Source organism: Bradyrhizobium sp. (assembly GCF_027307225.1).
Classification (GTDB): domain Bacteria; phylum Pseudomonadota; class Alphaproteobacteria; order Rhizobiales; family Xanthobacteraceae; genus Bradyrhizobium.
Genome location: NZ_DAHUXJ010000094.1, coordinates 1 through 55044, shown reverse-complemented (window position 1 = coordinate 55044; position 55044 = coordinate 1). Strand labels below are relative to the sequence as shown.

Sequence of the window (55044 nt, the reverse complement as noted above, 5' to 3'; positions counted from 1 at the left end):
GATTTTCCGCAGTTTTGCCGGCGACAAGAAGGACGAAGGCTATTTCCCGACGGTCGCGCGCTTCGGCCAGCAGATGACCCCGGACGACATTTTCCGGAGCACGCGGCTTTCGGCGGCCGAAGCCATCAACTCCGGCATGACCTTCGTGCACTCCTGGTGTCACAATGTGCGGAGCACGGCGCATGCGGAGGCAGATATCCGCGCGCTGGCAGGCGCCGGCATCCGCGCCCGGCATTCGTGTGGCTGGCCTCAGGGCCTGCCCGACACGCAGATGGCCGATCAGACGCCGATCGAAACGCTCGCCAGGAACTGGAAGGACTATTCGAACGAAGGCCTGTTGACGCTCGGCATGGGATGGCGCGGACAATTCCGTGCCGGTCCGATCAAGCCCGAGGTCTATCAGCCGGAGTTCGACAACGCGCGCAAGCTTGGGCTGCCCATCAGCGTGCATGTGGCGTCGGCTGCGCATCGCGCGGTCGGCCAGGTCGAGTTGCTCAATAAATCAAACCTGATGGGCAAGGACGTTCAGCTCATCCACGCGCTGGCCGTTACACCCGCCGAACTCGGGATGATCGAAAAATCAGGTGCTTCGATCTCAACGTCGCCCGGATCTGAACTGCGCATCGGCTTTGGCTTTCCGATGATCTCGGAAGTATTGGCGACGCGCATTCCAATCGGAATCTCGGTTGATACCGCGGCCTTGACCGGAAGCTGCAATTTGTTCGCCGTGCTGAAACTCGCGCGCGATTGCGAGAACGCCCGCGCTGAGGACGAATTCAAGATGACGGCGCGACGAGCGCTCGAGCTCGGCACCATCGAAGGCGCCCGCGCCATGGGGATCGAAGACCTGGTCGGCTCGCTCAGGCCGGGAAAACGCGCGGACCTGATCATGATCAGCCCCAATGCGCTTAACATGGCTGTCGTGATCGACCCGTCGCATCTCGTGCTGGAGGCGACGACACCGGAGAACGTCGACACGGTCGTGGTCGACGGCCGCATCCTCAAGCGTGGCGGCAAGCTCACCGCTATCGACACGACGGAAGTGATCAATGGCGCGCGAACAGCACTCGCCGGCATCCGCGAGCGCACCAAATGGCGGTGAGCCAGGCGGGCCTGGATTTAGACCGCGCCTGCCTTCTGTGCGTAATCCCAGGAGGCCTTTGAGAGCGGCACGGTGCGCGCGGCTGATTCCATCGCCTTGGCGCTTGCCGCGGTGCCATCGCGGATGCGCCCGGCAATGCCCTGCGTGATGCAGGCAAGCCGGAACAGGTTGTAGGAAAAATACCAGTTCAGGTCCGGCACTGCGCTGCCGGTGACGCGGCAATAGATTTGCGCGGCATCGTCCAGCGTCGGAATGTTCAGCGCTGCAAGGTCGGCATTGGCGAGACCCGGCATGGTCCATTGCATCAACAGATACGTGAAATCAGCCATCGGATCGCCGAGCGTCGACAGCTCCCAATCCAGCACCGCGATCACCCGCGGCTCGGTCGGGTGGAAGATCATGTTGTCGAGACGATAATCGCCGTGAACGATCGAGACGCGCTCCTGGTTCGGGACGGTGCGCGGCAGCCATTCGATCAGCTTTTCGACCTCTTCAATGTGCTTGGTTTCGGAAGCGCGGTATTGCTTGGTCCAGCGATCGACCTGGCGCGCGAAATAATTGCCGGGTTTGCCGAATTCGCCGAGGCCGATCGCCTGCGGGTCATAGGTGTGGAGTTTGGCCAGCGTCTCGATCTTGTCCTTGAAGATGGCGTGCCGCGCCTCGCGCGTCTGGCTCGGCAGCGCCGGATCCCAGAATACCCGCCCCTCTTCCATCGACATGATGTAGAACGCCGCGCCGATCACGGCGTCGTCAGTGCAAAGCGCGTAAGCCCTCGCGACCGGAAAACCCTGCTTACCGAGCGCGGAAATCACGCGGAATTCGCGGTCGACCGCATGCGCCGAGGGCAACAGCTTTCCAAACGGCTTGCGGCGCATCACGTAGGAACGCGCCGGCGTATCGAGCCGGTAGGTCGGGTTCGACTGGCCACCCTTGAATTGCAGGACGGTCAGCGGCCCCTGATAGCCCTCGACGTGCTGACGCATCCAGCCATCAAGGCTGACCTCGTCGATCCGGTGCCGCTCCTCGACCGGTTTGGTTCCGGAAAATTCATCGTCGTTTCTGACGCCTTCGGCCACGGTGAGGTCCCTTGAATCGTTTCGCTCCGTCATTCCGGGGCGATGCGCAAGCATCGAACCCGGAATCTCGAGATTCCGGGTCTGGTGCTCAGCGCAAAATTGAATACCAATTTTGTCGCTCCGCACCATCCCGGAATGACGATACAGGAAGCGCTGCCTGTTAGCGCTTCGTTATTTCGCCGGAGCGTTGGCATACTTCCGAAGCTCGAGCCTGGCAATGGCGCGGTTGTGGACCTCGTCCGGACCATCGGCGAGCCGCATGGTCCGCATCGAGGCATAGTCCCGCGCCAGCCCCGCATCGTCCGAAACGCCGGCGGCGCCGTAGGCCTGGATGGCCTGGTCGATGATCTTGAGCGCCATGTTGGGCGCCGCGACCTTGATCATGGCGATTTCAAGCTGCGCGGTCTTGTTGCCCACCTTGTCCATCATGTCGGCCGCCTTCAGGCACAACAGGCGGTTCATCTCGATATCGGTACGGGCTTCCGCGATCCGCTGCTCCCAGATCGAATACTCGACGATCTTCTTGCCGAAGGCGGTGCGCGACGACAACCGCTTCACCATCTTCTCCAGCGCTTCCTCGGCCTTGCCGATCGTGCGCATGCAGTGATGGATGCGGCCGGGACCGAGACGGCCTTGCGCGATCTCAAATCCCCGGCCCTCACCAAGCAGGATGTTGCTGGCGGGAACGCGCACGTTCTCGAGCAGCACCTGGGCGTGACCGTGCGGCGCATCATCGAAGCCGAACACCGGCAACAGCTTTTCGACGGTGATGCCGGGCGTGTCGAGCGGCACCAGGATCTGCGACTGCTGCTGATGCTTTGGCGCCTTCGGATCGGTCTTGCCCATCAGGATCGCGATCTTGCAGCGGGGATCGCCGACACCCGACGACCACCACTTGCGGCCGTTGATCACGTAATGATCGCCGTCGCGCTCAATGCGCGTTTCGATATTGGTTGCGTCGGAGGAAGCCACCGCCGGTTCCGTCATCAGGAACGCGGAGCGGATTTCGCCGTCCATCAAGGGGCGCAGCCACTTGCGCTTCTGCTCCTTGCTGCCATAGCGGATGAATACCTCCATGTTGCCGGTATCGGGCGCCGAGCAATTGAAGACTTCGGAGGCCCAACCGATATGGCCCATTTCCTCGGCTAGCGGCGCATATTCAAGATTGCTCAATCCCGCGCCGCGGAATTCGTCGTCCTCATGAGACGACGGCGGCATGAACATATTCCAGAGGCCTTCGGCCCGCGCCTTCTTCTTCAGTTCCTCAACGATAGGGATCACCTTCCAGCGCGCGCCCTCCTCATCCTGCTTGCGGTAGATCGGCACCGCGGGACGAACGTGATTTTTCATGAATGACTGCACCCGGTTAAGCCATTCGCGCTGGCGTTCCGACATCGTGAAGTCCATGGGCGTACCTCATCTTGGCTAGAATTGATTGGCGGCGACTTTCTCGCCGCCGGCGGGTGTCTGCAAGTCCATTTCGAGAAGCCCCGCGATGCACCGGATCAATTTCGCTGGCGAGGCGCCAGGAAGATTGGTCCCGCATTGACATCGGGGCGTTCAAACCATAGTTTCATACAATTGTTTGAATTGCAACACGGCCCTCGCCTCATGCCGTCAGATCGGACCCGCGCTTTGATCCTGGACGCCGCCGAACGGCTTTATGCCGAGCGCGGCTTCGGCGACGTCACGCTGCGCGACATCGTGGCGGCGGCGGGTGTCAATCTCGCGGCGGTGAACTATCATTTCGGTTCCAAGGACGAGTTGATCGCCGAACTCTTCGTCACCCGCGGCATCGCCAACAACCGCGAGCGGCTCACTGAGCTGAAAGCGGCGGAAGTGGCCGGCGGCGGGCGTGCAGATGTGAAAGCAATCCTGCACGCGCTGATTGGCCCGACCCTGCGCGGCTGCCTGGGACCGGAAAACGAACGATCGACGGCGTCGCGCTTCATGATCCGCGCCTCGATCGAATCCGTGCCGCCGATCCGACGGATCAAGAACCGTGAAGTCGATCATTTGCGGAAATTTGCAGTGGCGATGCGCCGCGCGCTACCCGATTGCGACGAAGCCGATATCTATTGGGGCCTGCATTTTGCGCTCGCGATGGCGCACCAGACCACGCGCGACGCCGAGCGGCTGACCAAGCTCTCGGATGGCCAGTGCGACGTCGACGACGTCGAGGCCGTGATCGATCGCATCGTCGACGCTGCGGCGATGACGCTGACGGTGCGGACAACTGCCAGCAAAAGCCCGGAAGGCGCCGCGCCTGCGCGCCGCGCCGAAAGGTTACGCGGCTAGGCCGCATCTCTTCAGAAGCAACTCAGGACAGCTTGAGCATCGCCCGCGCTTCGGTGGGGGTCGCGACCGTCGCGCCAAGATCCTTGAGGATTTGTGCCGCGTGGGCCACGAGTTCGGCGTTGCTTTTGGCAAGCACGCCCTTGGACATATAGAGATTGTCTTCCATGCCGACGCGGACATGGCCGCCGAGCAACCAGGACTGCGCGACCATCGGAAACTCCGAGCGGCCGATGCCAAAACCGGCCCAGATCGCTGCCTCCGGCAACAGGTTGCGCGCATAAAGCATTGTCTCCGGCGACGGGTCAAAACCGTATTTGACGCCGAGCACCAGCGTGCAGAGCGGCGGGCCATGCAAGGTCCCGTCTGCAATCAGGTCGCGCGCCAGGTGAATGTCGCCGGAATCGAACAGCTCCAGCTCCGGCAGCACGCCCACTGCGCGCATCCGCGCCGCCATCTTGCGGACGTTCGGCGGCGTGTTGATCACGACCTGCCCGCCTGAATTCATGGTGTTGAGATCGAGCGTGCAGATTTCAGGCTTTAAGATCTCGACGTGCTCGACGCGCTTTTCCGGCGCCATCAGCGTGGTGCCGGGACCGGCGACCTTCGGATCTTCGTCTGACGGCACGAAGCGGCCACCCGGCCCGGTCGTCAGGTTGATGATCATTTTCGGATTGCGCGCGCGGATTCGCTCGATCACGTCGCGGTAGAGATCGATCGACATCGACGGACGGCCGGTTTCGGGGTCACGCACATGGATATGGGCGATCGAAGCCCCCGCTTCCGCGGCCTCCAGCGCGCTGTCGGCGATCTGCCGTGGCGTGATCGGCAGATACGGCGACTGGTCCGGCCGGGTGATATTGCCCGTGATGGCGCAGGTGATGATGACCTTGGGGTGCGGTTGATGGGCCATGTCGCGGCGCCTTTGTCGGCTTGATGGAGGTTGGCAAGTCGAATAGCGCAACGGTGAGCCGGAAGCGAGCGGCGGAGTTTGCCGGTCAGGCTTTCTTTTTGGCCGCCTTCTTTTCTGCCTTGCTTCTAGCCGCGGCTAGCATCCTGGTCTCAGTCACCTTTATCTCTTCGAGCGCATTCTTCATCGCCCGCGCGTAGCTGTCGGCGGCATTCTCCGCCGTAAGGTGCAACCGCCGCGCCGCTGCATTCGCAAGCAGCATCATGTCCTTGGCGGTTTGCTTGAAGCGCGCCTTGCCTTCCCTGGTTTTGGCCTTGGCAGCCAGCCCCATCAAGCGGGCGTGGCGCTTCCTCGCCTCCCCCATCAGCGCCTTGTGTTGAGTTTTTCCGATGGAGCGGATCACGCCATCGAGGTCAGTCTCGGCCATGATTGTTTCCTGATTGATACTTTGTGGCGTGCGCCATCGCACACCGCTTCGATTCGACCATACCAAGGGGCGCCGCGTCTTGGCTAGAAGCCTCCGCAGACGCGCCACGAATCGAGAGAGCTTTGTAGATCAAGACAAAAATTACCCCGCTCCATCTACGCGATGAAGCGGGGCGTTATCGCCTGCAATGCTGCTTCTATCTAATTTAGAATGCCGCCGACGCATAAGCGTTACGGAAGGCAATGGCGCCGGCCAGCGACCGCGGCCGGGTTCGCACCGCGTGACCATCATTGCCGCTTTGAACGATCCATTGTCCGTTCTCGCGACCGACAATCTTCCCAACGTGATGGCTCCAGACCACGATTGTGCCGACCGACGGGCCGCCGGCGTTGGAGCCGTAATGCGCCCACGATCGAGCGAGGTTGTATTGAGGTCCAGGGTCGCTGCCGACCTGTTGGCGCATGTACCATCCACACCAGGCGGCCGGCCGGCCTCCCAAGCGCGCATGCCGGTAGCTTGAGTGCTCGTAACCCGAGCGCTCATGGCTCGACCGCTCACTGCTCGAATATCCAAACCCGGAACCAAAGCTCGAGTAGGCGTACCCCTCGGCCTGTTGCCGATCGTGGCGATGGGCATAGTGCCGATAATGATGATGGGCATAGTGCCGGTAATGGTGTTGATGAGTCCGCGCCTCCGCACTCGTTGCAAATGCAAATAACAATGCACTCGCGGCAACGAATCTACGCATACTGTCTTCCTTCGTGCTGTTGAGGGGAATGAGGATCGCCTTGCGATCCAAGGGCCGCGTGATCCAGGAATGGACACTTCGCTGCGGCCTGAACAATGAGAGCCGAAATGCATTCGGCTCACCGCCTTAAAGGAACGGGGTGTGGCCTGAATGTGGCGAAGGAATGCAGGAAAAACAAAGGGCTATGCGCTCACGCATGGAACATTTGAGCGCGCGAGGGCGACGAGAATTGACCGCGTTAACCTCTGCGCAATCAAGTGTCGTCACGACGCGGATATGCGCAATTTCCGGTATTGCAGCGGTAAAACGCCACCAATCAGCTGACGCCTAAAGCACGTCAACCATCTCGCGCGCGAACGCATGAAATCGCTTCTGCCGATTCAAGTGTTGGTGAAGATCGAGCGGGTGAAGGGAATCGAACCCTCGTATTCAGCTTGGAAGTCAGAAAATTCCGAAATGGGTTCAAGGGCCATTCTGACATTTTGCAGCTTTTTGGTTCCTTGAGATCATTACAGAATTTCCCATTGTCAGACTAACCGCCCCCTGAGTTGAAAGCCCGGCGCATCCTGCGAGGTGAAAGCGCTGCAGCATCTCGAACAGGCACCGAACTGCCTCAAGGTCCGCATCTTTTTGGCTTTCCGTTTGCTCAATAGAGCCAGCGGCGGCGGCACAGGAAGTCTCGGAAGTGTCGGGGGCTTGAGAGCCTTGCCTCGGTGTATCGATTCTGATACATTTGATGTATGAAGCCCATTTCGTTCCTCGGGGACAGCCGGGATGCCATTCGCGACTTCCCCGACGACGTTCGATACCGGGCTGGCGTCGAGCTTCGTGCAGTGCAGAACGGCTTGGACCCGGACGATTGGAAGCCGATGAAGGCGGTCGGCTCAGGCGTACGCGAAATCAGGATCAGGGACGCATCGGGAGCGTTCCGCATCATCTATCTGGCGGCGCTAGCGGATCGGATCCTCGTGCTCCATGCGTTTCAGAAGAAAACGCAGCAGACGGCGCAGCGGGATATCGAACTGGCCGCAAAACGGCTCAAGGATTGGAAGGCACAACAATGAATGTGGAGACCTTCGATAGCGTCTTCGACGCTCTGGCGGATACTCAGGCGGAGGCGGCCAACATGACCGCTCGCGCCGATCTGCTGTTGGCTATCCGCGAGCGGATAAAGGAATGGAATCTCACGCAGGAGGATGCGGCCGCGCGCCTCGGGCTGACGCGGCCCCGCCTCAACGATCTGATGCGTGGCAAGCTCGACAAGTTCTCGCTCGACGCACTCGTCAATATCGCTGCGGCCGCCGGATTCAGGCTACACATCGAGCTTGAGGACGTGAAGGCAGCCTGAAGGCTTCACGTCCAAGCCAAACTTCGCGCGTGCCTATCCTATTTTTACGCCATCGCCGCCGATCGCCGCACGCGCGTTCAACACCTCTTCCCCAAACCAAAATCTTCGGTTTTGATGAGCTTGCACCTGTCTGAAAACAGCAGTGTGGGAATATGCGAGACACGAAAAACAGTCGGTCGCAAAGCGAGCAACAGAAAATGTAAAGCAGCCTTTGTCAGAATGAGATCATCAAAAAAAGAGCCGCCTCACGCGCCAAGTCACTGAAAACATTGGAGCGGGTGAAGGGAATCGAACCCTCGTATTCAGCTTGGAAGGCTGCTGCTCTACCATTGAGCTACACCCGCGCGCGAACGATCCCCTATCACGCCGGATCGGCCGTCTCAACCTCCCTCGCATTGTTTCCGGTCTTAACAGGCCGAAGGTAGCCTCCTATATTGAACGCTCCACCAACAACGAAAGGAGGTGATCCAGTGTCTTATTCCAAGCGCTGTCACCTCGCTGGGATCGCCCGCTAAGCCATCGGCTTGGTGACCTCAAGGGCGTTTCTCAGCGCCTGAACCAGCGAGTTTTGCGAATGGGGCGCGACGGGTTTTCCCGCCGCGCCCTTTGCCGTGAATGGGCCCTGCCTTGCTGTCGGCGAGCCTCTAAAACGGCGATCGGTCCCGTTGGACTTGCCGCGGGTGCTGTGCTTTACCCGTGGCGGACCTTCGCAAGCGCAGCCCTTGCGACAGCGGTTCGGGAACAGACGTCGATCTCAACATGCTTTTTTACGAGCCGCTGTTCCTCCTCGCCTTTCCCGCCTTCTACGCGCTCTATCTGCTGACGCGAGGAACTGAAGCGAAGAAGTGGGCGCTGCTGATCGCGAGCACGCTGTTTTATCTCTGGGGCGAGCCGGTCTTCGTTCTCGTCCTGCTGGCGTCGACCGCGTTCGACTATATGCTGTCATTTCGACTCGGCGCCCCGGCCCCGCCCGTTACGCGCAGGCTCGCATTGGCGGCAGGCATCGCCGGCAATCTCCTGATCCTTTTCGTCTACAAATACGCCGATTTCCTCGCCGACAATCTCAATCTGGTGCTCAGCCCCTTCGGCGAGCATCGACTGCCGCTTCTGCATCTGGCGCTTCCGATCGGCGTCTCCTTCGTGACGTTCGAAAAGATCACCTATCTCGTCGACACCTATCGCGGCATCTCGAAGCCCGCCGCGAAGTTCCATGACTATTGCCTGTTCGTCTTGTTCTTCCCGAAACTGTTGGCGGGCCCGATCCTCAAATATCACGAGATGCAGGATCAGATCACCTCACCGCGGCCGGTGGAGTGGAGCGATTTCGGCGTCGGCTTTTTGCGCTTTTCGCGCGGCATCGGGCGCAAGCTCCTGATCGCCGATCCGCTGGGCGCCTTCGTCAACTCGATCTTTGCGGCGGATCCCACAGGCCTCGACGCCGGGCGCGCCTGGCTCGCGCTCGCCAGCTTTACCCTGCAAATCTATTTCGATTTCTCCGGCTATTCCGACATGGCGATCGGCTTGGCGCGCATGCTCGGCTTCTCCCTGAAGGAGAATTTCGACAAGCCCTATATCGCGCGGTCGCTCACGGAGTTCTGGCGGCGCTGGCACATCTCGCTCACCACCTGGATCCGCGACTATTTGTACAAGCCGCTCGGGGGAAATCGCGAGGGCGAAGCGCGCACCTACCTCAATCTCTGGATCTGCTTCCTGCTGTCCGGCCTCTGGCACGGCGCCAGCTGGAATTTTGTGCTGTGGGGCGCGTACAATGGATTGTTCCTGACCCTCGACCGCCTGTTCCTGCGCAAGACGCTCGAACGATGCGGCGCCGTGATTGCAACACTCGCCACACTCTTCATCGTGATGATCGGCTGGGCGATCTTCCGCTCCAATTCCCCATCGTACCTGTTTGCCTTTCTGTCGGCGCTGGCGGGCATGACGAACGCTACCAACGCCACCGAAATTCCTGTCGAGGTGCCGTTTACTTTGGTTGTGGGCGCCATCATTTCGCTGTTGCCGGCTACTCGCTTCTATCCCGCGCTGATCGGCGGTTATGAGAGGCATGCCTGGCTGCGAACGCTGACAGTCTCAGCACTTGTCGTCATCTATGTGCTGTCGATTTCGCGGGCGGTGACGGTGCCTTTCCAGCCCTTCATCTATTTCAGGTTTTAGACCATGGGCAGCATCGCACTTTCCCGTCCGATTGCCCGCCTGGCCTTTTACGCCTTTCTCGTTGCCTTGCCGCTCACCACCGCCTCGAATCTGACGGTCGGCCAGAAATACCCCAGGACGTTCCTCAGGGTCGGCCCCCACCTCGGCGGCGTCACCTACGATAAGCCGGTGGTCTTCTCATGGCCGGAGATTCGCAACGGCACGTTCCAGAAGGCGGTTGCGAACCGTATCGCCGAGGCTATCCCGATCCGGCCGCTGCTGATCCATATCAATAACGAGATGATCGTTCAGATGTTCGGTGAGGTCACCGCCCCGGAAATATTCAAGGGGGCAGACGGCCAGCTGATCGAGAGAAGCTATCTCGAAGACTATTGCTCCCGCACGGAGGGTATGGGCGCCAAACTCGCAGCCATCGCGCTGCCGAAACTCATTGACATCCAGAATTACTACGAGAGCCATGGCGGCGTTTTCATTTACGTGATCACGCCGTCCAAAGCCGCGGACATGCCGGAATATTTCGCCAGCTACCTTCCCTGCGCGAGCACGCCGGCCGCGCGAACCCAGCTCGTCCCCGACTATGTCAGCGCGCTCAGGCAAGCGGGCATCCATCTCGTCGATACTGCGAGCCTGATCCATTCACTGAAAGGCAGCTATCCGTTCGATCTGTTTCCTCAAGGCGGCGAGCATTGGAACGAGGTCGCCGGGGCGCGCGCGGTCTCGGCCATCGTGGAGGCAATCAATCAGCAGGCCGGGCACGAGATCATTCCGCCCTTCAAGTTCACCTATCAAATGTCGGGCGTGCTGAGCGGCGCCGACCGTGAACTGGTCAACCTCCTGAACGTGTTCTTTCCGCCGTTAAGCTATCAGGCGCCGAAAGTCAGCTTCCAGCCGTCAATGCCGTGCGCCGAGAGCCCCGCGCGGCAGCTCGATGTCGAGATCGTCAGCTCCAGCTTCGGCCATTTGCCTGCGCGCTTGATGATCGAGGGCAATTGTCTCGCACGGCTTCAGCTCTTCTACTACGCCACGCTCGGCCGTTTCGGGGGCGAGCCCTATCGCGAATTGCAGCGCAACCTTTCCGACAGCGACCTCAATGCCTGGCGGAGCGCCAAGGTGATGATCCTGGAGGAAAACGAGTCCTTCATGGCATCGAACAAGGTGGCCTATGTCGATCAACTGAGGGCTGTGTTGAAGAAGCCGTAGCGGTGACAGCCCGCCTTCGCCGGTCGGCTTCGGCGCGGCAGCCTTCGCTACGTGAGGGCTTGCCTGGCCGGAGCTTGCGAAGCGAGCGAAGGCTGGTGGGGAAGGAAGGACTCGAACCTTCGAAGCCATGAGGCGGCTGATTTACAGTCAGCTCCCTTTGCCACTCGGGACACTTCCCCGTCTCAGACCATCGCAAACTTGCCCGCTCGAAGCGGCGGAATCAGCCTGCCGATGACGCTGAAAGCCGGACGGCTTCGTCGAAGCCCCGGCCGGGCGCGTTTATGAGCGAAGCCGGCAGCCAAAGTCAACCGAAGCCGGGGACGAAGATACCAACATTTTCAGAACCTCAGTAAAATGTCGTGTAATTGCCTTGCGCCGGAACCCGTGAGACAAGCCTTCCATGCGCGACCGAAAGCCAAAATTTCATCGTGACGAGGGAGGCAGGAGACCGCCCGGACCGCGACGCAGCGCCGGGAGCAAGCCGCCGTGGCGCGGGCGCGAAGGCGCCGCCGACGATACGGTCATCCTGTATGGCTGGCACACGGTGACGGCGGCGCTCGCCAATCCGAAGCGGCGCCTTCGCAAGCTGTTTTTGACCGAAAACGCCGCCCGGCGGCTTGCCGACGACAAGATCGACACCCGGATCGAGCCTGAGATCGTGCGGCCGAACCTGATCGATCAGCGGCTCGGGCCGGACGCCGTGCACCAGGGACTGCTGGCGGAGGCCGACCCCCTCGCTTCGCCCGGCATCGATACGCTGCCGCAAGAAGGCATCGTGCTGGTGCTCGACCAGATCACCGACCCGCATAATGTCGGCGCGATCATGCGCTCGGCGGCCGCCTTTGCGGTGAAGGCGATCGTCACTACCGCTCGCCATAGCCCGGAAGCGACCGGGGTGCTGGCCAAATCCGCCTCCGGCGCGCTGGAACTGGTGCCGCTGGTCACGGTGCAAAACCTTGCCCGTGCGGTCAATGAGATGAACGAGTTCGGCTTCCTGACCGTCGGGCTCGACAGCCAGGGACAGGAAAAGCTCGGCGCCGTTGCGCTACGCCAGCCGCTCGCGCTGGTGCTCGGCGCCGAAGGCAAGGGCTTGCGCCAACTGACGCGTGAAACCTGCGGCGTGGTGGCGCGGCTCGACATGCCCGGCGAGATCAAGAGCCTCAACGTATCGAATGCCGCTGTGCTCGCGCTCTATATCGGCGCGAGCCGGCTCGGCCTGATGGGCTAGTGGAGTAAGCTCGATCCGGCCTTGAAGAAGCCGCGGCTGCGGCGATCAGTAATAGCTGTGCAGCACGTGACGGTCGCCGTAGCGGTGCCAGTGGTGGTGATGCCAGGGATGGTGCCGGTACGCGTGGTGACGGTGGTGATAGCCCCAGCCATAAATGCCTTCTTCCCGATAGACGCGGTGCGGCGCGAAGTCGCCGGGTCCGGTATAGGTCGGGCCCTGCTCGACATAATAATACTGCGGCGGCGCGACAGGGTTGTGGTACTGCACTTCCGGATTGGGCAGGCGTTCATAGCCTGCATAATACGGCTGAACGTAAGCTCCGCCGCACGGGCTGACATATCCGCACTGCGAGCAGGTATCGCATGCCTTGGCAGGCGCGACGCCCGCGGCAATCACGGCCAAAGCCGCTACCGCTCCTGAAATCATCTGACGCATTACTCTCTCCTGTTAGGACGCTTCGTTATTGAATTTGGATTTTTACGGACGACGTTCCGGGCCTCGCTGAGTCTCCGGCTGAGGGGGCGGAGCGATCTGCTGCGGAAGTGCGGATTTCTGCTGAGGGATCGCTGAGTTTTGCCGGAAACCGTGTTCGCGTTCGCGACCGTGATCGCGCTCATCGAATTGCGGCGCGGTGATTATCGGCGGCGGATATTGCGGCACCTGATCGAGCGGCATCGGTGGATCTGCCTGCCCGGATCCGGCGGACCAGGATTGATGGAAACTCTGCGCGGGCTTCGGCTTGTCGGCGCCTTGGATCTCCAGCCGTCCGTAGCCCGGCAGGTGCCCCGCGCTCGGATAGTAATGACCGACCGGCGGACCGGGATCGATGGGGTGACCGCCATACACCGTGATGGGGATATGGACGCCCTTGGCCAGGCCCCAGTCGCCTTCGACCACCGCGTAGGATGCATCGACGCCGTTGATGATGACAGGCACGCCCGCGCGGCCGGGAATCGCGATCACCGGGCCGCTTTCGGCGCACGCCGCGCCCGCTGTTCCGATCAAGACCACCAGTGTGATCACAGCACGCATCGTATCCATCCCGCTACGCTCATAACCCTAATCGAAGGCGAGGCCGCAGGCGTTAAGGCGGGCCGCCAAAGTCGCGGTAAGCCTAACGCGCAGGCCTTCATGCTTTGTCAATTTCAGGGGTTTCGGGAGACGAAAACATTAACTCGACGTGGGCCGTGGCGTCGAAGCAAGTCACCCAAAGCCAATAAGCGGCCGATTAGCCGCCCCTTTCGTGCCGGAATCGAAAGTGACTGGCAAAGCCGGCTCGACGAGCGTCAGCTGTGGAGCGTGGCGTGATCGGTCTCCATCGACTGTTTGCCGGTCGTGGCATCGGTGATGACAGTGCTGATCGTCATCTTGCCGGTGCCGGTCAGCTGCATCTGAGAATTGCCGATGCGAAAGACGTTATTGGTGTTGATCAGGACGCGCCCCGTCTGAAGGCCGCCATCAGCAGTTTGAAAGCGGACGGTCGCGCGATAGCCGCTGACATTCGAAATGGTGAGCGTGACCGGCTTGCCCTTGGAGTCGGTCGCGGTCCAGGTGCCCTTCCAATGCGTCGGATCGACCTTGGCAAACTTTGAACCGGGCGGAATCGAGACCTGTGTCGAAGTCGTATAGGCCGATTGTAGAGCGCTGAAGATGTTGCTGGTCACTGACATTGCTGACATCGGTATTCTCCGCAGCCCTGATCGGGGGCGACGAGAGAACCAGTCGCAGAATAAAATTAATCGGCGGTTAACCAAACTGCGGCGGTTTTATCGATGCGCTTCAGAACTGGTGCCGGTTGAGAGGATTGAACTCCCGACCTTCGGTTTACAAAACCGCTGCTCTACCGCTGAGCTAAACCGGCGAACTGAGATTCGACTTTATCGTCGTTCCGCAAGCGCCGCACCCGGTGGAGGTGGTCGCGGAACTGGCGGGCGTCAAATAGCAGAGTTGCCGGACAAGGGCTATCGCCGTCGGGCAAGGTTTCGGATCAGGCTTGCCCGTCCTCCAGACCGTACTCCCGGTAGATCGCCTCCCGGTTCGCCGCCGGAAACAGACGGCATTTGGCTTGCGCCAGATGGAGGTTGACGGTGCCGGACTGGCAGCCGGCGGCGAGCAGCTTTTTGATGTCGTCCATTTGCGCGGCCGGCTGGTGCTTCTCCGGCAACTGCTCCAGCGCGATCAGCGCGGTCGCCAAGGCTTCCGTGATCACCCATTCATCGTGGCCGGTGATTCCCTTTCGCGGCATGCGCCCGTCCTTTCGTCTTTGACCTCACCTATCAGAGACGCTCGACCTCATCCCTTTTTGGGCAGGATCGCGACCACGTGAGAATATCGAGGGAAACAACTCGGCCTTCAAGGCCGCGATCCGGCGCCGTCAGCGGAATCCGATCAGAAGAATGCACATAATAGTGCCAGATTGGCGACACAGGCCGCCAGCAACGCGATCGACAGCGTTGCGTGAATCCTCCCGCAGGAGATCTGGCTGATAATGCTCATGGCGAGGGCCAGCATCAGGCGATTCTAGTCAAGGAGTCTCGCCCGATATTTTTTGGGGGGTTTAGGACTCATTTACGACTCGCCCCCGGCCGTGCTAACCGGCCCTCCCCGGGAGCCTGCAACCGGAACCGGCCCTTCGGCGTTATGCAGGTTTGCGAGGCCAATTCGTACGGAGTTTTGAATGCCTTACGCGCTATTTTGCAACGACGCGCGGCTGAGTAATGCCTATCCGACGGAGGCCGACGTCTGGAAGCTGGCCCGCAAGAGCGGACTGGTGGTCGAGGTGGTATCCGGGGACGACAAGCCCGGGCCCCAGCGGGTGCTGGAAAATGACTACGAGATCCGGCCGTGCCGGGCGGACCCGCAGGAAGATCCAGTCCGGAACCGGACCAATGCGGAGCGCGAGGCCGCCCGCGCGGTCGAATGGGAGACCCCGACGCCGGACGCGGCGTGACCGAAGGCGGCCGGTTTCCTGGCTGAACGACGGCTTGGGGCGTCCCGACCGGATGCGAACGTTAGAATTGGACTACCAGCGAGGCCTCTTCGGCGGCGAGGGTCACGCAGCTCTTGCGGCGATGAAGGCCCCGGATCGCGCCGGTCACCTTAAGCACCTGCCCCGACGGGCAGGAGGCGCTCTCGACAAAGACAATCTCGTAAGGCGAAAGCAGGAGCGGCTCGGACTTCAGCACGGTCTGCGCCAGGCACGGCAAAGCTGACGCGCAGAAGACCAACGCTAGGGCGAAGATACGCATGTGCGATGTCCAGCCACCTGGGCAGCACCACAATAGCGATGTCCCGAGAAAGTTTCACGACAGCGAAAATATTTCTATCGGCCAGCAGGCGAAAAAGGCCGGCGTAGCGCCGGCCTTCTTGTTGATCGTTGCCAGCGCTTCAATGGTGAAGCGCTCAGCACATGGTTCGGTATCTGGCTCAATACTTGGCGACGACCGGGCCGCCCCATCCGAAGCGGTAGTTGATGCCGAGCTTGACGGTGTGGTCGTCGTCGCGGAAGTGCGCTCCGACGATGGGCGCCGGACCGCCGGTGAAGGTCGTGCCGCCGAAGTTGTAATACTGGTACTCGCCTTTGATCGACCAGTTCGACGTGAGCATGTATTCGAGGCCGGCGCCGACGGTGTAGCCATCCCGATGATTGCCGTCGACCGCGAAAGGCACCGCGAGGCCGTTCGTGGTCACGCCGAGAAGATTGTTGTTGCCGCGCCAGGCATAACCGCCCTTGGCATAGAGCAGCGTGGGACCGAAGGCGTAGCCGAGCCGCCCTGTCACGGAACCAATCTGGTCCGTGCTGCCAGTGATGACTGTCCCGCCCGGAAAGGTAACGCCACCGCCACCCGTCAGCCAGCTATACTGAGCTTCAGCACCGATCACCCAGTTGTTGGAAAACTGGTAGTCGAAGCCGCCCTGCGCGCCGCCCATGAAGCGAGCATCGCTGCCCTCGAGGCTGTTGCTGCCCGGGAATGCCCCGCCGACATGGCCGCCGATATAGAAACCGGTCCAGTTATAGATGGCCTCGGGCGCCCTATAGACCGGAGCCTTAGTGTAGGTCCGCGCCGGCAGGTCAGCTGCGAAGGCTGGAGCCGCGAACGCCATGCAGGCGACCGCGCCTAGCAGGATTTTTTTCATGGTGGTTCCCCGTTATCGTCGTGATCGACAACAACCAAACAACGTGGCGTGAATTTGGTTGCTTCGTGGCACAGCCAAATACGTTTACTTTCAGAATGTCGCACCGACACCACAGCGGCGCTTCGTTCCAGGACGTCCCATTTTTCCGCAGGAATCTTTCAATTTGGTCGGGTCAGCACGGCCAGGGTTCAGCGCGTGGAACCGGCCTCGCCGAAATGTGATGAGACGCAGTTCCGCGTCGGGGCCGCGGAGGTGCAGGTTTCCCGCCTGGGATGCCAGACGCGCACGTTCAGCGCGTCATCTTTCCCATTTCCGGGAACGGTGCCGACGCGACGCCCGTGCAGAGCTCGCCGACCTTCTCGATCAGACGGTCGAGCCGGCCGTTGACGAACAGCACCGCTCTATCGCGCGGCTCATAGTATGTGCCGTCGGCCTCGCGCGGCGAATAACGCAGGCAGCTGATGTAACGCATCTTGCCGTTGACCTCGCGCATCACCGGCTCGGCCACCGCAGCGTCGCGCACGCCGACCGGATTGTTGAGGTAGGTCTTCATGAAGGCCAGCAACTCCGCACGGTAGTTGCTCGGGAAGGCCTGCAGGGTATCAGGCTTGGCGCCAAACAAGCTGAATCGCTGGCCCTCGTCACCGCTGCTCGAGCAAGCTGCGAGCGCGATCGGCAGCATCAGAATTGCCACCCGCTTTGCCGAAATCCCCAATCGAAACCTGTCTTCTGGTTGGCCCGTCTAGTGTCCCGGTTCTGATATTCGTATCGCCTCGCAGCGGGCACATTTACGAATGTCAGAACCAAAGGGACACTAGCAAATATATGATTCTAGTGTGGCTTTGACTCTGACGTTCCTTTGAAGAGGTCGCTGCGAAACTGAAAGGAACGTCAGTGTCGCCACACTAGTCGGTTTCTAGCCCTTCCGAAAATGAAAGGGAATTGCCTAAAAGCAGGCGCCGGCCCGACGCCGTTGGGGCGGCGTGGGCCGGACCTGAAGTCCGCGAAGGTCCTTTGAAAAGCGAACTACCTCCGCGGTTCGTCCTCAGCCGCGCTTGGCGGGGTGCTTAACAGGCTTGGCTGAGACCTTCAGGGACTTGTGCACCTTCGCCGCCACCTTCTTGTGGGTGCGGTGATGCGTGTAATGCTTGGCATGGCGCTTGTGATGGCTGCTCATCTTCGCTTTGGCGTTCAGCGGGTTCTTCATCTGGGCCGACTTGCCGACGGTAGCCGACTTGGTGACGGGCGCCTTCGTCGTTTGCTGGGTGCTCGCAGCCATCGCCGGGGCGGCAAGGAAGGAAGCGGCAAGCAGTGCGGCTGAAATCGTCTTCAACATGGAAAGCTCCTTTCGAAAGGGATCCCGGAGGATGCCGGCCGGAATGGCCGGGCTCGTCGATCATGTTGCGACCATAGAAGGCGGTCTCTGAACCCGTCCTGAAGCCGAGCAACGGCCTTCGTTCATCTCGATGAATTTCTGGTCATGTTCGGCAACGGGAACGCAGAACGACTCGCGTCCTGACGCGTCTCGCACGAAAAAATTCCCGAAAAGCACAAAAAAATGCCGTTGGAATGATCGACGACAGCGGGTGTTCAGACTGAGGGGCTCCGATGTAGGCTTGCCCTTGACTGAAATCAGGAGAAACGCATGCCCAAAATTGCGATCCGACTTTTGACCCTTGCGATGTTCGCCGCCGCGACGGTGGCGGGTCCCATGGTCAGTGTTGCCAAGGCCGCCGGCGGTGATACGCCCTCCCCGCCGTCCGACTCGGGCAAGGCCAAGAAAAAGAAGCATGGCAAGAGTTCGAGCATCGAGGATCAGAAATTCCTCGAAGGCTACCGAGCCGCCTACGCGACGATCTACGACCGCCACGACTACACTTCGGCGATCGCCGAATTGAAGGCGCTCGGCCGGGACGACGTCGCCGACGTCGCCAATCTGATCGGTTACTCCTACCGCAAGCTCGGCGACTACAGGGTCTCGCAGGTCTGGTACGAGCGCGCGCTTCAGGCGGACCCGAACCACGTCCGCACCTGGCAGTATTACGGCCTGTGGCAGCTCGAACAGGGCAATCGCGAATCCGCGCAATATCATTTGAGCCGCATCAAGCAGATTTGCGGCACCGACTGCGCCGAATACAAGTCGCTCGCCATGGCGCTCGAGCAGCCCGCGGGCACCGGCCTGGTTTACTGATATCGGGACAGCTTACGTTTCAGGGACGTTCTGGCCGGCGCAACCTGTACGGGTTGCGCCGGTTTTGTTTTTCACCTATTGCGAAGCGCGCCCGCACCATTGGTTTTCCAGGGAGATCGCGCCGTGAATCCGTGGCTACGATCGGCGGTCGACTATATCTGCGACTGGCTTGAATTTCAGGTGATGGCGTCGCAGCAGCCAGGATGCATCATCGCTGTAACCCATCGGGGCGCAGTCGTTACCGAGCGGGCGTTCGGCGTAGCCAACCTCGATACCGGCGAGAAGCTCACGCCGCGCCACCGTTTCCGGATCGCGTCACATTCGAAGAGCTTCACGTCCGCTGGAATTATGAAGTTGCGCGAGCAACGCAAATTGCGGCTCGACGATCCCGTTGGACAATATGTCACGGCACTGCATCAACAGGTCGCCGAGACGACGATTGCGCAAGTCCTCTCGCACAGCGCCGGCCTTACGCGTGACGGTGTCGATTCCGGGCAATTCATCGATCGACGCGACTATCTGAACGCAAAGGAGCTGATGGCCGAACTTCAACAGCCCACAACCATCGAGTCCAACACGCGCTTCAAATATTCCAATCATGGCTTCGGCCTGCTCGGCCTCGTGATGGAGGCCGTCACCGGCGAGCCCTACACTTCCTGGATCAAGCGCGAGATCATCGACGCCGGCGGGCTCAAGGAAACCCTGCCAGATACGCCGCTCCCCAAGGGCGTTCCCTTTGCACGAGGTCACCTGCGACAACAACCTGCCGGACGGCGTTTTGTCCTTCCCGGCGATAATCCAACGCACGCGATTCGCTCAGCTGCAGGCTTCGTCAGCACAGCCGCCGATACAGCACGCTTTTTTGCCCAGCTGGCGCCGAGCGCGAAACAGAGCGTGATTGCGGCAGCATCTCGTCGGGAAATGACGCGAAAACATTGGCGCATTCCGATGAGCTTCGAGGCGTATTACGGCCTGGGGGTCAACATCGGTCAAACCGATGGATGGGACTGGTTCGGCCATGGCGGCGGCTTCCAGGGTTATCTCTCTCGCACTATCGTGATACCCGCTTGCGAGGTCAGCATCACCCTTTTGAGCAATTCCATCGACGGCGGGGCGCCGTTCTGGCTGGATGGCTGCATGCAAATACTCCGGGCATTCAAGACCCGCGGCGCGCCCGACCGAAACCTGCGCGATTGGGCCGGCCGCTGGTGGACGATGTGGGGCGCCGTCGATCTAGTACCCATGGGAAACAGGGTGATCGCGGCCATTCCGCATTTCAACAATCCCTTTATGGATGCCTCTGAAATCGAAATTACCGGGCGCGACGCCGGCCGGATCGTCTCGGCGAATGGCTATGGCAGCCATGGCGAGACTGTTCGCCGATCGCGCGGCAAATCCGGCGCTGTCACCGACATCTGGCTGGCGGGTGTCAATGTGAGGCCGAGCAAAGCAGTAACTACCGAAATCGAGCGCAGATACGCGCCGCAAAAGCGTCGCTCCCGCTGAGCACGGCTTCTGACCCTATTTCATCAGGGCCTCGGCTTCGGCGCGGAAAGCCTGGCGCGAGCCGTCGCGCGAATAAAACATGTGGCCTCCGGGATAGACCACAAGCTTCACCCGATCTGGTGACGCATAGGCAGGCAACTGATCGAGCCAGATCTTCGAGCCGAAGTATGGCGTGGCAAGATCGAACAATCCGTGCCCGACCAGAAGCTTCAGCTTCGGATCGAACGCAAGGATCTGCCGGAGTTGGGAAATCGATTGGGGCGGATTTAATCCGCGTCCGAAATCCCAGGAGTGCTCAACCGAACCGTTGAGCAGGTGATAAGGACCATCGGGACGCCAGTTGAGCGTACGCCGGGTAAGATCGACCGCAGCGCTGGTCAGCGGCGCGATCAGCGGATCGCCGGACGGATCGGGAAAACGGGCCTGGCTTGAATCGGGATCGGGATCGAAGCCGAGCACGGAGCCGTCATAGCGGCCGGTCACCTTGCCATCGCGGCGATCGAATTCGCGGCGAAACTCGGAAACATCGAGACGCCCGGCCAGCTGGCGGGTGACGGCCTGATCAATGCCCGTCAGCGCCGAAACGCGGTCGGCGAGCCGCGTCGTCGCCTCCTTGTCGGCTTCCCCCTTGATCAGATCGGCGATGAAATCGCTCCGCGCGTAGGTCTCGACGTCCGCCATGTCGGCGCGCGTGACGGAATGTTTGGCCTCCCGCGCGACCGCCGCCATTGACGGCAAACTTATGACATATTGCAGGATGCTCGTGCCGCCGAACTCGCGGAAATCGAACACCGGCGATATCAGGATCAATCCGCGGACGCCGACGCCCTGCTCCTTTTCCAGCTCGCGAACCAGCTTCGGCCCGCGAATGCCGCTGTAGCTTTCACCGACGATGAATTTGGGCGACAGCAGGCGATCGTACTTTTCGAGATAACGGCGGATGGCGACGGCCATCGCGTTGACGTCGCCATCGACCGAGAAGAAATGCTTGCGGACGTCCTCCTCGGTCGAGACGAAGCGGCTATAGCCGGTATCGACGGGGTCGATGAAGACGAGATCGGTAAAGTCCAGCCAGGTTTCGGCGTTCGGTTTCAATTCAGGCGACGCCGAAGCAATCGCGGCCTCGCCTTCGATTGGCAGGCGCCAGGGGCCCGCACAGCCAAACTGCAAATAAGCCGAAGACGCGCCGGGACCGCCATTGAAAAAGAACGTTACGGGACGGCTGTGCGGATCGGCGCCGTCAAGCTGATAGGCCGTATAAGCGATATCCGCTTGCGGCTCTCCCTTTCCGTTGAAGAGGCGAAGCGAGCCCGCGGTCGCGGTGAAGGCGAGCGTCCGCCCGCTCACGTTGATGCTGTGCTTGGTGGTGGAGTCCTCCGGCAGCCGGCGTGTCTCGGCCATCGTTGCGGCGCCACTGCGCGAAGCCGATTGTCCCGCTTTCTGGCCGGAAGGTGGCGAAGCGGAGGTTGCCTGGGACAGCGGCTCGTGCCTGGCGTCCTGAGCCCCCGCGCCGCCCATGAGCGCAAGCATGACAACAGCAAGAACCGCGGGCACAAGGCCGAAAGTCGCAGGGGTCGCAGGCCGGATAGACATTAATCTTTTCTCCAACTTCTCGCACCAACGCAGTCCCAGCCATTTTATACGCGTGGAAGCATGTTATTTTACGGGAGCGGCGATTTTGGTCCAAAACCGTGACAACCCTCCCGGCAATCGTCTCGACAAGTCCAAACAAGGTCGTATAGACGACCATCCACCCACAGGACGCCTTCACAACTTCATGAGCACAGCCCAGCCATACGACCGGATTGCCTTTGTCGCCAGCCCGGGCGCCGAAGCCCAGGAGGCTCTGGGGCGGCTCGCGGCCCTGTACGGCAATCGCGATCCGGCAGATGCGGATGTCGTGGTCGCGCTTGGCGGCGATGGCTTGATGCTGCAGACGCTGCATCAGCACATGCGCACCGGCAAGCCGATCTACGGCATGCATCGCGGCACGGTCGGCTTTCTGATGAACGAATTCGCGCTGCATCGCCTGCACGAACGTCTGGCGGCGGCGCGCGAGACTCTGATCAATCCGCTCCTGATGCGCGCCACCGATGCGAATGGCGACATTCACCTGCATCACGCCATCAACGAAGTGTCCCTGTTTCGTCAGGCCTATCAGGCAGCGCGCTTGCGGATCCTGATCGACGAACACGAACGTATGCCGGAGTTGATCGCCGACGGCGTCCTGGTGGCAACGCCGGCCGGCTCGACCGCCTACAATCTTTCGGCACAGGGACCGATCCTGCCGATCAATGCCCCTCTCCTCGCCTTGACGCCGATCAGCCCGTTTCGGCCGAGGCGCTGGCGCGGTGCGCTGTTGCCCAACACCGCCTTCGTCGTCATCGAGGTGCTCGAAGGCGACAAGCGACCGGTGGCCGCGGTGGCCGACCACGACGAGGCCCGCGACGTTCGCCGTGTCGAGATCCTGTCCGACAAAACCATTTCGATGCGAATGCTGTTCGATCCCGGTCACAGCCTCGAAGAACGCATCCTGCGCGAACAATTCGGCGGCTAGAGCTCCGATTCCGAAGTTCGCAAGCTGTTGCGGCCCCTCCGATGCGAACTTCGGAATCGGACCACTAATAAGCGGCCTTAAATCGATACCGCCGGCTCCGCCAATCGCAACCATTCCTTAACGCAGCAGGCATATGGTTAACGGTGCGTATACCAGCGTATGCGTGTCCCCGAAGGCACCGCCATGTTCCGTATCGATTTCAACAAGCTCCGGTTCCTGATTTCCGACGACAATCCGCACATGCGCCGCATCCTGCGGACGCTGTTGCATTCGTTCGGCGCGCGCGAGGCCTATGAAGCCGAAGACGGCGCGACCGCGCTTGAAATGTACACCCACTATGTGCCGGACATCGTCATCACCGACTGGGCGATGCCGATCTTCGACGGGCTCGAGCTCGCGCAGATGATCCGGCAGCCGGAATCCAAGGGCAACCCTTACGCCCCCATCATCATGCTGACCGGTCATTCCGAGAAGCGCCGCGTCACGGTGGCGCGCGATGCCGGTGTCACCGAATTCCTCGCCAAGCCGATTTCCGCCAAGGGGCTGTATCAGCGCATCCTGAACGTCGTCGCCAATCCGCGGCCGTTCATCAAGACCAAGACCTATTTCGGCCCGGACCGCAGGCGCAACACCAACGGCGCCTATATCGGGCCCGAACGGCGCGTCGGCGGCGAGTTTGAAATCCTTCAGCAGCCCTCGCTGCTCGACAAGGCCCGATCGGGCGTCTAGTGAAGAAAGCACATGGCGAACAGCAAATCCGACATCGAGGTCAAGAAATTCACCGATCACCATGTGATCACGCAGCCCAACCCCCTGCGCAAGGTGCTGCGGCGCGTCGCCGACGACGATATCGATGATCCCGTTGCGCGCGCGGAAAAGGCGTTATCCGACCTGTCCGGCGAATTCCGGCAATGGATGGAGATCGAAGTCGGACGGCTGGCCGATGCCCACGCCGCCATTCTCAAGAACGGCTTTACCGATAAGTCGCGCGACGAACTGTTTCGCGCTGCCCATGACCTCAAGGGCGATGCGGTGACCTTTGGCTATCCGCCGGCTGGCGCCGTCGCCGAGAGCCTCTGCCGGATCATCGAACATGCGCCCGATCTTGCGCGCGTGCCAGCTGACCTGATCGCGCACCACATCAACGCCATTCAGGCGATCGTGCACGAGCACACCAAGCTCGACACCATCAGCATCTCGCACGAGCTGAGCAAGCGCCTGCGCGGTGTCGCGGACGACTATCTCGCGCGCGTCAACCACGACCGGCCCGAGCATCTCGAAGCTGTTATGGCGCCGAGCATCGCGCCGGCGGATTAGCGCCCGGCGGCTAGCTGCAGCGTTGGCAACTTCAAGGAAGATTATTGAAATGACGGGCAGGCCCCGGTCGCCCCGCTGATATATTTCTACGCCGCGATCAGCCCTTGTGGCTCAAACGCGACGGCTTCCTCCGCCGCCAGTTCCTCGCAGAACAGGCGCGCCTCTTCCCGCGCCGATTCAGTTGCGAAGCGCCTGAGCAGGATGAGAAGCGGATCGGTCACGTTGTGATCGGTCTCGCATTGCGTCAGCACGCGTTCGACCATGCGGCGGCGCAGCCTCGCGGCCCCACCGAGCGTATCGGTAAAGCCGGTCTCGTGAATAACCTCAAGCGCCGCGCGGAATGCAGCGAAGGTCGATTCCGGCAGGCCCGCCCGTTTCAGCAGCGCCACCAGGCTCGCCTCGCCGCGGTCGAGCAACAGCGACGAGACGCGGCTACCCGGCAGGCCGGACAATTCGCAGAGCGCGGCTTCGAACAGTTCGAGATTGCCTGACAGTAGCGCACGCAGGATCAGGCCCGCCGTGAGCTGGGCGGTCGCGCGCAAATGCGCGATCAGGCCGCGCATGTCATCGCCGCGCGAGGAAGCCGCGATGCTGACCGTCGAGCGGTCGCGCGCCTCGCCTGCCACCCGTTCGGCGCGGTCGGCGCTCAGCCAGTTCTTGGCGACAACGAATTGCGCGAGCGTGTCCGACAGCTTGGCGACCAGCGCGACCCGCGTTGCTGCGGGGAGGTCTTCCAGTTCCAGCATCGATTCCCGGATCGCCGCGAGATGACCGTGACGCTCGACAATGCGGTCCCAGGAAAATGGCGCCAGTTCCGCATAGGCGTTTTCGATCAGTTCCAGCGCCGCCGCGGCCGAGCCGACCTCGGCGATCGCGGCGCCGACGGAAGCCGGCAAATTGATGCGGCGCGCGATCGCGCATTGCATCTCGCCGCCGGCGGTCGCGACAATGTCAACAAGGTCGGCATCGATCAGAAGCGGCGAATGTTCGAGGATCTGCAGAGCGACGGACGGCTGATCGAGCGCCAGCGCCTGCACAATGGCCGCGGGAGCTTCGTAACTGCGTGCGAAAACGTCCGCCATCGCCCGGCGCACCAGCGGCGACGGATCGTCAAGCAGCATCAGCAGCGCGCCCTCGGCGGCTGCGCGGTCGTCTTCGGAAAGATCGGAGATGAGCCAGGCCCGCGCCAAAGCACGCGTCGCCTCGGCGCGTTCGCCTGCCGGTGCCGTCTTAATCCAACTGATGAACTGCCGAACGATCATTGCCCTGCCGGCTTACGCAAAACCCTGGTGCCCACTTTTCGAAGTTCGTACCCCATCGCTGCACCCCCAACTACGAACTTCGAAAAGCTAAGGGCACCAGCAAACTAGTAATTCTGGTGCCGCTTCCTATTTGGAGTTCCTGAACCGATTTCGTGACTTGCAACGCAGGAACTCCGAATAGGCGGCACCAGGCGCCTTCATTCCGCGCCAGTGCAAGACAAAATAAACCACGACGCTTAACAAAGCGTTCACTATAACCGGCTGGTTTCATTGACGTTTTGTTAAGGCCTGCGGCGCCGGCGCCGCTCGAAGACCTTCAAATCCGGATCAACCGCTGAAGGTGCCGTTGCGATCGCTGAAGAGATCGAGGCCGCCGCTCGTGGCCGCGGTTGGCGCGACCGCCACCGTGGTCGAAGGTGCAGGCGGAGAAGAGGATGCCGGCGGATCCGACGTCAGCGACGCCGAGTTGCCCCACAATTCGCGCACCGCCTGCGAGACCGGCTGGCTGCGGCTGCCATCCTGAAACAGTGAACGGAAGACCGGGCTCGAGGGAGCGGCACTTGCCATCGTCGTGGCCGAGGCTGTCGTTGCCGGCGCGGCGGATCGGGTCTCCGGAAATGTCGAGAGATAGGCCGCGTTATCGGCCGATAGCGCGGCCGGGCTTGCGCTTGCGACTGCCATGGTCGGCTTGACATCGCCGCCAACCGACGCCATCGCGCTTTGGGTTGCAGATGAACTCGCGGCGCTGGCATAGCGCTGCTGCAGCACCGAATAGACCTCCGATACGCTGCGTGCCCGTCCGGTGGTGCGGTCGTAGAAGATCGATCGGTTGGCAGCCGCGGCATTCGGAAACAGCCGTGCGGCGGAAGCTTGCGGATTGTCCTCGGCATTGCCGATCAGCCTGGCGGCGCCACCGACGCCCATGAAATGGGCCATGTATAATTCGCTGTCGTTCGGACGCCGGCCGAGCATGCCGGTCAACCTGAAACTGTTGGCCTGGGTGAGTGCAGCCGCCATATCGGACGCGACCGTCGGATCGTCGCGCAGCTTCATGATCGTCTTTCGCGCGGTCGGATCGGCCACCGAATAGGTACCGTCGGACGACTGCGTGATCATGTTGGCATAGCTGCCGTAGCCTAGCTGCCCGCCCGCGTCCTTGAACGTGGCGAGCCAGGTCTGGTCAATGAACTGAAACAGCCCGTGGGCCGAAGAGGTCGAGGCTCCCGCGCCCGGATTGAAATTCGATTCGATCTTGGCGGTCGCGAGCAGGTACTGAAAGCTCATGCCGCTTGACATGGCGGCCTGCTTGATCGCGCCGGCAACGCGCAGGCGCGCGGGATCGACACCTGCAGCAGAGGCATTCGATGTGTCGACCGACATTGTCTGGTCTCCGCTCCCCGCGAAACGACCCGCTTCCCGCCTGAAACGAAGGCTCCCACCCGCGCTCCTGCGGGCTCACAGTGCGGTGATTACGGTTAAGAGTGGGTTAAGGGAGTTCGTGTCCCGGACGCGGTGCAGCGTCCTTCACGATGCACCGCGGAGCCGGGACCCAAGTGGACGCGACCTCCTCCATGGACCGGACCAGCAGTGCACAGCGCCGCAAAGAGTGGCGCCCTGCGCAGCATCCGGGGCACGACGAAACCTTACGTGTGATTGCCCTAGACCGCCTTGGGGTCGAACTGCCGCTCGGCGTTCACGAACGACAATCGCGCGCCGCCCTCGGCGGCCTCAACCTTGCGGTAGAAGCAGGAGCGCCGGCCGGTGTGGCAGGCAGCGCCGGTCTGCTCGACGCGAATCAGGATCGCGTCCTGATCGCAATCGACGCGCATTTCGACGACGCGCTGGATGTGGCCGGAGGTTTCGCCCTTCCGCCACAGCGCCCCGCGCGACCGGCTGTAGTACCAGGCCTCGCCGCTCGCAATGGTCCTGCGGAGCGCTTCCTCATTCATGTGAGCAACCATCAGCACCTCGGAAGTCGCCGCGTCAGCGGCGACGCAGGTGACGAGGCCGTTGGCGTCGAATTTGGGCAGAAGGCTCAGCCCTTCCTCGATGTCGTTGCTATCGGATGTGGACACGGCTTTAGATTCTCGAAGGGTTTTTAGCGAGAGCTCCGAGGACAAGAGACCTGTTTCGAAGCCATTCAGCGCGGCTGCGCCCGCACCAGGGAGAGGAAACGGGCCTGCTCGGCCGGATTGTCGCGGAACATCCCGGTGTAGCGGCTGGTGAAGGTCATCGCACCATGCTTGGCCACGCCACGCACCGACATGCAGGTATGCTCGGCCTCGATCAGCACGGCAACACCGCGGGGCTTGAGAATCTCATCGATCGCCGCGGCGATCTGCGCCGTCAGATGTTCCTGGGTCTGCAAGCGCCGCGCGAAGATATCCGTCAGCCGGGCGAGTTTCGACAGGCCGACGACACGCTCGACCGGCGTATAGGCGATATGCGCCCGGCCGTAGAACGGCATCATGTGGTGCTCGCACTGCGAGGTGAATTCGATGTCGCGGACCAGCACGAAATCGTCATAGCCAGCGGTTTCGCCGAAGGTGCGGTTGAGCACCTCGGCCGGGCACTGGTGGTAGCCCTGATAGAGTTCGTCAAAAGCCTCGACCACGCGGCGCGGCGTATCCAGAAGTCCCTCGCGTCCGGGATTTTCGCCGATATAGCTCAACAGGGTCTGCACCGCGGTTTCCGCTTCGGCGCGCGACGGCCGCGGTTGATCGGCGCGAACCGCTGCCGCTAAAAATTCGGAAGGATCAAGCTCGGCAGGCCTCACGTCCGCCGGCTTCGTCTCGGACGGCTTCGGGTCGGAAGCCTTCAAGTCTGAAGGCTTGGAATCAGAGGGCTTTGGGCGGAGGGATTTGATCAATGCGTCCATGTCAGCTCCGTTCGACCGGTCAACAAAAGACCGGAGTGTCACCGGCAGACGGGGCGGAAGTTCCGCCGGGCGCCTGAGTCCCCCCAACTAAGATCGCCTTACGGTGGCCAGCGGGTACCTGTTTCGGACCACCATGACGAAAACGGCGGGGTGTATTTCCACCGTTTCCAGCCATATATAGGACCATGCACCTTGGCCGCCAAGGGCGGGAAGCATGAGTTCGGACTATGCTAAACGACGTCTACAACAAGCGCATCATTGAACTCGCCGGCAATATCCCCCGGCTCGGCCGCCTGCCCTCGCCCGACGCGTCAGCCACGGCGCATTCCAAATTGTGCGGTTCGACGGTCAAAGTCGACCTCAACATGGACGGCTCCGTGGTCACCGACTTTGGCCATGACGTAAAGGCCTGTGCGCTGGGCCAGGCCTCCTCCTCCATCATGGCAGCCAACGTCGTCGGCTCAACTGCAGGCGAATTGCGTGAGTTGCGCGAAACTGTTCGCAAGATGCTGAAGGAAAACGGCAAGCCACCCGATGGCAAATGGGCCGAGATCGCCGTGCTCGAGCCGGTCCGCGACTACAAGGCGCGGCACGCCTCGACGATGCTGACCTTTGACGCCGTGGTGGATGCGATCGGACAGATCGAAGCCAGGACGGCGGACAAGGCAAATGGCAACGAGGCAGCGCAGACCGCCTCCGCCTGAAGACTTCAACTATACGACAGACCGCCTAAGCCAGACCATTATTGGGCTGGCGCGGCGGAGACGCTCGAGACTGGCGTTAATGCCTCGGCCGTCCGAGTGGATTTGGCAACCGGCGCGGCCGCGGCATGCTCGTCGCTCGCCGCGGCGCTGACGAAGCGGTCCTGCACCGCCTTCGTGGCCGCCACCTGCATGACCGATCCGCCCGTCGACGGCAGCACCTCGGCGACCGCCTCGGTGGTGACGAGATTGGTCAGCCGCAATTCCGCGCGCGACAATTCGTGCAACTCTTCCCACGGCGGAATACTGAGCGAGAGCGCAAGCAGATCGCCGGCGCCGCCCATGTCGAAGGTGTATTTTGCAAGCCGTCCGATATCGCGTTCCACGATCATCAGATCGTCGGCAGAATAGCTGGCAGCCTTCGCGTCGTCAGCGCGATCGCCCATCCAGATCTGATGCACCCGCACATGCGCGGCTTCCGGCACATAGCGCGTCTTGCCGGACAACAAGAGAAACACGCACATCGACTCGCAGTAGGCGTCTGGCTCGATGACGCTGCGATCGCCTTGGGCAGTGTGGGTCAGGATGCTGGTGCCAACCGTCGTCATCAGTCCGAGGCTGCGGAAGCGGCGGCCGAGTGTGATGGCGTCGTTGACGGAGCCGCCACTGGAATCCAGCACGACCGTCGCACCGCGAAGATCACGTCCTTTCGCGAAATCCTCGAAATCCTTCGGACTATCGGCTGTCACGATGCCGATTGCGCTGATCCATCCGCTGCAATGCGGTTGGCAGGCCACCCAGATGAATTGCATCGGAAGCTTGCGCTCTTCGAGCGCCGCGTCGGCGTGCGCGAGACCCCCAAAGGCGGCGAGAATGCCTGGCACAGCAACACAGACAGCGGCAGCGGCCATCAGCGCCAAGCCGCGAAAGCGAAGTCTGACGAGTTTCAATTTGGTTCCTTCCCCCGCAATCGCCAAAACGGCGGCCGCACCGGTTCGACACGACAACGATTCTGTCATCCCCGCGTTAAAAAGCGTAAACGCAGTTGCCGGAATCGTCCATAGAATGCTTGCTGCGCCGCGGCGCAAACCGTTGATATTTCCAAAACTGTGGCACAATTATTGACGCAAGCCGGTTCCCCGAGCCGGAACCAGATATCCGCGCCAACATCGCAGCACCACGTCCATGAGGCATTTGCCCTTCAAGCTGAACCGGCCATCCACTCATTGCGAGGCTTGTGCGCACAACGTTGAGCATCTGCCGCGACAGACCGGCCGCGCGATGATCTGGCTCTACCGGCATACGCTCTCACCGTTGATTGGCTATAATTGCAGGCATTTGCCGACATGCTCGGTCTATGCCGATGAAGCGATCGGACGCTTCGGATTGTGGGCTGGCGGATGGATGACGCTGGCGCGGTTGTTGCGGTGTCAGCCGTTCGGCACCTCGGGTATCGACAACGTTCCGGCGACAAGGCCCGAGGGCGCGCGATGGTATCTACCGTGGAAATACGGACGCTGGCGCGGCGTCAACTCAGCGTGATGTTTTGGCCCGCTGCGCTGCGGCGCACCACGCAAATGCGTTGCCGTAACACAGGAACCGGCCTATCGTTTGAGGGTTAGCTTGGTGTCTTCTTTCGGAGGACGTCAGCAATGCGCTGGAGAATCCGGTCCACCGGTCACGATCCGCGGCAGATCGATTTGTTGGCGATTGTTGCGATGATTCTCATCGTCATCACGGTCGGCCATTTCCTGACCGAACACCCGAAGAAGCATCTCACATCGAGCTTCATTGAGCCAAGCCAGACCGTGCGCTGGTAAGGAGCGTTTTCAAGCGAAGTGGGTACCGGTTCGCGTGAAGAAAACGCGTCAAAACAAAAACCCGGAGCCCGGTATTGATTCGATCAAAACCGCGCGGGCTCCAATCGCCCCTACCCAGCCTCACTGAAACCAGAGAAATCCGTGCGGCGGTTCAGGCCATGGTAGCGGCTGCTGCGGATGCGGCCTGCGCGGGCGCTTGGGCCTCGGCGCCGGCGGCGCGGTTACCTCGGTCGACGACGTTGCGTCCGCGGTCGCCGCACCGTCATCCGGCGAACGGACAGCGAGCAGCAGGTTCGATTCATGCGAGTGCCAGCGGTAGCCGATGCCGAAATCCAGCGGCTGGGCACGCTGAAACAGTTCGGCATAAGACTCCTGATATTTGTTGGGAAATTCGGCGATCGGACCAGCATAGCGTCCGAACGGGAACAAGCGCCACTTCCTGGCGCCGAAATAGCCAAGCGGAATTCCGGAATCGTCCTGAATGATGGCCGCGCTGTTGGCGAGAATGAAATCGCGCACCGCCGAGAAGCTGGGCGAGTGCATCAGATAGGACGCGCTCTTGATCAGGCTATTGCCCGGCGCGAGCGTCGCGCAGAATTTCAAAAAGCCGCTCACCCTGACACTGGAGTCGGAGAGATCCGTCGAGAAATAATACAGTGTCCTGTCGACGCCATCGCGTCCAGCAAAGACAATGCGAACGCCGCGCACCGCATTGCCACCGGGATTCTCGTTGGCAAAGTACGCAGTTCCCTTGGCGTCGAGCGCAAGGCTCGAGACATTCTTGATCGTCTTGCCGGAGCGCGCCAGGAATACGTACAGCAACGGCATCGCGCCGTTGAGCTCGCCCTCATGCAGGTCGACCTTCATCTTCCTGGTGATGAAAAAGGAAAAGCTGAGGATCGAACCAAGCGAATGCTCGACGTCAGACAAGGTGGCCGCAATGCTGCCGGGCGGCACCTTCATCAGATCCGGAATCGAACCGGGCGGTTCGAGCGCGCTCAGCACGTAGGTGGTTGCCCTCGGGTAAAACGCGTTGGCGTAGAGAAAGTCCGGCCCGGAAAACATATAGAACATCGTCGGTTTGGGCGCGGCGATATTGGCTTCCGACCAGGCACGCACCCTCGACATCTGCCGCTGATCGAGTTGGCCGAACGCGGAATCGAAAAACTTCGCATGGCGCTGCCAGGCCGGATCCCTGGTCAGCGCCATCAGAGGCGAGTTGGCCGACGGCGTCATGCCGGCAAGAAACTTGGCGGTGTCGTCGGCGGTCGGCGCGTCGGCGGCGCGCGCGCCACCAAGCGCTGCTGCGAATAACAGGGCCGCAGCGGCCACAACGGTTTTCAAAGTGCGAAGCATCTTATTTGCGACCTGCCCTCGGCGGTGGACTCGCAGCGCCGGCGTCGTCGCGCTTGCGGAAAACCAGGTAAATCAAGAGGCCCGACACCATAAGCAGCGCGCCAAAAAGCGACTGCAACGGCCGGTCGACGACCAGATAGTACATCATGAAAAGCGTCACGAGCAGGAAAATCACCGGCGTGACCGGGTATCCCCAGGCGCGATAGGGTCGTGGCAGATCCGGCCGCGTGATGCGCAGCCTGATCACGCCGAGCACCGTGAAGAACGAACAGAACAGCAGCGAAAACTGGATGAAGTCGAGCACCGCCTCAAAGCTGCGGGTGAACAGCATCAAGGTCGCGACCGTCAGCTGAAACAGGATGGCATAGGCCGGCGCGCCTTGCGTCGACCTGCGGGCGAATACGCGCAGCGCCGGGATATCCTCGCCCATCGTCATCATCACGCGCGGACCGATCCACATCATCGCGCTGATCGAGGATATCAGCCCGATGCAAATGATCGCGCCGACGATACGGCCGCCGATCTCGCCGAAAATGTAGCTGCCGGCAATGCGCGCGACGTCGATCTGGCCGGCGAGCTTGTCGATCGGCGCGGTGTGGAGGAAGACCGCGTTCAGCGCCACATACAGCACCAGCACGATCAGCGTGCCGGTAAACAAGGCGCGCGGCAGGTTTTGGCCGGCATCGTGTATTTCGCCCGCGATGTAGGTCGCGGCATTCCAGCCCGAAAAAGAATACATCACGAAGACGAGCCCGACCGCGAACGGCGCGCTGGCGACATAACCGATATCGCTGACTTGCGGTGCGAAGGATACGTCTTGCGCCCGGCCGACGACGAAACCCGCGATCAGGAAAGCGGTGATCAGCACGACCTTCAGGACGGTCGCGATCAACTGGAATGTCGATGAGTGCCTGACGCCCGTGAGCTGGATGATTGACACCGCCCACACGATCCCCACCGCGAGCGAGAGCGGCGGCGCACCCGGAACGATCGCGTGGCCATATTGCTCCAGCGCCATTGCCGCCAGCGCCACCGGCGCCGCAAAGCCGACCGTCGCCGACACGAAGCCCGCGACAAAACCAAAAGCGGGATGATAGGCGCGGCCGAGGAAATTGTACTCGCCGCTCGAGCGCGGAAACATCGCGCCCAATTCGCTGTAGGAGAACACGCCGCACAGCGCGACGATGCCGCCCGCGGTCCAGAGCGCGAGGATAGCAAAGCCTGAGGGGATGTCCTTGACCTGAAAGCCGAGGCTGGTGAAGACGCCGACGCCGACCATGTCGGCCACGACGATGGCGGTCGCAACCGCGACCGAGACGGTCGATCCGCCGGAGAGCCGTCCTCCCCACGCCGCTGTTCCCGTTTCTGAGGTCATCGTCGCCCGCAACTTCGGGCGTCACGCCCGGCTTTTTCATCGTGCAATCAGGCTTGGGCCAATTCAAGGAGAGCCAGAATTAGATTTCAATTTGGCCGATGGAGGTATCAAGATACTCTATTCGCCCGTAAGAATCCGGTCGGCGGGAAAGAAGCACCCACGTCCCATAATGAGGACACGATTTCGTGTTCCCTAAACCCGTTCCGGGAATGGGGAAGATTTCCGGAGGATTAACGTCACCGCAACAAAAACGCGCTGACATGCGCCGTTGGATGGCGGTTGGGGCAAAGGGGTGGATGGTCGGGGCCAATCCGAAATCTGAAAGCTGTGGTCGCGTGAATCTGTCCTGGAAACCGGGCACGATGCGTCATGCGCGTTCGCGTGCCGTCTTGTCGCACCGCTGGCTTGCTCCCCTTTTCCTCCTGATCCCGCTGTCGCTCACGCTCGCCCAATGCGGCGACTCGCCGAGCGCCGGGGCGCTAGCCGCCAACGCTCGAGCCTCGGCCAGCGATAGCTTCGACGACCGTTTCCCCAAACCGCAGTTCAATGACCGCTTCCCGACCGCCGCCGAAAGCCTCCAGCAGCGGCCGGCGAGCATGGCGGATGCACAAAACCGGCGCGTGGTGCAGACCAAATCCTATCGCGTTGCGTCGCTCGCGCCCGTCATTCCCTACCAGCGTCCGCAGCATGAAGACCAAACCGCACTGATCGGGCTCAAATCGTCCGCCTTCCCCTACTTCGGCAACAATCCGCGCACCGATGCGCCGTTCCTGAACGTTTCCAACGGCGATCGCCGCGGACACCGCAGCTATTCCGGGCGCGTCTTCTGGCAGGACGAAACCTTCAACGACAATCGCGTGCTGATGCACGTCCCTGAGCATTTCGACATCAACAAGCCCGGCGTCATCGTCGTGTTTTTCCACGGCAACGGCGCGACGCTGGCACGCGATGTACGCGACCGCCAGCGCGTGCCGCAACAGATTTCGGAATCCGGCGCCAACGCCGTGCTGCTCGCGCCACAGTTGGCCGTCGATGCCGCCGATTCCAGCGCCGGCAAATTCTGGCAGCCCGGCGGCCTCAAGCGCTTCATCGATGAATCGGCCGATCACCTCGCCAAACTCTATGGCGATCCGAGCGCGGCCAGGACCTTCGCCAACATGCCGATCGTGATCGTCGGTTATAGCGGCGGCTTCCTTCCGACCGCCTACAGCCTCGACGTCGGCGGGGTGGGCAATCGCGTCCGCGGCGTCGTTCTGCTCGATGCGGTTTATGGCGAACTCGACAAGTTCGCCTCTTGGGTCGAGCACAACCGCTCCGGTTTCTTTGTCAGCGCCTATACCCACTACACCCAGCCGCGCGACCGCGAGCTGATGCAGATGATCCGCGACAAGGGCATCGCGGTCTCCGACGACATGGACGGCCCCTTGCGCCCCGGCAGCGTGGTCTTCGTCAAGACGCCCGACGGCGTGACACATCGCGACTACGTCACGCATGCGTGGGCCGATGAGCCGATCCGCAAAGTGCTCGCCAAGATGTCGTTGACGCCGGCACTGACACGGTTTGCCTCCACGAGTTCCGACGCGCCGATCAGCAGATAGAAGGACAGCCGAGCTTCAGCTCACCGTCGCGAAACGTCGCGTCGCAATCACCGTGACCAGCGCCAGCGCTACGAACGCCGTACCCGCATAGCCGATGCCATAGAGAAGTTGGTGCGCGTAGAGCAATCCGCCGATCGCGGACCCGATTGCCTGCCCCACATACAAAAACGATGTGTTGAGCGCGACAGACGCCGAAGCGAGCGGAGGCGCCGCAGCGACGAGCCGCACCTGTTGCATCGAATTGCTGGAGGCAAATCCTAGTCCCCAGATCACTACCGAGCCCGCCATCAGCGGATAGATGCCTGCGCTCAGCGCCCAGCCGGCAACTCCGCCCAGCACCAGCGCAACCGAGAGCACTGATGCCTTCAGGGAACCCCAGGAATCGACGACGTTGCTGATGACCACGAGGCCAATGAAACCACAGACACCATAGATGCCGAACACCAGCCCGACCGCATCAGGACCGACATGTGTCAGCTTCGACAGCAGCGGCCCCATATAGGTGAAGATGGCGAACTGACCCGACATCAAGAGCGTGGTGATGGCGAGGAGCGCGACGATCACTCGGTTACGCCCGAGCTCGGCCCACGTCTTGAGTTCGACCGGTGCGCCGACGAGACCTTTGGGCAACCGCCAGAGCAGCAGCACAAAACTCACCACCGCGATGATGCTGATGCCGACATAGGCCGCGCGCCAGCCGTAACGGCTGGTCAGGAAGGTGACCAGCGGCAGCCCGATAGCGGCCGCCAGCGACCAGCCGAGAAACACATAGGCGATGGTGCCGCCGCGCTTTTCCGCCGGCACGATCAACGCCGCCGTGCCTGCGGCCTGCGGCGTATACAAGGCGCCGACCGCCAGCATGACCAGACGAATGATCAGAAGCGCCACGTAGTTCGGCGCAAGGGCCGACGCAACGTTACCCAGAGCGAGAACGGCAAGCGTGAACGCGAGCAAGGCGCGGCGTTCGATCCGGCTGGTGAGCCACGCCGTCAGCGGCGAGCCGATGCAGAGCACGATCGCGCCGAACGTCACGAGAAGGCCGGCCGTGTTGACGGTGATCCGAAGATCGGACGCGAGTTCAATCAGCATGCCCGCCGGCGCCAGGATCGAACAGCCCGTCACCAGATTTCCAAACATCAGCGCGGTTGGCGCGAAACGGCGGTGAACGGGAACGTCGGACGGCGGCTTTTTCATGCAGCGGCATCTAACGCTCCGCCCTCCCGATGGAAAGGGCGGCATCCGAATTATTTGAACGCGACGCACTTTCCATGAAAGAAAATCGTGCGCCGCATGAAAGAAACCCTACTATTCCGCCGCAGCCGCTATTTTGCGGCCGCATCCCGGACGGCCACGGGCTTGCCCGGCGGACAGGTTGGCAGCAGGGTGTCAACGGCACGCGACAGGCCCTCGGTCGACAGCCCCGTGTGCGTGGCTTGCCGTCCGTCCGACGTCTGTGACGATTCAATCAACTCGAACTGCGGTTGCGCGGCGAGTTCATCGACGGCTGTGCGTTTCATGCGCGCGCCCCAGAACTCGGCGCCGCCCGCCTTTGCGTTGATCTGCGTGAAATAAAGCGGCACAGCCGCCGCATCGGTGATCGCCACGGCGGGAAAGACCGACTTGGTGGCGGGGCGCTGGACGTCGAGCTCGAACTGCTCGTTGCTCACGCAGATCAGCCGCCATTGCAACAGCCGGTAGGCGCTATCGCCTTCGATCTTCCCGGACGCGACCATGCCGACCATGCTGCGTCCGCCATTCTCGAACTGCCACGGTGTCTCGACATGCTCTCGCCGATCGATTCCGAAACGGATGATCTCTTCGCGGGAGAGCACGTGCACATCCTCGAATTTCACGGTGCTCACAAGCTTCAATAAACCGGTATCGGCGCCCATGCGCGCAAATAGCTCGCCAGCAGGCCATTGGAGCGCTCCTGCCCTCGCCGCGCCGCGGCGGCGAGCATCGCGGCCGTCGGCACGACGCCGAGGAATTGCGTGACCACTTTCGCCGAATGCACCCCAAGCGTGGCGTCCGGCGCAATCTCGCGGGTGGACGCACCGAGCAGAAAATAAGGACAGGCCGAATTGCAGATCGCGTTACGGGTCCAGAGATCGCCGGTGAGCTGGCGGCTCGACTGCTTGAGCTTGAGGCAGACCTCGCTGTCCTGCGCCTCGAACCCGCACTCCGTCGCGACCGTGCGAGCGACCCGCACGACCGCAGGCTTTGCATGCAGGAACGTTCCCATGGCGAGCGCCTGCTCGAGATTGCCGCCGGGCGAAGTAATGTAGATCGGAAGATTGCGATCTCTCAGAGGTTTGAAGAATTTGCGAAACCGCGCCGCCGCACCGCCATCGATCTGGCCCTCGATCGCGATCCAGCTATCGCAGCCGCTGCCGCATGAATCGGGCGCGCCCTTGGCAACATAGAAGACGACGGGATGTGACAGCAATGGCCGGATCGCCGGTCGAACTCGCGCGGCTTCGGCGGAGTGCACGACCGCTTGCGCCACCGCCGGTCCGCATACCAGCACGAACAAGGCAGCGAGAACGGTACGCAGCGTCATGGAGACCCCAGGAATTCCAGCCTCGGGGAGGAACGCCAACGAGCTTCCACTGTCAAGAGGTCGCGCCCAACCCTGGGGTGAACTGTGCGCGATCACGAGATTTTCTTGATATTGCCGGATTGCAGCGTCCGAATCGCCTGCTATACCCGTTTCCATTCCCGCTTACCTGCGCTCGTTCGCAGGAGTGAGCCTTGAGGAGACGACCATGTCGGACAAGAATGCTCCCGCGCCTGCTTTTCAATACAGCATCACCAATTTGAAGCCGGCCGAGCCCGTGCAAAAAGTCACCCTCACCTTTCCCGACGGCGCCAAACGCGAATATCCCAGGAGCACGACGGGATTGGATGTTGCCAAGGGCATCTCGCCTTCGCTCGCCAAGCGCACGGTAGCGATGGCGCTGGATGGCACCCTTGCCGATCTCAACGACGCAATCGAAGCCGATGCAAAGATCGAGCTGGTCTCGCGCGAAGATCCGCGCGCGCTCGAACTGATCCGCCACGACGCCGCGCATGTGCTTGCGGAAGCCGTGCAGTCGCTGTGGCCGGGAACGCAGGTGACGATCGGACCTGTGATCGAAAACGGCTTCTATTACGATTTCTTCCGCAACGAGCCGTTCACGCCGGAAGATTTCGCGGCGATCGAAAAGAAAATGCGCGAGATCATCGCACGCGACAAACCCTTCACCAAGGAAGTCTGGGACCGCGAGAAGACCAAGCAGGTGTTCCGCGACAAGGGCGAAAACTTCAAGGTCGAACTGGTCGACGCCATTCCCGGCAGCGAGCCGATCAAGATCTATTTCCAGGGCGACTGGTTCGATCTGTGCCGCGGTCCGCACATGACCTCGACCGGCAAGATCGGAGGCGCCTTCAAATTGATGAAGGTCGCGGGCGCCTACTGGCGCGGCGATTCCAACAATCCGATGCTGACCCGCATCTACGGCACCGCCTTCGCCAAGCAGGACGAGCTCGACGCTTATCTCAAGCAGATCGAGGAAGCGGAGAAACGCGACCACCGCAAGTTGGGGCGCGAACTCGATCTCTTCCACTTCCAGGAGGAAGGTCCGGGCGTGGTGTTCTGGCACCCGAAAGGCTGGACGATTTTCCAGGCGCTGATCGCCTACATGCGCCGCCGCCTCACCGGCGACTATAGCGAGGTCAATGCGCCGCAAATCCTCGACAAGGTGCTGTGGGAGACATCCGGCCACTGGGACTGGTATCGCGAGAACATGTTTGCCGCGCAGTCCGCCGGTGACGAGGCCGAGGACAAGCGCTGGTTTGCGCTCAAGCCGATGAACTGCCCGGGCCATGTGCAGATCTTCAAGCATGGTCTGAAGAGCTACCGCGACCTGCCTTTGCGGCTGGCGGAATTCGGCGTCGTCCATCGCTACGAGCCGTCGGGCGCGATGCACGGCCTCATGCGAGTGCGCGGCTTCACCCAGGACGATGCGCATGTATTCTGCACCGAGGCGCAGCTTGCGGAAGAGTGTCTCAAGATCAACGAACTGATCCTGTCGACCTATGCCGACTTCGGCTTCGAAGGCGAACTAACAATCAAGCTCTCGACGCGCCCGGAAAAGCGCGTCGGCACCGACGAGATGTGGGACCATGCCGAGCGCGTGATGGCGACGGTCTTGAGCGAGATCGAAGCCAACAGCCACAACCAGCGCATCAAGACATCGATCAATCCGGGCGAAGGCGCGTTCTACGGACCGAAGTTCGAATACGTGCTGCGCGATGCCATCGGCCGCGACTGGCAGTGCGGCACCACGCAGGTCGACTTCAACCTGCCCGAACGCTTTGGCGCGTTTTACATCGATGCCGACGGCTCGAAGAAGGCGCCTGTCATGGTGCACCGGGCGATCTGCGGCTCGATGGAGCGCTTCCTCGGCATCCTGATCGAGCACTACGCCGGCAACTTCCCGCTCTGGCTGGCGCCGATCCAGGCGGTCGTCACCACCATCACCTCCGAAGGCGACGAGTACGCCAAGGTGGTCGCTGCCGCCGCGCGGCGTGCCGGCTTGCGGGTCGAGATCGACCTGCGCAACGAGAAGATCAACTACAAGGTCCGCGAGCATTCGCTGGCGAAGATCCCGGCGCTGCTCGTCGTCGGCAAGAAGGAAGCCGAGACGCATTCAGTCTCGGTGCGCCGGTTTGGCAGCGATGGGCAGAAGGTGATGACGACGGATGAGGCGATCGCCGCACTCGTTGATGAGGCGACGCCGCCGGACGTGAAGCGGGCGCGGTCGGTCGCCTGATTTTCATAATCGCTCTAAAGGCGCTTTCGCCGACATGGCGGCGCGCCTATCTCTCCCGGTACGACCACCACCATTTGAGGACCTTTGTGCCCGACGCCATCGAGCTTCTGAAAACCCGCCGTTCGGTCAAGCCGCGCGAGATGAGCGGTCCCGGCCCCTCTCCATCCGAGCTGGACACGATCCTGACCATCGGCGCGCGGGTGCCCGATCATGGCAAGCTCTCGCCGTGGCGCTTCATCATCTTCGAAGGCGATGCACGCCTTCGCGCCGGCGAGGTCATCGCCAGCGTTTTTGCGAAGAAAAATCCAAATGCTTCGCCTGCCGATATCGAGATCGAGAAACGGCGTCTGACCGACGCGCCGCTCGTGATCGGCGTCGTCAGTCTGACCAGGCAGCATCCCAAGGTGCCGCCATGGGAGCAGGAATTGTCCGCCGGCGCGAGCGCGATGAACATCGTCACGGCCGCGACCGCACTCGGTTATGGTGCGTGCTGGCTCACGGGGTGGTTTGCCTTCGACCGCGACGTGCTCGATGGGCTCGGCTTGAAAGCGGACGAAAAACTCGCCGGCCTCATTCATATCGGCAAAGTGGCCAAGCCAAACGAGGATCGGCCGCGACCTGTGCTGTCGGATATCGTCACGCGGTTTTAGGCACCTTATCCTGAAGGAGCGCGTAACGCGCGACTTGAAGGATGGCGCACCGTGACAGCGCATCTCGCTCGATATCAGTGCGCGACGACTTCGACCTCGCCATCAACGCCGTTAACAACGTTGAAGGACCGCTCGTAAACCTTGCCTTCGTTCTTGGCGATGGCGCGGTATTCGCCTTCCGACAACACGACGCGCGGAAACGCGCCGATCGATTCCTTGATCACATCGCCACCGGGTGTGATCACCGACCATGCCGTATTGGCGAGCGCCTCGCCGCCGTGGTCGCTCACGAGCTTTAGCGTGATGACGGCCGCGCGATGGGTGACGGTGACGTCGGTCAGTTTGCTGGCCTGGACGCGGATATCAGAGCGCACCACCGAATTGGCGTCACCATAGTTGGACGTGATGTAGTACGTTCCCTCGGGGAGCAGCACGATATCGCCTGGCGACACGCTGGGTACGAGCGGTGCATGCTCGCCGCCTTCGAACTGGCTACCCTTGTAGATCGCGAACGAAACCTGGTTCTGCGGAATCTTCGAGCCGCCGACGCGGCCTTCGAGGCGCAGACCGCCCGCGGGAAGAATGAAGGATTCGCGATCGGTCTCCGCCTTCAGCGTCACCGGCCGCACGGCGCTGACAAGGCCAAGCGCGACATGGATCACGTACTTGCCGGGTGGCAGCACGATGGTCGGCGAAGCGTTGCGGTCTTCGCGGACCATCTTCATGTTGCCGGCCTCATCCGGCTTGTCGGAAAAAATGCGCCACACCAGCCCGCCGGTGACGGTGGGAAGGTCCTTGCCGAAACGCGCCGTCAGCGCCAGCACGGCCTGGCTCGGCGGCGCGATGCTTGCGGGAGCAGCCGCCGGCGGCAGCGCCGCGACGGAAGGCGGCGCAGCCAATGGCGGCGGCAGGTTGGGGACTGACGCCGGACCGGAGGACGGTGCCAGGTTCATCGCAGGTCCGGCCGGCACGTCGGGAACGGACGCCGGAGGCACCGGTGGCGGTCTGTCGCTGAATAATTGCGCCGAAACGGGGGCGCTGGCGGCCACCCCCAAAAGCAAGGCAAAAGCGGGCAGCAGACGCGAACGTCCTCGCCCCGACCCGCCGCCATCCTGCCTGCCCCGTCTCATCACCGATGCTTTTCACTGAAAACGCGGCGAATTCAAGCCTGCAGTGGCTTGACCGGAGAGATACGGAACTGGCGCGAGGAACCCCTGTTACACTTTCGGATCAGCCGCGGTCTTGTCACAATCTCACCCCAGCCCCCGGCATAAACCATGCTCGCTGGCCATTCTGGCGCGCGCGGCGATCTGGCGATAGCCTTCCTGCGCCCCGAATGGCCGCCCGAAGTTTCGCCGAAGGAGATAGCGCAGTGTTGGATAGTTGGATCGGGCGGGGCCAAGACAGCGGACAAATCCGGGACAAAACGGCTGGCCGGCGCCCGGTCATCGGTCTGGTGCTTGGCGGCGGCGCCGCGCGCGGTTTCGCCCATATCGGTATCGTCCGGACCCTGAGCGCCTACGGCATCGTCCCCAACGTGGTGGTCGGCACCTCGATCGGGGCCGTGATCGGCGGAGCCTTTGCGGCAGGGCATCTCGACACCCTGGAAACATGGGCGCGGAGCTTGCAGCCGCGAAGTGTCCTTTCCTACCTCGACCTCAAGCTCAACGGCTCGGGCCTGATCGGCGGTGACAAGCTCGCCGCAGAACTCGAGACTTCCCTCGGCGAGACCCTGATCGAGGATCTGCCGCTGAAATTCGCAACGGTCGCAACCGAGGTCCGCACCGGACATGAAACCTGGGTGACCCACGGCCGCATCGTCGACGCGATGCGCGCCTCCTATGCGCTGCCCGGCATCTTTTCGCCCGTTCTGATCGGCGATCGCTGGCTGGTCGATGGCGCGCTCGTCAATCCGGTGCCGGTGTCGGCCGCGCGCGCGCTGGGCGCCGAAATCGTGATCGCCGCCAATCTCTCAAGCGACATCTTCACCCATTCGACCACGATCTATTCGCATGGCGCTTCCGCCGTCGCGCAAGAGGTGCCGGCCGAGCCGGCACCGCCACGGCGCGGAATTCGCAAGTTCTTTTCGGCGGAACGCGCGGTCAAACGGGAGTTTTTCGGCGGCGGCGGACGGCCGGGCATTTCCTCGGTCATGGTCGATGCCTTCAACATCATGCAGGACCGGATCACCCGGGCGCGCCTGGCCGGCGACCCGCCTGACCTCCTGATCACACCCCGAATAGGCCAGATCGGCTGGTTTGATTTTCACCGCGCCGACGAATTGATCGCCCATGGCGCGCGCGCCGCCGAACGCGCCATGGCTTCGATCCAGGAAGTGATCGATGTTCTGGCGCCGGCCACTCCCGCCACTACCAGCGACAAGGCCACCAGCGACAACATTACCGGCAGGGACGCGCTCGACGGAGCGTCCTGAGTGGCCGTCTCTACATTAGGCCGTCTTGATGTATTCGCGCAGCGCTTCCTGCTCGTGCTCGTATTCCTGCACGCGCCATTTGACGACGTCGCCGATCGAGATCAGGCCGACCACCCGCTCGCCATCGACAACCGGCAGATGACGGAATTTTCCGCGCGTCATCGTCTCCATGATCGCGCTGACCGTGTCGGACTGCTTGCAGCTGACGACCTTGCGCGTCATCACCGCACTGACGGGTTCATCGAGAACGGACGCCCCCCGTCCGCCGAGCACGCGCACGATGTCACGCTCCGACAGGATGCCCTCGATCCGGCCGGCACTCATGACAAGCACGGCGCCGATCTTGCGTTCACCCAGCATCCTTACCGCGTCCGAGAGCTTTGCGCTCGGCTCGATGCTCGTGATCTGATGACCCTTGGTATCGAGAATTGCACGTACCGTCATTGTCGCCTCCTTGAAGCCGATCGCGCCCTTCAAAAGCGAGCGCGCTCTTTATTCATTTGAGTCTTCAAACAACAGCGTTGCGCCGCTTTGGTTGCGGGGGGCGCGCTAGTGCCCACTTTCCGAAGTTCGTGCTCCATCGCAGCACCCACCTTCACGAACTTCGGAAAGTCATGGGCACTAGCATGCTTATTGATTCTAGTACCGCTTTATCGATCTGAAGTCCCTGATCGAATTCGCCGCTTGTGGCGCAGGGACTTCAGATCGGCGGTACTAGTGTCCCGATTCCGAAGTTCGACCCAGGCCGTGCCGCATGTCACAAATGATGGATGAAATCGTCCCGCCCCGCAAGCGAGGCACACAAAAATCAGATCGGCCCCTGCGCATCTGCAACATCGGGCGGCGGACGCGGAACCGGATCGAACAGCGAAAACAGCAGAAGGCCCGCCATAAAACCGCCGATATGCGCTTCCCAAGCGACGTTGGCGCCTTCCATGCCGATCCCAATCGACCCCATGCCGAAAATAATGTTGACGCCGAACCAGACGGCAAGGAAAGCGAGCACGCGGCGGTCGCGTAGCGCCTGCCAGAGGGACTGCGCGGGCACCTTGGCGGCGCGGTCCGCATCGCCCCTGCTGAAAGAAAGAAAACTGCCACGCACGAATGCGAAGCGGATGCTGGCCGCCATAGTGCCTGAGACGGAGGCGGAAGCGCCGATCATCGGCGCGAGCTCATGCTCGTGCGAGATCAGATAGGCGAGTGCACCGGCCGCTGCCGTAACCGCCATGAAGACAAAGAAACGGACCGCGCCGAAACGCCGCGCCAGCGCGCTGCCGAATGGCAGAAGCCACAGCACGTTGAAGCCGATATGGCTGAGATTGGCGTGCAGCAGGGAATAGGTCACGAAGGTCCAGTACTTGGCACCCTCCCCGCCCGGAAAAGCGTCCACCAGCAACGTCGCGTCATAACGCTTGGGGATGAATCCGAAAGCAATGATAACCCAGTTATTGAACTCTTGCGGCAACAGCACCCGCAGGTGAATGACCGCCAGCAGGAGGATGTAGGCGGTCAATGCGCCCGGCAGCGTCAATAGCGGCTCGCGTCGGCGGGACGGCGGTAGCTGCGGCAAGGTTTCCGGCGGTGGTTGTTCGGGTGTGGATTCCAAGAGTTTGCGACCTCAAAGCGGCAGCTTTTCGAGCGATGCGCCCCATTAGAGGGTTTTGCTTCGAAGTGGAAGCCGGTGCAGGAACTTCAAATGGGCGGCGCTAACCGTTATCCTGATCGAGCAAGAGCCGGAATGTTGGCAAATGGGCCGCACGGGGGAGAAACACCATGGATTTTCACCGCAGATTGATCCTCCGCGGCCTGGCGTTGGCGCCCGCGGCGCTTCTCGCCGCTTGGGTCAACCCGGCCTGCGCCGCCGGCAAGGTGAAAATCGGCTTTCTCCTGAAGACCATGCAGGAGGAGCGCTATCAGCGCGACAAGGCCGCCTTCTTTGCCAAGGCCAAGGCACTGGGCGCTGAGGTCATTTTCGATTCCGCCAACAACGATGAGCAGGCGCAGCTTGCCGCCTTCGAGAACATGCTGTCGCGGGGGGCGCAGGCGATCGTGCTGCAGCCGGTCAATACCGGCACGGCCGGCAGTATGGTCACCTCGGCCCACAGGAGCGGCGTGAAGGTCGTCGGCTATGACGCCATGCTGGTGAACGGCCCGCTCGATGCCATGGTGATGCAGGACAGCTGGGCCGTCGGCAAGCTTCAGGCCGAAGCCATGGTGGCATGGCTCAAGGCCAAATACGGATCGGTCAAAGGCAACGTCGTGCTCATTCGCGGCCAACCCGGCGATTCCAACGCCAACACCATGTCGAGCGGCGTTCTCGAGGTGCTCAAGGCCAACCCCGAGTTGAAGCTTGTCGCCGACCAATCGCACGAGGGATGGTCGCCCGACAAGGCGATGGCGACGACCGAAAATCTCCTGACCAAGACCGGCAACAAGATCGACGCGATCATCTGCAACAACTCCGGCATGGCGCGCGGCGTCATTGCCGCGCTCGACGCCCAGGGGCTCGCCAGCGCAGAGAAGGTGTTCGTCGCCGGGTCCGACGCCGATCTCGTCAACATCCAGTATATCGCGCAAGGCAAGCAGGCGGTGGACATCTGGAAGAAGATCGATCCGTTGGCGGAAACCGCGGTCGAGATCGCCGTGAAGCTCGCCACCAATCCGGACAAAGACCCGAAAACGCTGGTCAAGGCCGACCGCATGATCAACAACGGCACCGTCGACGTGCCGACGCTGGTGACGCCGGTCGTGCTCGTCGACAAGAAAAATCTGGACTCGACGATCATCGCGGAAGGATTCTACACCCACAAGCAGGTCTACGGAAACTGACCTCCATACCCGTAAGCGGAATGACGGGAATTGTCTGAGCCGATGCGCATGTCCGACGTCGTCCTGAAGATGGAGCACATCGTCAAGGAGTTTCCGGGCGTAAGAGCCCTCGACGACGTCCATTTCGAGGCCCGCGCGGGCGAAGTTCTGGCGCTGATGGGCGAGAACGGTGCTGGAAAGTCGACGCTGATGAAGGTGCTCGGCGGCGTCTGGCCGTATCCCACCTACCAGGGCGATATCTTCATTCACGGCGAGAGACGGCAGTTTCGCAATCCCCGTGACGCCATGGACGCCGGCATCGCCGTCATCCATCAGGAACTCAACCTGCTTGCCGAGCTCTCCGTCGCCGAGAATATCTTTCTCGACAATCAACCGCTCAACCGGTTTGGCGCCATCGATTGGCGAAAGCTGAACGACGACGCTGCCGCCCTGCTCGCCGAACTGGGGCTCATCGACGTCAGGCCGACCGACAAGGTAAAGCACATCGCGGTCGGCAAGCAGCAGATGGTCGAGATCGCCAAGGCGCTGTCGAAGCGCGCCCGGATCCTTATTCTCGACGAGCCGACATCGGCGCTGTCGGACAAGGAAGTCACCGAACTTTTTCGCGTGATCGGCAAACTGCGGCAGGACGGCGTGTGCCTTTGCTACATCTCGCACAAGATGGAAGAAATTGCGCAGATTGCCGATCGCATCGTGGTCCTGCGCGACGGCCGCACGATCGGCGAGCCAATCGCGATTCCCGACATCACGCTCGAACAGATCATCGCCAGAATGGTCGGCCGCGAACTGACGGAAATGTATCCGGCAAGCTCGCGCCAGCGCGGCGAAAAGATTCTGGAAGTCAGAAATCTTGGCGTCGATCATCCTTCCCTGCCCGGCGCGCGCAAGATCGCGGACGTTTCGTTTTCAGCCTGTCGCGGCGAGATCCTCGGCCTTTGCGGTCTGATGGGGTCAGGCCGGACCACGCTTGCGTCGGTGATCTTCGGCGCCCTTCCCCATGCGACCCACGGCGAGGTGCTGGTCGAGGGCAAAAAGACCGACATCCGTTCGCCCGCCGACGCGATTGCCAGCGGAATCGCGCTTCTCACCGAAGACCGCAAGGCGCTCGGCCTGTTCCTGGATCAGCCGATCACCTTCAACACCACGATTTCGTCGCTACAAACGATCAGCTCGCCGCCGATCGGTTTCATCGACAAGAGCCGGGAATATACGCTGACCGAACATTATATCGGTCAGCTCGGTGTGAAGGCGTCCAGCGCCGACGCCCTCGTCGGAACGCTCTCGGGCGGCAATCAGCAAAAGATCCTGCTCGCGCGCTGGCTCAATGCAGGCCCGAAGATCTTCATCCTGGACGAACCGACCCGCGGCATCGATATCGGCGCCAAGGTCGAAATCCACAAGCTGCTGGACCGGCTCGCCGGACAAGGCGTGGCGATCGTCATCATCTCCTCAGAGCTCGACGAACTGCTCGGCATGAGCGACCGGATTCTGGTGATGAAAGAGGGGCGCATTGTCTCGGAATTCACGAAGGCGAATGCGAGCCGCGAAGCGGTCATGGAATGGGCGGCCGGTGCGCGCCGCGTGGAGAAATAGGACATCATGCACGGCAATCCAGCGCTTCGATTCATCAGGGCCAACGCGACGTTGATTGCGCTGGTGGTGCTGACATTGGCGCTCGCGCTCGCCGACCCTACCTTTTCCACCGCGCGCAACCTGAGCAACGTGGCACGCCAGGTCACCGTCGTCGGCATCATCGGTGTCGGCATGACGATGGTGATCCTGATCGCCGGCATCGATCTGTCGGTCGGCTCGGTTGTCGGCGTCGCCGCAGTCGTGGTGACGCTATTGATGCAATACGGGCTTGCGGCCTGGATCGCGGGCCCGGTCACGCTTGCGGTCGTCGGCGGCGCTATCGGGCTCTGGAACGGTTTCTGGATCGCGCATTACCGCATCCCGCCCTTCATCATCACGCTCGGCATGCTGACGATCGGGCGCGGTGCGGCGTTGTCGCTGTCGAACGGCAGCTCCATTCCGGTCGCCGATCGCTCCTTTGCCTTCCTTGGCAGCGGCCATATTCCGCCATTGCCGACGCTGGCGCTTCTCGCAATCGCGGCGCTGGCTGGCCTTTATGTCCTCGCCACACGTTGGCGCGGGGTCAGGAAAAAGGGCGTCCCGCACCTCGAAAGAGACCTGCCCGGAATCCTCGCCGCGGCAGCGGGTCTCTTGCTCGCGGCTTATGTGTTCGGAACCAGTGACGGCCTTCCCGTGCCGGTCGCGATCTTTGTCGTGATCGCCGCCGTTGCGATCTTCGTCCTCGGACACACCCGGTTCGGCCGCAGACTTTATGCGCTTGGTGGCAATGAGGAAGCGGCGCGCCTCTCCGGCATCAATGTCTATGCGACAAAGATCGTCGTCCACGTCACGGTGTCGCTGCTCTCGGCGCTGTCGGGCATTTTGCTGGCGTCACGTTTGAACGGCGCCTCGCCCAATCTCGGCAGCATGTTCGAACTGGACGCCATTGCCGCGGTGGTGATCGGCGGCACCAGCCTCGCCGGCGGCTCGGGCACGATCGGCGGCACCATCATCGGCGCGCTGATCATCGGCGTCTTGAACAACGGCATGAGCCTGCTCGGCATCTCATCGTTCTACCAGTTGATCATCAAGGGCCTGATCATCAGCCTCGCCGTCTGGTTCGACGTTCTGCAGAAGAAGAACTGGAAGGCTTAAGCGGACGCGCCTGCAAATAAATAGGGAGGGCTTCTGAGAAAAGCCCTCCCTCGATAGACGCTGGCCTTACATTGTCTGGGGGCACCTGGGGTTTTATCCCCACCCTTCCCCGCGCAAAGCGGCCAATCTGTTCGACGCCTCGTCTCTTTGCCGGGTTCTGGAGAAAACCCGGCGAAGGTATCTGACGGGTGAGAGCTTAGGCAGGCTGATCGGCGGCGCCAAGCCGATCGTTAATTTAACGTTAACGCTACAATCCCCGTCCCGAACGCTGCTTCGGCATGGACGCTGCAAAGCCCTTTCTGCACAACAAAACCGGGGTCCGCGCATGCGCGAAAGCGGGACAGAAATGTCCCATCCGCAGCCGGCACGGAGCGAGGACAGGACATGAAGCATCCGTCAAATCGGCAATTCTTTGCATATTGGGACGAAAAACGGGGCGATTCCCGCGCGCCGGACCGCAGCGACTTCAAACCCGACGCGGTGCGGGAACTGCTCGGCGATATCTTTGTGTTGGCCTGCGATGAGGCCAGCCGCTTTCCGTTCCGCGTGGCGGGAACGCGGCTTAGCGCCCTGCTCGGCCGCGATCTGAAAGACCAGAGCTTTCCCGAGCTGTTCGGACCGGAGAGCAGCCGCGACATCAAGGACGTCATCACGGCGGTGACGGAGGACATGCTACCGGCCATCGCCGGCATCACCGCAGCCTCCGATCAGGGGGCGATCCATCTTGAATTGCTGCTGTTGCCCTTCAATCAGCGCGCCCACGTACCGATGAGCCTCACAGGATTGCTTGCGCCGTTCGAGAGCGGACATAGCAACTTGAAGGACTTCAAGCTGACCTCGTGGCGCTATCTCCATCCGCCGGCCGAGCGGCTCGTCCCGCGCGCTTTACGCAAATTGAAGCTGGCGCGCGGGCTGATGGTCTATGAGGGCCTGCGTTAGTGGAGGGATTTGACATCGCTACCCGTTGAGCCGCTATTCGGTAAGCGATTGTTGAAATCTTGAACTCCACCTAACGTCTCGACTCTGACATTCGTATCATATCGCGGCAGGCACTTTTACGGATGTCAAAACCAACGGGACACCAGCAACTGCACGATTCTAGAGCGCCGATTCCGAAGTTTTCAAACCATCGCGGCGACCCCTGATGCGAATTTCGGAATCAAAGGACTCGATAGCGGCCGGGAAACGGACATCGCCGGACTTCGCATGTGGGTCGAGAGCAGACCAACGCCCAGTTTGCAAGATCGACTTGGTCGAAAACACTTCTGCCCGCTCGGCTGGAAATCGCCTTTAGGCGAGCAATCGAGCGATATTTTCAGGATTAAAAACATTCTTGGCGGGCGTGTTCCCCGCAAGAACGTCCATGAACTGCACGGTGTCTTGCTCGGACTGAGCAATCCTCGCGTAAATCGGCATTGCGGAGGCCTGCTCTTTGAGACTGGCGGCTTTGACGGTGTAGCTGAAAATCGGCATCGTTCGGTCGCGAAACGCCTCCTGGTAACCTAACAACGCGGTGTCAAGAGTCTCGGCATCTCGGCCAAGCCCTTCCGCGAGGGCGTCCGCCAGACATTGTGCGCCAACGAACGCATCACCGATACCCATGCCTGCAATTGGATCGCGATGGTAGGCCGCATCGCCGACAAGAGCCCAACCGACGCCAAAGCTACGACGGTAAAAATTTGGCAGCTTGGATGTCCCTCTGAAAGGCGTCACTCTCTCCGCGTCTGCCAAGCGTTCGGCGAGGCACGGCGCAGCCGCAATTACGTCGTGATAGGAATGTTCCACGTTTTTCCGATAGGTCTCCCAATCCTTGCGCGATCGCCCGGCCCAGATGCAGGTGAGCCCGTCGTGCGTAGGGAAGACGAGAATGTCTCTTCCGTCCCGTATATAAAATTCGACGCCGTTCGTGGGTACGCCTGACCAATAGGCATAGTATCCGCAGGTAAGCGATGGATATTGGATATCCGTAGCAGCGCTCGCGGCACGCGCGACCGCTGACCAGATACCATCGGCGCCGACGACGAGCGCGGCCCTGCATTCGGTGGTAGTGCCATTGCAGCCCTGCAGCTGAGCTCCGACAACACGATCGCCATCCAGCAACAACTCGCGAAACGTAACCGCATCGTGCATGTCTGCTCCCGCGTCGCGTGCAGCCTCGACGAGCAACTGGTCAAGCACGGTGCGGCGCGGAGAAAACATGATCGCAGTCCCCTCGACGGCGCTAGGCCGCCCCCTGATCGTGACGGCCCCATAATCCGCAGTAACTCGATGGATCGGCGGACAGCCCGTCGCCGCCAACTGGTCCAGCAGCCCCCATTTCGCAAGGTACGAAGTTGTCCGCGGCCACATAAAATGCGTGGAGAGGGTATCACTGGGGAAATGTGCGCGGTCGATTCCAAGAACCTTTATGCCTCTTCGCGCCAGCAACATACAAAGCGGCGCGCCAGAGCAGCGTGTCCCAACGACGAGCACATCGTATCGATTCATATCGACCCCGACGCTGTTGGAATACAACTTAGCTCGAAAAGAGAACTGCCCCGAAGAGCGCCTGATTTAGCGTCCAGTAGAGCATGAACAGGACTGAATGTGAACATAACAGGTCTGCTTTAGGTTGCATAACGGCCGACCTTGTCCTTGCCAGGCTCACGATAAGCCTGACCGCCGAGCCGTGATTCAAGATCCTGTATCGAGAGAGCGAATGATCCGTGCAGGTCTGGCGCAAGGCCTCACGCCTTGCCCGGTTCGAGTCCCACCTTGTCGCTCCGGATCTCGGCGGCATCGACGAACAGATCGGGCACCCGATCGGTGCGATCCAGCACCCATGCAATCCCGATCATCACGAGGATGCCACCGGCGCTGACCGCGAGCTGCTCCCACACGCCCCTGGTGTACTGCATCAGGATCCAGTGCGCGGCAAAGGACAGGAACACGCCGAAGCAGAAGATCGGGAGCGAATGCTGGCCGCACAGGATGACCGGTCGCAGCCATCGCTGGTTGAGCACCGCCCATCCATGTGGGACGTAGCGCGATACGATCAGCGCAATCGCCAGGAAGTGCGTGAAGCGGAGCATGTCGAGATTGGTCTTGTCGATCGGATAGATGATCTTGCCGAGCCAGGCCGGTATCCACGTCCCAAGGGTGGCGTGGTGCCAGGTCATGACGATGAGGAAGGAGAACAGGAGCCAGAGCGATGCCACCGCGAGCGCCAGGCGCGATTGGATGATCGGCCAAATTCGGTTGACGCCGCCCGTGCCGCACCAGGCCGCGAAGACGAACATCAGCTGCCAGGCGAACGGATTGAAATACCAGGTCGCGCCGGGCGGATAGGAGGCAAGGTTCAAGTCGAACTTGCGCGCGACGACATAAAGCACGATCGATCCGAGCAGCGTCAGGTTGGGCCGACGCACCATCGCCCACAGCATGAAGGGCGCGGTTGCGATCAGCACGATGAAAAGCGGCAAGACGTCGAGATTGACCGGCTTGTAGCGCAGCGTCAGCGCCTGACCGATCAGCACATCGGGGTGCAGCAGGAAATTGTGGACGTTGAATTCGTCCGCATATAGCGGATTGTCGAACTTCCGCACGGTGCGGGCGATTTGCGCCGTGAAGATCAGAAACAGCATGATGTGGGCGATGTACATCTCGATCGCCCGCTTCCACAGCCGCTTCAACGCCGCCAGAAAATGACCGGTCTTGATGATCGGGCCGTAGATGAAGCCCGCCAGATAGCCGGAGATGAAGACGAAGAACTCGGCGGCGTCGCTGAAGCCGTAATTGCGCAGCGTAAGCCAGGATACGACGTCGTGCGGGATGTGATCGAGAAAGATCATCCACAGTCCGACGCCACGGAACAGATCCAGTCTGAGATCGCGCTCGACGGATACTTTATCTTGCTCGGCCATGGTGCCTCCATCCGATGTCGGAAGTTAAAGGCGAAAACTCCAGCGTTGGTCCAACAATTCCTGTCCGTTCATTGATACCTGCCGTCCTGTCGGCGTCAATCTGGCAAGATGCCCGGTTACTCCACCAGATCCGGCCACGGCACAATGGTCGATTTCACCGTCTTCATCGCCATGGCGTCCGCAACCGCGCTGCCGATGCCCTCTTCCGAGAACGGGTAGATCGTCTGCATGTCCAGCCAGGGATATTTGTTGCGGGTGCGGTAGAGCATGTCGACGCCGAGCGGCAGGTCGTTGCCGGTGAATCCCCACGATCCCAACACGTTGAGGTCCTTGGTGCAGATGCGGTGCCAGGAAGTTTCGATCGCGCCGGCATCGGTGAATTGCCCCATCTCGACATACGTGCCGCCGTCGCGCAGCATCTCGATGCCCTCTGGGCCGGCGCTCGGATGACCCGAGCAATCCATCACGAGGTCGGCGCCAAACCCGCCGACGATGTCGCGCACGCGCTTGATGCGCTCCGCCGGTGTCGCGACTGCTTCGATATCGACGGTGGCTTCAGCCCCGAATTTTCGCGCCAGGGCCAATCGCGGCTCTTCCGGCGCACCGACGCAGATCACCCTGCCCGCGCCCATCTCCCGTGCGGCCGCGACCGCAAGAATGCCGATCGGGCCCGAGCCCTGGATCACGACGGTGTCACCCCAGGTGAATCCGCCGGCGCGCGTGGCACGGTTGAAGGCGCGGATGCAGGATGTCAGCGGCTCCGACAGCGCGCCGAGCCGCAACGACATGTCGTCAGGCAGTTTGTAGATCTTGGTGCCCGGCAGCATGTCGAGATCGACGTAGACGTATTCAGCCCAGCCGCCCCACAGATGCGGCGCTTTGTCGAAACCGAGATAGCGGCCGTAATAGACCGGCGTCAGGCATTTGTTGGCGCTCTGCGGATAGTGGATGCAGTAGTAGCAACGGCCGCACGGCATCAGCGGCGGGATCATGACTTTCGATCCCGCTTTCAGCGGCTTGCTCATGAAGTCTTCGGTGAATTCCGAGCCGACCTCGATCAGCACGCCTCCGATCTCGTGGCCGAGCGTGAACGGCCATGGCAGCGGCTTTGGCCAGTGCCCCTTGAGGATGTGCAGATCGGTGCCGCAGACGCCGCAAGCGCCGACCTTGATCAGCGCGGCCTTCTTGCCGATTTTCGGCCATGGCACGGTACGGATCACCGGCTGTGCCCCGGGGCCGTCATAGGTGCATACGCGGATCTGTTGCATCGGTTGTCCCTTCCGAACCGTGCCCAACGGAGTTTTGCCGCGTGTGCTGCAGGAGCCTCAAACGGGGGCACTGGCGAATTGTTTGATGGCATTGTTGCGGGTGTCGGGAAACGTACGTGAACTCGACGGAGATGCCAACGTCCCGTTCGAACCGTTCGAATTGCCGGCACAATTGACAGGCGCGTCGCGCATCTTCAGGCTACCCGAATTCAGATCGGGGAATGAGGCGTTGCAGAACCGTTGGACCATCCTCACCGTGCTGTTCACAGTTCGCCTCACCATGGCATTTCAGTTCCAGAGCGTCGCGGCGGTCGCCCCGCTGCTCGGACCTGCGTTCGGCGTCGGACTGGCCGATGTCGGAACATTGATCGGACTCTATTTTGCGCCTGGCGTGGCACTCGCGTTGCCGGGCGGCGCGATCGGAAGGATGTTCGGCGACAAACGAACGGTGCTTGCCGCCTTGCTCTTGATGTTGATCGGCGGCCTTGGGATGGCGCTGTCGCATTCCTGGTCCGTACAGATCGCCGGAAGGCTCGTCAGCGGCGCTGGCGGCGTCATGCTCAACGTGCAGATGACGAAGATCGTGGCCGACTGGTTTGCCGGCAAGGAAATCGCGACCGCAATGGCGATCTTTGTCAACTCATGGCCGGCCGGTATCGCGCTTTCGCTGTTGGCGCTTCCCGTTATCGGTTCCTACCACGGCATCGAGGCGGTTTATCTTGCCGTCGCAGCCGTGATCGGCGCAGCACTCGTCCTTTTTGCGCTGACCTATCGACCGCCAGCGACAGTGGCATCCGTCGCCGCGATGCCTTCCGCACGGCTTGACCGGCGGGCGACGTCCGCAGTGGTTACGGCAGGGCTGATCTGGGGACTCTTCAACATCGGCTTCGCCATGATCTTCAGTTTCGGGCCGACGATGCTGGTCGAGCACGGCTGGTCGATAACGGCCGCGGGTTCGATCATCAGCTCTGCGCTGTGGCTCGGGGTGGTCTCGGTGCCTCTCGGTGGCTTTCTCGCCGATCGCACCCGGCGGCCGTCTCTTGTGCTGACGGTCGGTTGCGTGGTGTCCGCGATGTTGATGGTTGCCCTGCCCCGTAGCAATGCGGTGATCCCCATCATCGTCGCACTTGGCATGGTCATTGGTCTGCCGGCGGGGCCGATGATGAGCCTGCCCGCGCGCGTCCTGCGGCCAGAAACGCGCGCGATCGGCATGGGC

56 protein-coding genes and 3 tRNA genes (1 of these 59 only partly in view) are annotated in these 55044 nt (G+C 61.6%); 25 read left to right on the top strand and 34 right to left on the bottom strand.

The window, feature by feature from the left end; translation table 11 throughout:
- Positions 1-1102, top strand: partial view of an amidohydrolase family protein gene (locus tag M6D32_RS16480; protein ID WP_298258050.1) — the 3' portion only. The gene continues 329 nt to the left of window position 1, outside the view; 1102 of the gene's 1431 nt are visible here — the last part of the coding sequence; its start codon lies off the left edge, out of view; the stop codon is at positions 1100-1102.
- Positions 1103-1119: 17 nt separating this feature from the next.
- On the opposite strand, the gene M6D32_RS16475 is transcribed toward M6D32_RS16480, so the two are convergent.
- On the bottom strand, positions 1120-2178 hold the full coding sequence (locus tag M6D32_RS16475; RefSeq protein ID WP_298258048.1) for a phosphotransferase family protein: 1059 nt from the start codon (positions 2176-2178) through the stop codon (positions 1120-1122).
- Positions 2179-2349: 171 nt separating this feature from the next.
- Positions 2350-3585 (bottom strand): acyl-CoA dehydrogenase family protein, encoded by a 1236-nt coding sequence (locus M6D32_RS16470; RefSeq protein ID WP_298258046.1) that lies wholly within the window; start codon positions 3583-3585, stop codon positions 2350-2352.
- 204 nt (positions 3586-3789) lie between these two features.
- Here M6D32_RS16470 and M6D32_RS16465 point away from each other — a divergent pair, with 204 nt between their 5' ends.
- Complete coding sequence (locus M6D32_RS16465) at positions 3790-4476, top strand: TetR/AcrR family transcriptional regulator (RefSeq protein WP_298258044.1); 687 nt, start codon at positions 3790-3792, stop codon at positions 4474-4476.
- A gap of 22 nt (positions 4477-4498) precedes the next feature.
- Here M6D32_RS16465 and M6D32_RS16460 read toward each other — a convergent pair whose 3' ends face one another.
- The 3 genes from M6D32_RS16460 to M6D32_RS16450 all read right to left on the bottom strand — a co-directional run bounded on the left by M6D32_RS16460 (position 4499) and on the right by M6D32_RS16450 (position 6558).
- Positions 4499-5386, bottom strand: a complete 888-nt coding sequence (locus M6D32_RS16460; protein WP_298258042.1) for a 3-keto-5-aminohexanoate cleavage protein — start codon at positions 5384-5386, stop codon at positions 4499-4501.
- Positions 5387-5471: 85 nt separating this feature from the next.
- Positions 5472-5810: a hypothetical protein gene (locus tag M6D32_RS16455; protein WP_298258040.1), complete on the bottom strand. Its 339-nt coding sequence runs from the start codon at positions 5808-5810 to the stop codon at positions 5472-5474.
- A gap of 205 nt (positions 5811-6015) precedes the next feature.
- The gene (locus M6D32_RS16450) at positions 6016-6558 is read right to left on the bottom strand and encodes a hypothetical protein (RefSeq protein ID WP_298258038.1); all 543 of its coding nucleotides are present in this window, start codon (positions 6556-6558) and stop codon (positions 6016-6018) included.
- A 740-nt stretch (positions 6559-7298) separates the two neighbouring features.
- Here M6D32_RS16450 and M6D32_RS16445 point away from each other — a divergent pair.
- Both M6D32_RS16445 and M6D32_RS16440 read left to right on the top strand, forming a co-directional pair.
- Positions 7299-7622, top strand: coding sequence for a type II toxin-antitoxin system RelE/ParE family toxin (locus M6D32_RS16445; RefSeq protein WP_298258036.1), 324 nt, complete (start codon positions 7299-7301; stop codon positions 7620-7622).
- Positions 7619-7906 carry an XRE family transcriptional regulator gene (locus M6D32_RS16440; RefSeq protein ID WP_298258034.1) on the top strand — a complete coding sequence of 96 codons (288 nt, stop codon included), beginning with the start codon at positions 7619-7621 and terminating at the stop codon, positions 7904-7906. Before M6D32_RS16445 ends, M6D32_RS16440 begins: the two co-directional genes overlap by 4 nt.
- Positions 7907-8176: 270 nt before the next feature.
- Here M6D32_RS16440 and M6D32_RS16435 read toward each other — a convergent pair.
- A tRNA-Gly gene (locus M6D32_RS16435) sits at positions 8177-8250 on the bottom strand.
- A gap of 415 nt (positions 8251-8665) precedes the next feature.
- Between M6D32_RS16435 and M6D32_RS16430 the strand changes: the two genes are divergently transcribed.
- Together M6D32_RS16430 and M6D32_RS16425 are read left to right on the top strand one after the other, a co-directional pair.
- A complete protein-coding gene (locus M6D32_RS16430) occupies positions 8666-10078 on the top strand; it encodes an MBOAT family O-acyltransferase (protein ID WP_298258089.1) in 1413 nt (470 codons plus the stop codon).
- A 3-nt stretch (positions 10079-10081) separates the two neighbouring features.
- The gene (locus M6D32_RS16425; RefSeq protein WP_298258032.1) at positions 10082-11278 is read left to right on the top strand and encodes an alginate O-acetyltransferase; all 1197 of its coding nucleotides are present in this window, start codon (positions 10082-10084) and stop codon (positions 11276-11278) included.
- 93 nt (positions 11279-11371) lie between these two features.
- Here the strand turns inward: M6D32_RS16425 and M6D32_RS16420 are convergent.
- Positions 11372-11457, bottom strand: a tRNA-Tyr gene (locus M6D32_RS16420).
- 221 nt (positions 11458-11678) lie between these two features.
- On the opposite strand from M6D32_RS16420, the gene rlmB reads away from it, so the two are divergent.
- Positions 11679-12506, top strand: a complete 828-nt coding sequence (rlmB, locus tag M6D32_RS16415; RefSeq protein ID WP_298258030.1) for a 23S rRNA (guanosine(2251)-2'-O)-methyltransferase RlmB — start codon at positions 11679-11681, stop codon at positions 12504-12506.
- 45 nt (positions 12507-12551) lie between these two features.
- On the opposite strand, the gene M6D32_RS16410 is transcribed toward rlmB, so the two are convergent.
- From M6D32_RS16410 to M6D32_RS16385, 6 genes are all read right to left on the bottom strand, one after another.
- Positions 12552-12941, bottom strand: coding sequence for a hypothetical protein (locus M6D32_RS16410; RefSeq protein WP_298258028.1), 390 nt, complete (start codon positions 12939-12941; stop codon positions 12552-12554).
- Between the two features lie 42 nt (positions 12942-12983).
- Positions 12984-13538, bottom strand: a complete 555-nt coding sequence (locus M6D32_RS16405) for a hypothetical protein (protein ID WP_366145840.1) — start codon at positions 13536-13538, stop codon at positions 12984-12986.
- A gap of 254 nt (positions 13539-13792) precedes the next feature.
- Complete coding sequence (locus M6D32_RS16400; protein WP_298258025.1) at positions 13793-14185, bottom strand: hypothetical protein; 393 nt, start codon at positions 14183-14185, stop codon at positions 13793-13795.
- Positions 14186-14292: 107 nt separating this feature from the next.
- Positions 14293-14367, bottom strand: a tRNA-Thr gene (locus tag M6D32_RS16395).
- A 126-nt stretch (positions 14368-14493) separates the two neighbouring features.
- Positions 14494-14751, bottom strand: a complete 258-nt coding sequence (locus M6D32_RS16390) for a hypothetical protein (RefSeq protein ID WP_298258023.1) — start codon at positions 14749-14751, stop codon at positions 14494-14496.
- A gap of 143 nt (positions 14752-14894) precedes the next feature.
- Entirely contained in the window at positions 14895-15002 is a 108-nt protein-coding gene (locus M6D32_RS16385) for a glucose transporter (protein WP_298258021.1), read from the bottom strand.
- Between the two features lie 181 nt (positions 15003-15183).
- On the opposite strand from M6D32_RS16385, the gene M6D32_RS16380 reads away from it, so the two are divergent.
- Positions 15184-15456 (top strand): hypothetical protein, encoded by a 273-nt coding sequence (locus tag M6D32_RS16380; protein ID WP_298258019.1) that lies wholly within the window; start codon positions 15184-15186, stop codon positions 15454-15456.
- 61 nt (positions 15457-15517) lie between these two features.
- Here the strand turns inward: M6D32_RS16380 and M6D32_RS16375 are convergent, their stop codons facing one another.
- The 4 genes from M6D32_RS16375 to M6D32_RS16360 all read right to left on the bottom strand — a co-directional run bounded on the left by M6D32_RS16375 (position 15518) and on the right by M6D32_RS16360 (position 17979).
- Positions 15518-15754, bottom strand: a complete 237-nt coding sequence (locus M6D32_RS16375) for a DUF6719 family protein (protein WP_298258017.1) — start codon at positions 15752-15754, stop codon at positions 15518-15520.
- A gap of 178 nt (positions 15755-15932) precedes the next feature.
- Entirely contained in the window at positions 15933-16643 is a 711-nt protein-coding gene (locus tag M6D32_RS16370) for an outer membrane protein (protein ID WP_298258016.1), read from the bottom strand.
- A gap of 289 nt (positions 16644-16932) precedes the next feature.
- Positions 16933-17337: a hypothetical protein gene (locus M6D32_RS16365; RefSeq protein ID WP_366145839.1), complete on the bottom strand. Its 405-nt coding sequence runs from the start codon at positions 17335-17337 to the stop codon at positions 16933-16935.
- Positions 17338-17688: 351 nt separating this feature from the next.
- Positions 17689-17979: a hypothetical protein gene (locus M6D32_RS16360; RefSeq protein ID WP_298258014.1), complete on the bottom strand. Its 291-nt coding sequence runs from the start codon at positions 17977-17979 to the stop codon at positions 17689-17691.
- Between the two features lie 309 nt (positions 17980-18288).
- On the opposite strand from M6D32_RS16360, the gene M6D32_RS16355 reads away from it, so the two are divergent.
- Positions 18289-18834, top strand: a complete 546-nt coding sequence (locus M6D32_RS16355; protein WP_298258012.1) for a tetratricopeptide repeat protein — start codon at positions 18289-18291, stop codon at positions 18832-18834.
- Between the two features lie 123 nt (positions 18835-18957).
- Positions 18958-20340 carry a serine hydrolase domain-containing protein gene (locus M6D32_RS16350; protein WP_298258010.1) on the top strand — a complete coding sequence of 461 codons (1383 nt, stop codon included), beginning with the start codon at positions 18958-18960 and terminating at the stop codon, positions 20338-20340.
- A gap of 15 nt (positions 20341-20355) precedes the next feature.
- Here M6D32_RS16350 and M6D32_RS16345 read toward each other — a convergent pair whose 3' ends face one another.
- The gene (locus M6D32_RS16345) at positions 20356-21858 is read right to left on the bottom strand and encodes a peptidase S10 (protein WP_298258087.1); all 1503 of its coding nucleotides are present in this window, start codon (positions 21856-21858) and stop codon (positions 20356-20358) included.
- Between the two features lie 259 nt (positions 21859-22117).
- On the opposite strand from M6D32_RS16345, the gene M6D32_RS16340 reads away from it, so the two are divergent.
- From M6D32_RS16340 to M6D32_RS16330, 3 genes are all read left to right on the top strand, one after another.
- Positions 22118-22897 (top strand): NAD kinase, encoded by a 780-nt coding sequence (locus M6D32_RS16340; protein WP_298258008.1) that lies wholly within the window; start codon positions 22118-22120, stop codon positions 22895-22897.
- 183 nt (positions 22898-23080) lie between these two features.
- Complete coding sequence (locus tag M6D32_RS16335) at positions 23081-23626, top strand: response regulator (protein WP_298258006.1); 546 nt, start codon at positions 23081-23083, stop codon at positions 23624-23626.
- Between the two features lie 12 nt (positions 23627-23638).
- On the top strand, positions 23639-24214 hold the full coding sequence (locus M6D32_RS16330) for an Hpt domain-containing protein (RefSeq protein WP_298258004.1): 576 nt from the start codon (positions 23639-23641) through the stop codon (positions 24212-24214).
- Between the two features lie 86 nt (positions 24215-24300).
- Here M6D32_RS16330 and M6D32_RS16325 read toward each other — a convergent pair whose 3' ends face one another.
- From M6D32_RS16325 to folE, 4 genes are all read right to left on the bottom strand, one after another.
- The gene (locus M6D32_RS16325; RefSeq protein WP_298258002.1) at positions 24301-25476 is read right to left on the bottom strand and encodes a DUF2336 domain-containing protein; all 1176 of its coding nucleotides are present in this window, start codon (positions 25474-25476) and stop codon (positions 24301-24303) included.
- 327 nt (positions 25477-25803) lie between these two features.
- Entirely contained in the window at positions 25804-26856 is a 1053-nt protein-coding gene (locus M6D32_RS16320) for a transglycosylase SLT domain-containing protein (protein WP_298258000.1), read from the bottom strand.
- A gap of 278 nt (positions 26857-27134) precedes the next feature.
- On the bottom strand, positions 27135-27551 hold the full coding sequence (gene hisI, locus M6D32_RS16315) for a phosphoribosyl-AMP cyclohydrolase (protein ID WP_298257998.1): 417 nt from the start codon (positions 27549-27551) through the stop codon (positions 27135-27137).
- A gap of 65 nt (positions 27552-27616) precedes the next feature.
- Positions 27617-28354 (bottom strand): GTP cyclohydrolase I FolE, encoded by a 738-nt coding sequence (gene folE, locus M6D32_RS16310; protein ID WP_298257996.1) that lies wholly within the window; start codon positions 28352-28354, stop codon positions 27617-27619.
- Between the two features lie 227 nt (positions 28355-28581).
- On the opposite strand from folE, the gene M6D32_RS16305 reads away from it, so the two are divergent.
- Entirely contained in the window at positions 28582-29058 is a 477-nt protein-coding gene (locus M6D32_RS16305) for an iron-sulfur cluster assembly scaffold protein (RefSeq protein WP_298257994.1), read from the top strand.
- 38 nt (positions 29059-29096) lie between these two features.
- Here the strand turns inward: M6D32_RS16305 and M6D32_RS16300 are convergent, their stop codons facing one another.
- Complete coding sequence (locus M6D32_RS16300; RefSeq protein ID WP_298257992.1) at positions 29097-30005, bottom strand: hypothetical protein; 909 nt, start codon at positions 30003-30005, stop codon at positions 29097-29099.
- Between the two features lie 235 nt (positions 30006-30240).
- Here M6D32_RS16300 and yidD point away from each other — a divergent pair, with 235 nt between their 5' ends.
- Complete coding sequence (yidD, locus tag M6D32_RS16295) at positions 30241-30597, top strand: membrane protein insertion efficiency factor YidD (RefSeq protein ID WP_298257991.1); 357 nt, start codon at positions 30241-30243, stop codon at positions 30595-30597.
- A gap of 110 nt (positions 30598-30707) precedes the next feature.
- Complete coding sequence (locus M6D32_RS16290) at positions 30708-30875, top strand: hypothetical protein (RefSeq protein ID WP_298257989.1); 168 nt, start codon at positions 30708-30710, stop codon at positions 30873-30875.
- A 120-nt stretch (positions 30876-30995) separates the two neighbouring features.
- On the opposite strand, the gene M6D32_RS16285 is transcribed toward M6D32_RS16290, so the two are convergent.
- Both M6D32_RS16285 and M6D32_RS16280 read right to left on the bottom strand, forming a co-directional pair.
- Positions 30996-32231, bottom strand: coding sequence for a hypothetical protein (locus M6D32_RS16285; protein ID WP_298257987.1), 1236 nt, complete (start codon positions 32229-32231; stop codon positions 30996-30998).
- A 1-nt stretch (position 32232) separates the two neighbouring features.
- On the bottom strand, positions 32233-33606 hold the full coding sequence (locus M6D32_RS16280; RefSeq protein ID WP_298257985.1) for an amino acid permease: 1374 nt from the start codon (positions 33604-33606) through the stop codon (positions 32233-32235).
- A gap of 362 nt (positions 33607-33968) precedes the next feature.
- Here M6D32_RS16280 and M6D32_RS16275 point away from each other — a divergent pair, with 362 nt between their 5' ends.
- Positions 33969-35204, top strand: coding sequence for an alpha/beta hydrolase (locus tag M6D32_RS16275; protein ID WP_298257983.1), 1236 nt, complete (start codon positions 33969-33971; stop codon positions 35202-35204).
- Positions 35205-35219: 15 nt separating this feature from the next.
- On the opposite strand, the gene M6D32_RS16270 is transcribed toward M6D32_RS16275, so the two are convergent.
- The 3 genes from M6D32_RS16270 to M6D32_RS16260 all read right to left on the bottom strand — a co-directional run bounded on the left by M6D32_RS16270 (position 35220) and on the right by M6D32_RS16260 (position 37764).
- Positions 35220-36398: an MFS transporter gene (locus M6D32_RS16270; protein ID WP_298257981.1), complete on the bottom strand. Its 1179-nt coding sequence runs from the start codon at positions 36396-36398 to the stop codon at positions 35220-35222.
- Positions 36399-36526: 128 nt separating this feature from the next.
- Positions 36527-37096: a hypothetical protein gene (locus M6D32_RS16265; protein WP_298257979.1), complete on the bottom strand. Its 570-nt coding sequence runs from the start codon at positions 37094-37096 to the stop codon at positions 36527-36529.
- Positions 37072-37764: a hypothetical protein gene (locus tag M6D32_RS16260; protein ID WP_298257977.1), complete on the bottom strand. Its 693-nt coding sequence runs from the start codon at positions 37762-37764 to the stop codon at positions 37072-37074. Before M6D32_RS16260 ends, M6D32_RS16265 begins: the two co-directional genes overlap by 25 nt.
- Before the next feature lie 205 nt (positions 37765-37969).
- Here M6D32_RS16260 and thrS point away from each other — a divergent pair, with 205 nt between their 5' ends.
- Positions 37970-40018, top strand: coding sequence for a threonine--tRNA ligase (gene thrS, locus M6D32_RS16255; protein WP_298257972.1), 2049 nt, complete (start codon positions 37970-37972; stop codon positions 40016-40018).
- 86 nt (positions 40019-40104) lie between these two features.
- Positions 40105-40668: a nitroreductase gene (locus tag M6D32_RS16250; RefSeq protein WP_298257970.1), complete on the top strand. Its 564-nt coding sequence runs from the start codon at positions 40105-40107 to the stop codon at positions 40666-40668.
- A 74-nt stretch (positions 40669-40742) separates the two neighbouring features.
- On the opposite strand, the gene M6D32_RS16245 is transcribed toward M6D32_RS16250, so the two are convergent.
- Positions 40743-41798 (bottom strand): hypothetical protein, encoded by a 1056-nt coding sequence (locus M6D32_RS16245; protein WP_298257968.1) that lies wholly within the window; start codon positions 41796-41798, stop codon positions 40743-40745.
- Positions 41799-42043: 245 nt separating this feature from the next.
- Between M6D32_RS16245 and M6D32_RS16240 the strand changes: the two genes are divergently transcribed.
- Positions 42044-43102, top strand: coding sequence for a patatin-like phospholipase family protein (locus M6D32_RS16240; RefSeq protein ID WP_298258086.1), 1059 nt, complete (start codon positions 42044-42046; stop codon positions 43100-43102).
- Positions 43103-43117: 15 nt separating this feature from the next.
- Here the strand turns inward: M6D32_RS16240 and M6D32_RS16235 are convergent, their stop codons facing one another.
- Together M6D32_RS16235 and M6D32_RS16230 are read right to left on the bottom strand one after the other, a co-directional pair.
- Complete coding sequence (locus M6D32_RS16235; RefSeq protein ID WP_298257966.1) at positions 43118-43546, bottom strand: CBS domain-containing protein; 429 nt, start codon at positions 43544-43546, stop codon at positions 43118-43120.
- 364 nt (positions 43547-43910) lie between these two features.
- Positions 43911-44708 carry a rhomboid family intramembrane serine protease gene (locus tag M6D32_RS16230; RefSeq protein ID WP_298257964.1) on the bottom strand — a complete coding sequence of 266 codons (798 nt, stop codon included), beginning with the start codon at positions 44706-44708 and terminating at the stop codon, positions 43911-43913.
- A 167-nt stretch (positions 44709-44875) separates the two neighbouring features.
- On the opposite strand from M6D32_RS16230, the gene M6D32_RS16225 reads away from it, so the two are divergent.
- From M6D32_RS16225 to M6D32_RS16210, 4 genes are all read left to right on the top strand, one after another.
- On the top strand, positions 44876-45931 hold the full coding sequence (locus tag M6D32_RS16225) for a substrate-binding domain-containing protein (protein WP_298257962.1): 1056 nt from the start codon (positions 44876-44878) through the stop codon (positions 45929-45931).
- 48 nt (positions 45932-45979) lie between these two features.
- Positions 45980-47524, top strand: a complete 1545-nt coding sequence (locus M6D32_RS16220; RefSeq protein ID WP_298257960.1) for a sugar ABC transporter ATP-binding protein — start codon at positions 45980-45982, stop codon at positions 47522-47524.
- A gap of 6 nt (positions 47525-47530) precedes the next feature.
- Positions 47531-48658 (top strand): ABC transporter permease, encoded by a 1128-nt coding sequence (locus M6D32_RS16215; RefSeq protein ID WP_298257958.1) that lies wholly within the window; start codon positions 47531-47533, stop codon positions 48656-48658.
- A 384-nt stretch (positions 48659-49042) separates the two neighbouring features.
- Positions 49043-49597 (top strand): PAS domain-containing protein, encoded by a 555-nt coding sequence (locus M6D32_RS16210; protein WP_298257956.1) that lies wholly within the window; start codon positions 49043-49045, stop codon positions 49595-49597.
- Between the two features lie 351 nt (positions 49598-49948).
- Here M6D32_RS16210 and M6D32_RS16205 read toward each other — a convergent pair whose 3' ends face one another.
- The 3 genes from M6D32_RS16205 to M6D32_RS16195 all read right to left on the bottom strand — a co-directional run bounded on the left by M6D32_RS16205 (position 49949) and on the right by M6D32_RS16195 (position 53828).
- Positions 49949-51145 carry an NAD(P)/FAD-dependent oxidoreductase gene (locus M6D32_RS16205; RefSeq protein WP_298257954.1) on the bottom strand — a complete coding sequence of 399 codons (1197 nt, stop codon included), beginning with the start codon at positions 51143-51145 and terminating at the stop codon, positions 49949-49951.
- 239 nt (positions 51146-51384) lie between these two features.
- Positions 51385-52560: an OpgC domain-containing protein gene (locus M6D32_RS16200; RefSeq protein ID WP_298257952.1), complete on the bottom strand. Its 1176-nt coding sequence runs from the start codon at positions 52558-52560 to the stop codon at positions 51385-51387.
- Between the two features lie 116 nt (positions 52561-52676).
- Complete coding sequence (locus tag M6D32_RS16195; RefSeq protein ID WP_298257950.1) at positions 52677-53828, bottom strand: zinc-binding dehydrogenase; 1152 nt, start codon at positions 53826-53828, stop codon at positions 52677-52679.
- 85 nt (positions 53829-53913) lie between these two features.
- Between M6D32_RS16195 and M6D32_RS16190 the strand changes: the two genes are divergently transcribed.
- Positions 53914-55044, top strand: a 1131-nt coding sequence (locus M6D32_RS16190) for an MFS transporter (protein ID WP_298257948.1), incomplete at its 3' end; no start/stop codon positions are given.

What these genes read in the sequence shown, in the direction of transcription:
- M6D32_RS16260 (WP_298257977.1), bottom strand. Translation starts at nt 37,764, where the DNA reads ATGACGCTGCGTACCGTTCTCGCTGCCTTGTTCGTGCTGGTATGCGGA.
- M6D32_RS16320 (WP_298258000.1), bottom strand. Translation starts at nt 26,856, where the DNA reads ATGTCGGTCGACACATCGAATGCCTCTGCTGCAGGTGTCGATCCCGCG.
- M6D32_RS16225 (WP_298257962.1), top strand. Translation starts at nt 44,876, where the DNA reads ATGGATTTTCACCGCAGATTGATCCTCCGCGGCCTGGCGTTGGCGCCC.
- M6D32_RS16215 (WP_298257958.1), top strand. Translation starts at nt 47,531, where the DNA reads ATGCACGGCAATCCAGCGCTTCGATTCATCAGGGCCAACGCGACGTTG.
- M6D32_RS16370 (WP_298258016.1), bottom strand. Translation starts at nt 16,643, where the DNA reads ATGAAAAAAATCCTGCTAGGCGCGGTCGCCTGCATGGCGTTCGCGGCT.
- M6D32_RS16465 (WP_298258044.1), top strand. Translation starts at nt 3,790, where the DNA reads ATGCCGTCAGATCGGACCCGCGCTTTGATCCTGGACGCCGCCGAACGG.
- M6D32_RS16285 (WP_298257987.1), bottom strand. Translation starts at nt 32,231, where the DNA reads ATGCTTCGCACTTTGAAAACCGTTGTGGCCGCTGCGGCCCTGTTATTC.
- M6D32_RS16390 (WP_298258023.1), bottom strand. Translation starts at nt 14,751, where the DNA reads ATGCCGCGAAAGGGAATCACCGGCCACGATGAATGGGTGATCACGGAA.
- folE (WP_298257996.1), bottom strand. Translation starts at nt 28,354, where the DNA reads ATGGACGCATTGATCAAATCCCTCCGCCCAAAGCCCTCTGATTCCAAG.
- M6D32_RS16275 (WP_298257983.1), top strand. Translation starts at nt 33,969, where the DNA reads ATGCGTCATGCGCGTTCGCGTGCCGTCTTGTCGCACCGCTGGCTTGCT.
- M6D32_RS16210 (WP_298257956.1), top strand. Translation starts at nt 49,043, where the DNA reads ATGAAGCATCCGTCAAATCGGCAATTCTTTGCATATTGGGACGAAAAA.
- M6D32_RS16405 (WP_366145840.1), bottom strand. Translation starts at nt 13,538, where the DNA reads ATGCGTGCTGTGATCACACTGGTGGTCTTGATCGGAACAGCGGGCGCG.
- rlmB (WP_298258030.1), top strand. Translation starts at nt 11,679, where the DNA reads ATGCGCGACCGAAAGCCAAAATTTCATCGTGACGAGGGAGGCAGGAGA.
- M6D32_RS16425 (WP_298258032.1), top strand. Translation starts at nt 10,082, where the DNA reads ATGGGCAGCATCGCACTTTCCCGTCCGATTGCCCGCCTGGCCTTTTAC.
- M6D32_RS16430 (WP_298258089.1), top strand. Translation starts at nt 8,666, where the DNA reads ATGCTTTTTTACGAGCCGCTGTTCCTCCTCGCCTTTCCCGCCTTCTAC.
- M6D32_RS16460 (WP_298258042.1), bottom strand. Translation starts at nt 5,386, where the DNA reads ATGGCCCATCAACCGCACCCCAAGGTCATCATCACCTGCGCCATCACG.
- M6D32_RS16385 (WP_298258021.1), bottom strand. Translation starts at nt 15,002, where the DNA reads ATGAGCATTATCAGCCAGATCTCCTGCGGGAGGATTCACGCAACGCTG.
- M6D32_RS16235 (WP_298257966.1), bottom strand. Translation starts at nt 43,546, where the DNA reads ATGACGGTACGTGCAATTCTCGATACCAAGGGTCATCAGATCACGAGC.
- M6D32_RS16205 (WP_298257954.1), bottom strand. Translation starts at nt 51,145, where the DNA reads ATGAATCGATACGATGTGCTCGTCGTTGGGACACGCTGCTCTGGCGCG.
- M6D32_RS16355 (WP_298258012.1), top strand. Translation starts at nt 18,289, where the DNA reads ATGCCCAAAATTGCGATCCGACTTTTGACCCTTGCGATGTTCGCCGCC.
- M6D32_RS16400 (WP_298258025.1), bottom strand. Translation starts at nt 14,185, where the DNA reads ATGTCAGCAATGTCAGTGACCAGCAACATCTTCAGCGCTCTACAATCG.
- M6D32_RS16380 (WP_298258019.1), top strand. Translation starts at nt 15,184, where the DNA reads ATGCCTTACGCGCTATTTTGCAACGACGCGCGGCTGAGTAATGCCTAT.
- M6D32_RS16455 (WP_298258040.1), bottom strand. Translation starts at nt 5,810, where the DNA reads ATGGCCGAGACTGACCTCGATGGCGTGATCCGCTCCATCGGAAAAACT.
- M6D32_RS16445 (WP_298258036.1), top strand. Translation starts at nt 7,299, where the DNA reads ATGAAGCCCATTTCGTTCCTCGGGGACAGCCGGGATGCCATTCGCGAC.
- M6D32_RS16245 (WP_298257968.1), bottom strand. Translation starts at nt 41,798, where the DNA reads ATGAGACGGGGCAGGCAGGATGGCGGCGGGTCGGGGCGAGGACGTTCG.
- M6D32_RS16195 (WP_298257950.1), bottom strand. Translation starts at nt 53,828, where the DNA reads ATGCAACAGATCCGCGTATGCACCTATGACGGCCCCGGGGCACAGCCG.
- M6D32_RS16410 (WP_298258028.1), bottom strand. Translation starts at nt 12,941, where the DNA reads ATGCGTCAGATGATTTCAGGAGCGGTAGCGGCTTTGGCCGTGATTGCC.
- M6D32_RS16220 (WP_298257960.1), top strand. Translation starts at nt 45,980, where the DNA reads ATGTCCGACGTCGTCCTGAAGATGGAGCACATCGTCAAGGAGTTTCCG.
- M6D32_RS16360 (WP_298258014.1), bottom strand. Translation starts at nt 17,979, where the DNA reads ATGTTGAAGACGATTTCAGCCGCACTGCTTGCCGCTTCCTTCCTTGCC.
- M6D32_RS16330 (WP_298258004.1), top strand. Translation starts at nt 23,639, where the DNA reads ATGGCGAACAGCAAATCCGACATCGAGGTCAAGAAATTCACCGATCAC.
- M6D32_RS16470 (WP_298258046.1), bottom strand. Translation starts at nt 3,585, where the DNA reads ATGGACTTCACGATGTCGGAACGCCAGCGCGAATGGCTTAACCGGGTG.
- M6D32_RS16305 (WP_298257994.1), top strand. Translation starts at nt 28,582, where the DNA reads ATGCTAAACGACGTCTACAACAAGCGCATCATTGAACTCGCCGGCAAT.
- M6D32_RS16270 (WP_298257981.1), bottom strand. Translation starts at nt 36,398, where the DNA reads ATGAAAAAGCCGCCGTCCGACGTTCCCGTTCACCGCCGTTTCGCGCCA.
- M6D32_RS16265 (WP_298257979.1), bottom strand. Translation starts at nt 37,096, where the DNA reads ATGGGCGCCGATACCGGTTTATTGAAGCTTGTGAGCACCGTGAAATTC.
- M6D32_RS16325 (WP_298258002.1), bottom strand. Translation starts at nt 25,476, where the DNA reads ATGATCGTTCGGCAGTTCATCAGTTGGATTAAGACGGCACCGGCAGGC.
- M6D32_RS16335 (WP_298258006.1), top strand. Translation starts at nt 23,081, where the DNA reads ATGTTCCGTATCGATTTCAACAAGCTCCGGTTCCTGATTTCCGACGAC.
- M6D32_RS16280 (WP_298257985.1), bottom strand. Translation starts at nt 33,606, where the DNA reads ATGACCTCAGAAACGGGAACAGCGGCGTGGGGAGGACGGCTCTCCGGC.
- M6D32_RS16345 (WP_298258087.1), bottom strand. Translation starts at nt 21,858, where the DNA reads ATGGGCGGCGCGGGGGCTCAGGACGCCAGGCACGAGCCGCTGTCCCAG.
- M6D32_RS16375 (WP_298258017.1), bottom strand. Translation starts at nt 15,754, where the DNA reads ATGCGTATCTTCGCCCTAGCGTTGGTCTTCTGCGCGTCAGCTTTGCCG.
- M6D32_RS16340 (WP_298258008.1), top strand. Translation starts at nt 22,118, where the DNA reads ATGAGCACAGCCCAGCCATACGACCGGATTGCCTTTGTCGCCAGCCCG.
- M6D32_RS16450 (WP_298258038.1), bottom strand. Translation starts at nt 6,558, where the DNA reads ATGCGTAGATTCGTTGCCGCGAGTGCATTGTTATTTGCATTTGCAACG.
- yidD (WP_298257991.1), top strand. Translation starts at nt 30,241, where the DNA reads ATGAGGCATTTGCCCTTCAAGCTGAACCGGCCATCCACTCATTGCGAG.
- M6D32_RS16290 (WP_298257989.1), top strand. Translation starts at nt 30,708, where the DNA reads ATGCGCTGGAGAATCCGGTCCACCGGTCACGATCCGCGGCAGATCGAT.
- M6D32_RS16200 (WP_298257952.1), bottom strand. Translation starts at nt 52,560, where the DNA reads ATGGCCGAGCAAGATAAAGTATCCGTCGAGCGCGATCTCAGACTGGAT.
- M6D32_RS16440 (WP_298258034.1), top strand. Translation starts at nt 7,619, where the DNA reads ATGAATGTGGAGACCTTCGATAGCGTCTTCGACGCTCTGGCGGATACT.
- thrS (WP_298257972.1), top strand. Translation starts at nt 37,970, where the DNA reads ATGTCGGACAAGAATGCTCCCGCGCCTGCTTTTCAATACAGCATCACC.